At 41.4% G+C, this 57,671-nt stretch carries 41 protein-coding genes (1 of these 41 running past the window's edge); 25 read left to right on the forward strand and 16 right to left on the reverse strand.

Annotated features, from left to right (window positions below; all coding sequences use genetic code 11):
- Positions 1-89: 89 nt before the first annotated feature.
- Positions 90-1,280 (forward strand): MFS transporter, encoded by a 1,191-nt coding sequence (locus tag AOG26_RS00005; RefSeq protein WP_054560656.1) that lies wholly within the window; start codon positions 90-92, stop codon positions 1,278-1,280.
- 38 nt (positions 1,281-1,318) lie between these two features.
- On the opposite strand, the gene AOG26_RS00010 is transcribed toward AOG26_RS00005, so the two are convergent.
- Together AOG26_RS00010 and AOG26_RS00015 are read right to left on the reverse strand one after the other, a co-directional pair.
- Positions 1,319-1,510, reverse strand: a complete 192-nt coding sequence (locus tag AOG26_RS00010; RefSeq protein ID WP_054551820.1) for a helix-turn-helix transcriptional regulator — start codon at positions 1,508-1,510, stop codon at positions 1,319-1,321.
- Positions 1,507-1,935, reverse strand: a complete 429-nt coding sequence (locus tag AOG26_RS00015) for a hypothetical protein (RefSeq protein ID WP_054560657.1) — start codon at positions 1,933-1,935, stop codon at positions 1,507-1,509. The genes AOG26_RS00010 and AOG26_RS00015 overlap by 4 nt, the downstream gene beginning before the upstream one ends.
- Before the next feature lie 238 nt (positions 1,936-2,173).
- On the opposite strand from AOG26_RS00015, the gene AOG26_RS00020 reads away from it, so the two are divergent.
- The 4 genes from AOG26_RS00020 (at position 2,174) to AOG26_RS00035 (ending at position 9,615) form a co-directional block, all read left to right on the forward strand.
- Positions 2,174-5,428, forward strand: a complete 3,255-nt coding sequence (locus AOG26_RS00020) for an nSTAND1 domain-containing NTPase (RefSeq protein WP_054560658.1) — start codon at positions 2,174-2,176, stop codon at positions 5,426-5,428.
- 23 nt (positions 5,429-5,451) lie between these two features.
- Positions 5,452-5,829 (forward strand): DP-EP family protein, encoded by a 378-nt coding sequence (locus AOG26_RS00025; protein ID WP_054560659.1) that lies wholly within the window; start codon positions 5,452-5,454, stop codon positions 5,827-5,829.
- 149 nt (positions 5,830-5,978) lie between these two features.
- Complete coding sequence (locus AOG26_RS00030) at positions 5,979-6,959, forward strand: GGDEF domain-containing protein (RefSeq protein WP_235575448.1); 981 nt, start codon at positions 5,979-5,981, stop codon at positions 6,957-6,959.
- Positions 6,960-7,095: 136 nt separating this feature from the next.
- The gene (locus AOG26_RS00035) at positions 7,096-9,615 is read left to right on the forward strand and encodes a TonB-dependent receptor plug domain-containing protein (protein ID WP_054560660.1); all 2,520 of its coding nucleotides are present in this window, start codon (positions 7,096-7,098) and stop codon (positions 9,613-9,615) included.
- Between the two features lie 63 nt (positions 9,616-9,678).
- Here AOG26_RS00035 and AOG26_RS00040 read toward each other — a convergent pair whose 3' ends face one another.
- A complete protein-coding gene (locus AOG26_RS00040; RefSeq protein ID WP_082401530.1) occupies positions 9,679-10,560 on the reverse strand; it encodes a dioxygenase family protein in 882 nt (293 codons plus the stop codon).
- 231 nt (positions 10,561-10,791) lie between these two features.
- Here AOG26_RS00040 and AOG26_RS00045 point away from each other — a divergent pair, with 231 nt between their 5' ends.
- Genes AOG26_RS00045 through AOG26_RS00055 form a run of 3 tightly spaced genes read left to right on the forward strand, consistent with a single transcriptional unit; the run spans position 10,792 to position 13,614 of the window.
- Positions 10,792-12,309: an ATP-binding protein gene (locus AOG26_RS00045; protein WP_054560662.1), complete on the forward strand. Its 1,518-nt coding sequence runs from the start codon at positions 10,792-10,794 to the stop codon at positions 12,307-12,309.
- A gap of 1 nt (position 12,310) precedes the next feature.
- Positions 12,311-13,006, forward strand: coding sequence for a response regulator (locus AOG26_RS00050; protein ID WP_054560663.1), 696 nt, complete (start codon positions 12,311-12,313; stop codon positions 13,004-13,006).
- A gap of 59 nt (positions 13,007-13,065) precedes the next feature.
- Entirely contained in the window at positions 13,066-13,614 is a 549-nt protein-coding gene (locus AOG26_RS00055) for a hypothetical protein (RefSeq protein WP_054560664.1), read from the forward strand.
- Here the strand turns inward: AOG26_RS00055 and AOG26_RS00060 are convergent.
- The 3 genes from AOG26_RS00060 to AOG26_RS00070 form a co-directional block, all read right to left on the reverse strand.
- Positions 13,611-14,516, reverse strand: coding sequence for a tetratricopeptide repeat protein (locus tag AOG26_RS00060; protein ID WP_054560665.1), 906 nt, complete (start codon positions 14,514-14,516; stop codon positions 13,611-13,613). The two genes, AOG26_RS00055 and AOG26_RS00060, sit on opposite strands and share 4 nt — an antisense overlap.
- A 67-nt stretch (positions 14,517-14,583) precedes the next feature.
- On the reverse strand, positions 14,584-15,321 hold the full coding sequence (locus AOG26_RS00065; protein ID WP_082401532.1) for a hypothetical protein: 738 nt from the start codon (positions 15,319-15,321) through the stop codon (positions 14,584-14,586).
- Between the two features lie 154 nt (positions 15,322-15,475).
- Complete coding sequence (locus tag AOG26_RS00070; protein ID WP_054560666.1) at positions 15,476-16,828, reverse strand: magnesium transporter; 1,353 nt, start codon at positions 16,826-16,828, stop codon at positions 15,476-15,478.
- A 240-nt stretch (positions 16,829-17,068) separates the two neighbouring features.
- Here AOG26_RS00070 and AOG26_RS00075 point away from each other — a divergent pair, with 240 nt between their 5' ends.
- The 4 genes from AOG26_RS00075 (at position 17,069) to AOG26_RS00090 (ending at position 26,788) form a co-directional block, all read left to right on the forward strand.
- On the forward strand, positions 17,069-19,822 hold the full coding sequence (locus AOG26_RS00075; protein WP_054560667.1) for a cadherin-like domain-containing protein: 2,754 nt from the start codon (positions 17,069-17,071) through the stop codon (positions 19,820-19,822).
- Between the two features lie 302 nt (positions 19,823-20,124).
- Positions 20,125-22,803, forward strand: a complete 2,679-nt coding sequence (locus tag AOG26_RS00080; RefSeq protein WP_054560668.1) for a TonB-dependent receptor plug domain-containing protein — start codon at positions 20,125-20,127, stop codon at positions 22,801-22,803.
- Positions 22,796-23,863 carry a cytochrome-c peroxidase gene (locus tag AOG26_RS00085; protein WP_054560669.1) on the forward strand — a complete coding sequence of 356 codons (1,068 nt, stop codon included), beginning with the start codon at positions 22,796-22,798 and terminating at the stop codon, positions 23,861-23,863. The genes AOG26_RS00080 and AOG26_RS00085 overlap by 8 nt, the downstream gene beginning before the upstream one ends.
- A 168-nt stretch (positions 23,864-24,031) precedes the next feature.
- Positions 24,032-26,788 (forward strand): cadherin-like domain-containing protein, encoded by a 2,757-nt coding sequence (locus AOG26_RS00090; protein ID WP_054560670.1) that lies wholly within the window; start codon positions 24,032-24,034, stop codon positions 26,786-26,788.
- A 32-nt stretch (positions 26,789-26,820) separates the two neighbouring features.
- Here AOG26_RS00090 and AOG26_RS00095 read toward each other — a convergent pair whose 3' ends face one another.
- A complete protein-coding gene (locus AOG26_RS00095; RefSeq protein ID WP_054560671.1) occupies positions 26,821-27,819 on the reverse strand; it encodes a helix-turn-helix domain-containing protein in 999 nt (332 codons plus the stop codon).
- Entirely contained in the window at positions 27,803-28,720 is a 918-nt protein-coding gene (locus tag AOG26_RS00100; RefSeq protein WP_054560672.1) for a GGDEF domain-containing protein, read from the reverse strand. Before AOG26_RS00100 ends, AOG26_RS00095 begins: the two co-directional genes overlap by 17 nt.
- Before the next feature lie 284 nt (positions 28,721-29,004).
- Between AOG26_RS00100 and AOG26_RS00105 the strand changes: the two genes are divergently transcribed.
- Complete coding sequence (locus AOG26_RS00105) at positions 29,005-31,305, forward strand: TonB-dependent receptor plug domain-containing protein (protein WP_054560673.1); 2,301 nt, start codon at positions 29,005-29,007, stop codon at positions 31,303-31,305.
- A 58-nt stretch (positions 31,306-31,363) separates the two neighbouring features.
- Positions 31,364-33,292 (forward strand): phytase, encoded by a 1,929-nt coding sequence (locus tag AOG26_RS00110; RefSeq protein ID WP_054560674.1) that lies wholly within the window; start codon positions 31,364-31,366, stop codon positions 33,290-33,292.
- 58 nt (positions 33,293-33,350) lie between these two features.
- Here AOG26_RS00110 and AOG26_RS00115 read toward each other — a convergent pair whose 3' ends face one another.
- The 3 genes from AOG26_RS00115 to AOG26_RS00125 form a co-directional block, all read right to left on the reverse strand.
- Positions 33,351-34,937, reverse strand: a complete 1,587-nt coding sequence (locus tag AOG26_RS00115) for an L-lactate permease (RefSeq protein WP_054560675.1) — start codon at positions 34,935-34,937, stop codon at positions 33,351-33,353.
- Between the two features lie 81 nt (positions 34,938-35,018).
- On the reverse strand, positions 35,019-35,603 hold the full coding sequence (locus tag AOG26_RS00120; RefSeq protein WP_054560676.1) for a YqaA family protein: 585 nt from the start codon (positions 35,601-35,603) through the stop codon (positions 35,019-35,021).
- Between the two features lie 59 nt (positions 35,604-35,662).
- Positions 35,663-36,571, reverse strand: coding sequence for a GGDEF domain-containing protein (locus tag AOG26_RS00125; RefSeq protein WP_054560677.1), 909 nt, complete (start codon positions 36,569-36,571; stop codon positions 35,663-35,665).
- Positions 36,572-36,807: 236 nt separating this feature from the next.
- Here AOG26_RS00125 and AOG26_RS00130 point away from each other — a divergent pair, with 236 nt between their 5' ends.
- Positions 36,808-38,040: a TMEM143 family protein gene (locus AOG26_RS00130; RefSeq protein WP_054560678.1), complete on the forward strand. Its 1,233-nt coding sequence runs from the start codon at positions 36,808-36,810 to the stop codon at positions 38,038-38,040.
- A gap of 141 nt (positions 38,041-38,181) precedes the next feature.
- Positions 38,182-40,221 (forward strand): S9 family peptidase, encoded by a 2,040-nt coding sequence (locus tag AOG26_RS00135; RefSeq protein WP_054560679.1) that lies wholly within the window; start codon positions 38,182-38,184, stop codon positions 40,219-40,221.
- Between the two features lie 33 nt (positions 40,222-40,254).
- Here the strand turns inward: AOG26_RS00135 and AOG26_RS00140 are convergent, their stop codons facing one another.
- Complete coding sequence (locus AOG26_RS00140) at positions 40,255-41,385, reverse strand: ROK family transcriptional regulator (RefSeq protein WP_054560680.1); 1,131 nt, start codon at positions 41,383-41,385, stop codon at positions 40,255-40,257.
- 155 nt (positions 41,386-41,540) lie between these two features.
- Here AOG26_RS00140 and fucP point away from each other — a divergent pair, with 155 nt between their 5' ends.
- From fucP to AOG26_RS00180, 8 genes are all read left to right on the forward strand, one after another.
- Entirely contained in the window at positions 41,541-42,830 is a 1,290-nt protein-coding gene (gene fucP / locus AOG26_RS00145; RefSeq protein ID WP_054560681.1) for an L-fucose:H+ symporter permease, read from the forward strand.
- A gap of 80 nt (positions 42,831-42,910) precedes the next feature.
- Complete coding sequence (locus AOG26_RS00150; RefSeq protein ID WP_054561182.1) at positions 42,911-43,261, forward strand: hypothetical protein; 351 nt, start codon at positions 42,911-42,913, stop codon at positions 43,259-43,261.
- Positions 43,261-43,641 (forward strand): hypothetical protein, encoded by a 381-nt coding sequence (locus tag AOG26_RS00155; RefSeq protein WP_054560682.1) that lies wholly within the window; start codon positions 43,261-43,263, stop codon positions 43,639-43,641. Before AOG26_RS00150 ends, AOG26_RS00155 begins: the two co-directional genes overlap by 1 nt.
- 84 nt (positions 43,642-43,725) lie before the next feature.
- Complete coding sequence (locus AOG26_RS00160; protein WP_054560683.1) at positions 43,726-44,481, forward strand: substrate-binding periplasmic protein; 756 nt, start codon at positions 43,726-43,728, stop codon at positions 44,479-44,481.
- 51 nt (positions 44,482-44,532) lie between these two features.
- Entirely contained in the window at positions 44,533-46,701 is a 2,169-nt protein-coding gene (locus tag AOG26_RS00165; protein WP_160316758.1) for a tetratricopeptide repeat protein, read from the forward strand.
- 149 nt (positions 46,702-46,850) lie between these two features.
- Positions 46,851-48,734: a propionyl-CoA synthetase gene (locus tag AOG26_RS00170; RefSeq protein WP_054560685.1), complete on the forward strand. Its 1,884-nt coding sequence runs from the start codon at positions 46,851-46,853 to the stop codon at positions 48,732-48,734.
- A 112-nt stretch (positions 48,735-48,846) separates the two neighbouring features.
- Positions 48,847-50,514, forward strand: coding sequence for an asparagine synthase-related protein (locus AOG26_RS00175; protein ID WP_054560686.1), 1,668 nt, complete (start codon positions 48,847-48,849; stop codon positions 50,512-50,514).
- 128 nt (positions 50,515-50,642) lie between these two features.
- Complete coding sequence (locus AOG26_RS00180; protein ID WP_054560687.1) at positions 50,643-51,212, forward strand: DUF2799 domain-containing protein; 570 nt, start codon at positions 50,643-50,645, stop codon at positions 51,210-51,212.
- Here AOG26_RS00180 and AOG26_RS00185 read toward each other — a convergent pair.
- On the reverse strand, positions 51,198-52,880 hold the full coding sequence (locus AOG26_RS00185; protein WP_054560688.1) for a sensor domain-containing diguanylate cyclase: 1,683 nt from the start codon (positions 52,878-52,880) through the stop codon (positions 51,198-51,200). The genes AOG26_RS00180 and AOG26_RS00185 overlap by 15 nt on opposite strands.
- A 115-nt stretch (positions 52,881-52,995) precedes the next feature.
- Entirely contained in the window at positions 52,996-54,309 is a 1,314-nt protein-coding gene (locus tag AOG26_RS00190; protein WP_054560689.1) for a DASH family cryptochrome, read from the reverse strand.
- A gap of 235 nt (positions 54,310-54,544) precedes the next feature.
- On the opposite strand from AOG26_RS00190, the gene AOG26_RS00195 reads away from it, so the two are divergent.
- Entirely contained in the window at positions 54,545-56,185 is a 1,641-nt protein-coding gene (locus tag AOG26_RS00195; protein ID WP_095209726.1) for a hypothetical protein, read from the forward strand.
- On the opposite strand, the gene AOG26_RS00200 is transcribed toward AOG26_RS00195, so the two are convergent.
- Together AOG26_RS00200 and AOG26_RS00205 are read right to left on the reverse strand one after the other, a co-directional pair.
- The gene (locus AOG26_RS00200; protein ID WP_054560690.1) at positions 56,182-56,655 is read right to left on the reverse strand and encodes a VOC family protein; all 474 of its coding nucleotides are present in this window, start codon (positions 56,653-56,655) and stop codon (positions 56,182-56,184) included. The two genes, AOG26_RS00195 and AOG26_RS00200, sit on opposite strands and share 4 nt — an antisense overlap.
- Before the next feature lie 139 nt (positions 56,656-56,794).
- Positions 56,795-57,671: the end of an ImpA family metalloprotease gene (locus tag AOG26_RS00205; RefSeq protein ID WP_054560691.1), read on the reverse strand. 2,684 nt of this gene lie beyond the right edge of the window; 877 of the gene's 3,561 nt are visible here — the last part of the coding sequence; the start codon falls outside the window, past its right edge; its stop codon occupies positions 56,795-56,797.

The following is a 57,671-nucleotide window of genomic DNA, read 5'->3' on the forward strand; positions in this document are numbered from 1 at the left end:
CATCTCTACTCCAGARCAAAGTATTTGTTACTGGCATTTTCAATTATCAAAAATCTATTTTGTTTTTAAATTTATTTTAAAGGAATTACATGACTAACGTAGCCAACTCCCAAGGCAACGCAAGCACGTTTACCATTCTGATAGTATTGGCTTTAGGCACATTCATTTTAGGCCTATCAGAATTTTCTATGATGCCAATGTTGCCCCTGATCAGCGAAACATTTTCGTCTACGCCAGCGCAAAGTGGTTATGCCATCAGTGCTTACGCGATAGGCGTAGTCGTCGGTGCACCGCTATTTATGATCACAACCGCCAACATGCGTAAGCGCAATGCACTGTTGATGTTTGTCAGCATGATGTTTTTATTCAATGGCTTAAGTGCTTTTGCAAACTCACTTGAGCAACTTATTTTATTTCGATTTTTAAGTGGTTTACCACACGGTGCCTACTTCGCCGCCGCTATTTTATTGGCAGCCGACATTGCCCCTGCCGATAAACGCGCAAGCTTTATGTCAAAAGTATTTATGGGTTTAACCATTGCTACTATTGTTGGTGTGCCCATGGTCACATTAGTGGGGCAAAACTTTAGCTGGCGTTATTGTTTAGCGGGCACAGCTGTACTTGCGTTAGTTGCCTTGGTATTGATTGTGAAATACGTACCTAACGTAAAAAATACCGCGCCAACATCGATTCTCGATGAGTTAAGTGTATTAAAGAATAAGCTCGTATGGACCATTCTGGGTATCATCATTATAGGTTTTGGTGGTGTATTTTGTGTTTACACGTACATTGCCGACACTATTTTAGAAGTCACCCATACCCCTGCTTACACTATCTCTATTGCTATGATCATGTTTGGTATTGGCTGTACTTTAGGTAACTATGTATTAGGTAAAGCCGCCGACCACTCACCGCTGAAAACCACAGGGGCTGCGCTGATTGGTGCTGTGGTATTTGCAGCCAGTTATGTAAGCGCAAGCCATAATATTTGGCTGTTATACGCGGTGATTTTCTTTATTGGTTTTAGCGTGGGTTTAGGTACCGTGATCCAATCATTATTAATGGATGTATCACCACAAGGCCACGCCATGATTGGTGCGCTGGTGCAGTGTGCGTTTAATACAGCTAATGCGATTGGCCCTTGGCTTGGCGGCATGGCTATTGCCGAAGGCGCACTCCCTAGTCAAACAGGCTATGTTTCGGCGGCACTATTCTTAGGTGGTTTTTTAATGTGGTCGTTAAGTGCAATGCAAATGAAAAGACAAAGCTGTAAGCCTTAAGCTCTCAGCTCTCAGTCTGATCGCTGAAGGCTGAAGGCTTATTCATCCTGAAATATCTCTTCGATACTCAGGTTGAATAAACGCGCCGCTTTAAATGCTAATGGCAAACTTGGGTCAAATTTACCTTTTTCAATCGCATTAATAGTTTGCCTAGACACATCCAAAAGCTCTGCGAGTTTCGCTTGGGTGTAGTTGTGCTCAGCACGAAGCACTTTCAAGCGGTTTTTCATTCTTCGCCCTCGTCGTTTAACTGCTTATTCATCATTAAAAGACTCACTAAATAGGTTAAGCTCATAAAGATTACGAGGTGCGATATATCTTCTTTAAAGCTTATTAAACCGCTTGATTGCACCACCGAATAAGCTAAACCAAATACCAAGCTTGCACCCAAAGTAATGGCCATTGCATTAAGGTGCATACGCTGCTGAAGCTCATCCATTCCTTGTAGTTGTCGCTTGTTCGATAAAATCATCATGATGCCAACTACGACATTAATTAAGATTGCTACAACACTATAAACAGCCTGCTCTTGCCATAAAAAATGTGGTCCAAATGAGGCAATTGCTAAAGTAATCACCCATGCAGATGTCCATTTAGCGAGGTTTAGCGTGTTCTGCTTATTACGTTGTTTAAAGGTTAATCCTGTTTGATTCATTATTCTCACCTTGAAAGTAAAGTAAACTTGACTAAAGATTAACCTAGCAACACAAAAAGTCAAACAAACTTTACAAAAAGTTTTATATACACGACATCAATATGATTTTTTAATGTCAGAAAAGGCAAGGCGCTTGCTGTTGATCTCATAATATTGTATTAATCAAAGAATTCCGTAATCTAATATAAAATCGGTCCAATCGGACTGCGTTTCTAACAATAAAAATGAAGATAACACTATGAATACGGCACTGTTTTTCGTTGGCGAATGGCAAGTTACTCCGGCCACTAATTCAATCAGACGCGGTGAACAAACAAAGCATCTTGAACCCAAGGCGATGGATGTATTACTGCTGCTTTGCGAAAAACAAGGTGAGCTACTAACAAGTGAAGAAATTATCAGCCACTGCTGGCCAAATGTAGCGCTCGGTGACAATCCCCTGCATAAAGTGATCACCCAATTACGTAAAGCCTTTGAAGATAAAGCAAGCGATCCGCATTACATAGAAACCATTCGTAAACGTGGTTATCGGGTTATTGCCGAAATCAACTTTCCACTCAACGAAGAACAAAAAGCCAGCCAAACCAGTTGGCAAGGTGATTCGCCCTTTGTTGGCTTAAGTGCATTTGCACCAGAGCAAGCCGATGTGTTTTTTGGTCGTAACAAACAAATTGCCACTTTGTTACAGCGGGTATCGGCTCAAATAGAATTTGGTCGCGCATTTTGCTTAATTTTGGGAGCCAGTGGTTCAGGTAAATCGTCGTTAGTTAACGCAGGTGTATTGCCCGCTTTAATGTCGAGTAATGGCTACGATGGCATTAGAGTACACAGTTACTGCCAACTCGACTTTGCCGATGTCAGCAAAGAGCGCTTACTGCTTGATTTAGCCTCAACCTTGCTCGATTTAGAAATAAACGACGCACCTGTACTTAGCGATATAAGCGCCGATGCGTTGGCTGAATTGTTATTAACAGATCCAGAACTGGTTATTTCTCGCTGTAAAGCAGCACTTGCAGCGCTAAATGCAGAGCGCACTACGCCCTATCTATTTTTATTTATCGACAGGCTCGAAGTGCTATTGTCATCGCCGCTATTTAGCGATGACGAGCGCAACCAGCTGTTAGCACTTATTGAGCGCTTAGCAACAAGTGGCTGCATGATCATTTTTAGTGCCTGTCGTAATGACTTTTACCCGCAAGTAGTGAGTCAACCAAGTTTAATGGCAGGTAAAGCCAATGGCGCACATTTTGACTTATTAGCGCCAACTCGCTCTGAGCTAAAGCAAATGATCCGTTTGCCAGCACTTGCAGCAGGCTTAAGTTGGCAACATCACCCAGAGCATCACACACCGCTTGATGAACAACTTTGTAACGATACTGCCAATAACCCTGATGCATTGCCAATGCTGCAATACACCTTGCAGCAGCTTTACTTGCAGCGCAGCCCAGACAACGAATTATTGTTTTCTGAATACCAAGCGCTTGGCACTATCGAAGGAGCCATCGGCCAAAAAGCCGAACAGGTATTTTGCCAATTACCCAAAGACCAACAAACTGAACTTGCCACAGTTCTTTCTAAGCTGATCACTTTAAACCCAGATGGCGAAACACTCACCAGCCGTGCTGCACATTGGAGCGAATTAACCAGCCCTGCTGCGACCAAGCTTGTTCAGGCTATGGTCGATAGCCGCTTGTTTGTATCACACCTTAAAAATGAACAAGCCTGTTTTAGCCTTGCTCACGAAGCGCTGCTACGCCATTGGCAACGCGCCATAGATTGGGTGAAAGAGCACCAACAAAGCTTAGCAATTCAAAGCCGTGTGCAACTAGCTACCGAGCGCTGGCTGATTGAGCATAAACACAGTGACTTTTTATTAGCGCAAGGCAAACCGCTGCAAGAAGCACAAACCCTAGTTAAAAACCCTATGTTTAGCTTATCGAGTGACGAACAAGCGTTAATTAAAGCCTCTAACAACAAAGCCAAACGTAAAAAACGCGTGTTACAAATAACAGCGGCTGCACTTGTGTGCTTAACCTTTATTGCCACATTTATGAGCGTACGCAGCTATCACGCCGAACAAATAGCAAAACAAAAACGCCAAGAGGCCGAAAGTTTATTGGGCTTTATGGTCGGTGAATTTGCCGACAAACTCAGAAGCGTTGAACGTATGGATTTACTGGATGGTATTAGCAACAAAGCCCTTGAGTATTTTACCAACCAAAACGAAGAAACAGCGTCACTGTTTGACTTTAGCGATAAACAAGCCGAGTTTAATAACCGTTTTCAATACGCTCAAACCTTAGAGGCCATGGGCGAAGTCGCTTACTCGCGCGGCAAAACCGACGAGGCCTTCACTGCCTTTGAAAATGCACGAACGCGCCTAGAATCATTACTAAAAATTCAACCCAACAACCTAGATGTTTTAATGCTCGCAGGGGCTAATGCTTTTTGGCTTGGGCAATTACATTATGACAACAGCGACTACAATGCGACCGAACCTTGGTTTAAACGGTATCAAGAGTACAGCGAACAAATGTACGCGTTAGCGCCCAATGACTTTAATTCAATTATGGAGCTATCTTACTCACACAATTCACTTGGTTCACTGTATATAAAGCAGTTTAACTACGCTCTCGCAAAACAGAGCTTTACAGAATCTTTAAAACTTAAAAACCAAGCTCTTGAGCTTAAACCTAATAACAAAAATTTATTACGCGATAAAACAGACACCATTAGCTGGATTGCAACCACAGAAGAGAGGCTCGGTAATTTAAACGCTGCACTCGAAATGCTTGAACAAGCCTCTCAACAGCTAGTCAACATGCTTAAAACGTCATCGAATGATGCAAGTTTGCAAAGTCATTTAGCAAACACTTATATGCAGCAAAGCTTTTTATTGAGCTACTTCCCAAATAAGAGAGCGGCATTTTTAAAAGCAGAAAAAGCAACCAACGCAATTAATCAAGCAAGAATACAAGATCCAAAAAATCAAAACTTTCAACGCACCTTTTACAGAACGCTTGCATACCAATTAATGCTGTTAGATAAAAATAAAACTAGTGAAAGGGTAAAAGATGTTTTGAGTTACATTGATAACCAAGGGTTTTCAAATATAACTTTAATAAACATTCAAATAGATGTCATTCATTATTTAATAAATCGAAACCTTTTAAGTGAAGCCGAAGTCCTTTTATTAAAATTAGAAAACAACTCAGACTTAATTGAGAGACTATCTGATACTAAAAAAATAGAAAACAACTCTATCCTAATAAAGATTAACTTAATTAAAGCAAAGCTTGCTGAAGACAAAATAGCAAAACAACAATTTTGCCAAGCAACTATAAATACAATTGAGAAAAACAAAAATGGTAATAAAAGTATAAAAAGAACTTACCCACTTATTCAAGCCTACACCTGTTTAAACAAAGAAAGTGAGGTAGGCACAATTAAAAGTAAACTAATAGAGTTAGGTATTACTAACTTTGATCTATAAAAAACAACTAGAAGGTAATAACAATGAGCGAAAGTCAAACTTACAACTTTACAGTGAATGTTACACTTAACACTGAAAATGAAGCTGTATTCACATACTTCCAAGACGGTCAGCAAGTTTCTGGTGGCGGTACTGTCAATGAAAGAAACAGCCTCGGTATTTATACACTTGATGACGCAACTGTTGATGCTGGCTTTAAATTTACAGGTGCTAAATTTGCAAACCTTGAGGGTGATTGCAAGCAAGACTTTAGCTTTAAAGTCACTGATAATGGTCAAACAATTGAGATTGCCGATACAGATGATAATAGCGGTACTGCGTGTATGATTTTCATCGTAGAGTGCAATGGCACAAGCTATGAAAGTGCCGACCCGCAAGTAAAAAATGATAAAGAAGACTAAATACCTCTGTAAAAAGCTCCTTCTTAGGAGCTTTTTTACATTACAAAACAACAGATTAAAACCAGAAGATTACCAGAAGGTTAATTTGCACTTTTTTAAGTAACTTTATAGACACCAAAATCGTTTGCATCGGCAAAAAGGAAACGAACGTGTCTACTAATAAAAATGAACAACCGAGCACTGCTAAATCAGAAGCGAAGAGCGCACTTGCGCAGTCTATTAATTCAGAGCAACTTGCGCTGATTGCCCAAATGTTTCAGAACATTCCTGAAGGAGTGTTTATCATTAATGGTCAAGGCACGTTTGAATTTGCAAACCCGATGGCGGCTCAGCTTTTTGGAGACAACCAAGAAGCGTTAATCGGGCAAAACATTTTACATTACCTACACGACACCGACCGTGATAAATACATGTATACCCTACTCAGTTGGTTAGACCATAAAGACTCGCCGATAAGCCTTGGGCCAAACGAAGTTAAAATAAACCGCGCCGATAATAAAACCCTTGAGGCGGATTTATGTATATCGAGCCTGCCAAAAAATATTGCCGTTGCAGAAAATTTATTTATTTGTGTATTACATGATTTATCATCACACAAAGAGCAATATAACCGCTTAATAAAACAGGCTACTACTGACCATTTAACTGGCCTTGCAAATAGATTAACCCTTGAAGAGTCATTAAAAGAGCATTGGCAAGAAAGCGTACAAACTAATCAAGCTATTAGCACTATATTAATCGACATTGATTACTTTAAGTTATTCAATGACCGATTTGGTCATGTAAAAGGCGATAAATGCTTACAAAAAGTAGCCAGTATAATCGCAGAGTCACTTCCTTCTCGGGATTGTTTAGCAGCCCGTTATGGTGGTGAAGAATTCGCCATTATATTACCCCGCTGTCAAAAAGACACAGCCGCAGCTATTGCTAAACATATTCAAATAAAAGTAAATAACATGCCATTTACTGACATAGGTTTACCGAGTGATTTTAGAATAAGTGTAAGCCAAGGAATTGCTTGCGAGTTTAATAATCAATACCGTACTTCAGAGGCATTAATTTGCGCAGCAGATACTGCTTTATACCGAGCAAAAACAGAGGGCAGAAATAAAATCAGCATTAGCGCATAACAAAGTTAGTATAATGTAAACACCGTGAGCTAAATAGCTTGTTAAGATAATCATATAGTATACTTTTATGTTATTTGTTTGTTCCTTTTTTATTGATAAACTGCGAAGCGAAATCAACGTCAGAAGGGATCCAACAATGACATTTTTTAAAAAAGTACCTTTGCAACTCGCTATTGCAAGTACACTCGCTACATCAGTGACTGCAATCGCTGCTGAGCAAACAACTGACAACACCATTCAAGATGTTGAAGTTATTTCTGTTACAGGTACTCGCCGTAGCCTTCGTAGCATTTCTGAAAGTACCGTGCCTGTCGATTTATTAACAAGCCGCGATCTATCAAGCACAGGCCAGCTTGATATGAGCCAAGTATTAGCATCACAATTACCAAGCTTTAACTACCCAAGTGCCACCATTGCAGATGGTACTGACCACGCTAAACCGGCTGTTTTACGTGGCCTTGCTCCTGATCACACATTAGTTCTGATTAATGGTAAACGCCGCCATGCCGGTGCATTATTAAACTTAAATGGTACGGTTGGCCGTGGTTCAACGGCAGTGGATCTAAATAATATTCCGACTTCTGCAATTAAACGTGTTGAGATTCTGCGTGATGGCGCTGCAGCTCAATACGGTTCTGACGCGATTGCCGGTGTGATCAATATTGTATTAAAAGATGCCGATGAAGGCGGTAGCGTGAGCTACACATACGGTGAATACGACACACAAATGGCTGGCTCTCCTCAGCTACTAAACGCCACAACTGATAGCGAAGGCAACTTAAGCTTTGAAACTGGCAGCGACCGTGAAGTAAACGACGGCATTACGCGTACAGCAAGTGCTAATGCGGGCTTTGCACTAGGCGATAATGGCTTTATTAACGTGTCAATTGAGTCACGTAATAACGAGCCAACAAATCGCTCTGGCTTTGATGCGCGTGAGCAATATAGCCGTGATGAAAATGGCGATTTAGATTCGCGTGAATTTGATTTCGACCGCTATAACCACCGCTTTGGTAAAGCCGATATCGAAGACTTCGCGCTTTTTTATAACCTAGGTTATGAGTTTGATAACTCGCTGTCGCTTTACTCATTTGCAAGTTACTCAAACCGTAAAGGTAACTCAGGTGGTTTTTATCGTCGCGCCAAAGATTCTCGTAACTTAACTGAAGTGTATCCTGACGGTTTCTTACCGCAAATTGATACCGATGTTGATGATTACTCATTTGCAATTGGTCTAAATGGCGAAACCAATGATTGGGCTTGGGATGTAAGCACCAATTATGGTCGCAACGATTTTGGTATTGGCGTAAGCAACAGCTTAAATACCTCGATGGGTGTTAGCAGCCCAACAGAATTTGATGATGGCTCGCTTGTTTATGAACAATACTTGGTGAACATGGATGCTAGCAACACACTAGATTTAGGTTTACCTGATGATGTGTTTGTTACGATTGGTGCTGAGTATCGTCACGAAAACTACCAAATCAAAGCAGGTGAAACAGCCTCTTACCTCACTGTATTAGATGACGATGGCAACCCAGTTGCTGCCGGTGGCGCGCAAGTGTTACCTGGTTTCTCACCAGAAAGTGCAACAGATAAAAGCCGTCATAACATTGCGGTATTTGCAGAGTTTGATACTTACCTAACTACAGATTGGAACCTTGTTTTAGCAGGTCGTTTTGAAGATTACAGTGATTTTGGTAGTACCTTTACCTCTAAACTTGCTTCGCGTTACAGCATTAACGAGTCGCTGTCGCTACGTGGTGCAATTAGCACAGGTTTTAGAGCGCCTTCACTTGCCCAAACATCTTATAAATCAGTAAGCACTGTTTTTGAAAATGGTGTGCCAAATGAAGTGGGTTTATTCCCTGTTGATGAGCCAGCAGCGCAAGCACTGGGAGCTCGTGATTTAGACGCTGAAGAGTCAGTTAATATGACGGCGGGTTTCATCTTTACGCAAGGCGGCTTTAGCTTAACCCTTGATGCGTATCGCATTGAAATTGACGACCGTATCGTATTGTCTGAAAACTTAAGCGGCCCTGAAGTTGAAGCGATTTTAGCCGAAGCGGGCGAAGTAAATACGCAGCGCGTTCGTTACTTTACTAATGCCATTGATTCACGTACGCAAGGCGTTGATATTGTTGCGACCTACTCATTAGGTTTAGAAAGCTATGGTGATTTACGCTTAAGTGCAGCAGTTAACTTTAACGACACCGAAGTGACACATGTTAAAGAAAACCCAGCAGAGCTAGAAGCCCTTGGCGATAGCTACGAGTATTTCTCTCGTCGTGAAATCACACGCTTTGAAAAAGGCACGCCAGCCGATAAATGGAACCTATCTGCAACATGGGATTATGAAAACTTCCAAACGACATTACGAGCAACTCGTTATGGTGAAGTAGTTGACACTGCAAGCAGTGAAGATGGTGATGAAGTACTTGATGCTAAATGGATTGCTGACTTAGAAGTGGCTTACCGCCCTGATGAGCAGTGGAAGTTTGCATTAGGCGCCAACAACCTTTTTGATCAGTACCCTCAAGATACTGTAAGTAATATTGGTTACAGCGATTTCAACCAAATTTTCCCTTATAGTGGCTTTGCGCCATACAGCTTAGATGGCCGTTTTATTTACGGTAACATCACTTATAGCTTCTAAAAAAATAGGGCGTGAAAGCAGTAATTGCTAACACGCCCTAACCTACAATGATAAGTGAATAAATTAACTAATTTGAATAGTGTGATACGCCAATAAAGTGCCATCACTATTTTGTGCTGTGTTTAAAATAAACTGCTCATAATCACTACCAAACACGTTATCGTTGCTAGCAAGGGTTGTATCTTGTTCACCACGTGATTTGTAATCGCTATGAGTGGTACAAATTTCTTTTGCAAACGCATCAGTAAAACAGAACTGACTGATTACATAGTCGTTATTGTTGTTTGCTACTTTAAAGTGAATATGAATAGTACGGCCAGAGTACCAACCTGGGAAATGCGTTTTAAAGTTCACACGACCACTGCTATCTGTGATCAATGAACCACGATACCAGGTACTTGCCTCAGCTTCGGCATCACCATCAGTACAGAAATCTCCCGCAAAACGTGAGCTATCAGAACTACTGCTAGTATCGCCCGAATAAATACCGCTGATATCACAGTGCCAAACCGAGATTTCGTAATTTGCTAATGGGTTACAGTCGCTATCGATTAACTGTAAGCACAGCATCATAGGTAAACCCGTTAGGCCATCAGAGATGTCTTCGTCTGAATCAGCTTGGAAGTAACATGGGCCTTCGGTTGTTGCTTGAGTCAGTGCTAACACACATGCGGTTGATGTTTCAAAAATGCTGTCATCAGGAAAGTCATCTGTAATAAGAGCTGTTGTGCCTGATACATAATCACTGTCGTTCGTGGTTGTTGTATCGTCTGTATCAGTGCTGGTGTCTGTATCTGTTGATGTATCGGTGTCAGATGTTGTATCCGTTGATGATACTCTGTCTGAGTTACAGCCTAAAAATGCCAACATAGGCACAGCAGCAACTGAAACACCTAATGTTTTAAGCATTTTTCTACGAGTATAAAGTTCAGGTTTTAAAGTCATCTTGTGCCCCTTCGCTAACATGAGTAATTAACGTCGAGTATAAAGAACAAATGTAGAGACTTTGTGTAGAAAAAATGGTGCTTTTATAGAGTGACTAGGATGCACATGCCAAAAAATAGACATTTATAGTATATTCATTTCTGGCTATTACATTTTACTATTACATCTATGAAGTTAATTCACAAACTCTTAATTACCAATCTTATCATTACGCTACTACTGGTGCTGACCATGTTTGGTCTAAATGCAATTTCCAATAAGCGTATGCTCAATAATGTATTTGAAGATATAGATAACGAAGCATTTAACCGTATAGCCACTGAAATTAGCCTGCAGTATCAGCAAACGGGTTCGATTGGGATGTTTATCGATTCTAAAGCCCTGTGGTATGAATTAATTAACCGTAATTTTCATTCAAGCCGTTTATTGTTTTCGCCCAATAGCCCAAAACCAGGAGAGCCCGGCCCTTTTCCATTAAATGGCCCTCCTGAAAAACGTATGCAAAATGAAGCGATGCCACCCCCCGATGACTTTGGGGTGCCACCATCGTTCGACCAGCCACCTGAATTTGACCCATCAAATGAGTTTAACGAGCCTGCTAACTTTGCTGACATGCATGAGTCGCCACCTCGCAATAAACCCATGCCTGATGACTTCATGCCCTTTGAAAAACGCCTAAGTTTGCTTGATGAAAAAGGCGAAATATTGATTGCAGGCAATACCGAAACTGAGGTCGTGAACGAGCAAGAAATCACCCACAATGGCGACGTTGTTGCAGTACTTCAACTGCATGCTAACCGCAATCATGTCAGCGCACTGACTCAGCATTACCTTAATACACAAATTAACATCAGTTTGTGGACAGCAGGGATTGGTTTATTAATTGCGTTATTATTTAGTTACTTACTCGCACGTCATTTTACGAACCCTATTTCGCAGCTGAAAAAAGGCGCAAAAGCCCTTGCAGAACGCGAGTTTGAGACCAAAATAACCGTCAACAGTAGTGATGAATTTGCGACCTTAGCGGATGATTTTAATCGTATTGCCACAGAGCTCAGACGCTTTGAGTCGCAGCAAAGCCAATGGCTCATGGATATTTCTCATGAGCTACGCACGCCTTTAACTATTTTAGAGGGTGAACTAGAGGCCATTAATGATGGCATTATTGAACCAAACCAAAAGGCAATAAGCTCACTGCAAGAAGAAGTGGCGCTGTTAAGCCGACTTGTGAACGACTTACATAAAGTTAGCTCACTCGACAGACACAGTTTTAACTATCATATGGAAACTATTGATTTTAATGCCTTGGTGGCCCTACAAGCGCATAAGTATGCGTTTAAATTTCAATCCAAAAATATCACGCTTAATGCCACCTTACCAGAGCAAACAGTGATGGTTTTAGCCGACCAAAATCGTATTACACAAGTTCTACAAAACATTTTAGAAAATAATTTACGCTACACCGATGAACAGCAAAAAGTCTGGTTAGATTTAACCGTGTCTAACCATCATGTATTTTTGTCGATAGAAGATTCAGGCCCCGGTGTTCCTGATGAGGCTCTTGAAAAACTATTTGATCGTTTATATCGCACCGATAGCTCTCGTAACAGAAAAACCGGCGGTTTTGGCTTAGGCTTGGCGATTTGCCAAACAATTGTTGAAGCCCATCAAGGAAAAATAAATGCAACTAAAAGCCGTTTAGGCGGTCTGTGTTTAACGTTAAAACTCCCGCTTGCAGAGGCGCAATAATATGTCAGAAACCTTAGCTAAACAGCATATTCTCGTTATTGAAGACGAAGTTAAAATTGCCGAATTAATAGAAAAGTATTTATATCTTGAAGGGTTTAAAACAAGCCTAATTCACGATGGCAACTGCGCACTGGATGCTGTTAATGAGCTAAACCCTGATTTGATTATTCTCGATATCATGTTGCCAGGCACAAATGGTATTGAGTTGTGCAGCAAGATAAGACAATACAGTGATGTGCCTATTATTATGCTTACCGCACGGGTCGAAGAAATTGATCACTTAATTGGTTTTGATGTTGGTGCCGATGACTATGTTACTAAGCCATTCAAACCAAAAGAGTTAATGGCGCGTGTGAAAGCTATTTTAAAACGACGCCGAATGCCAAGTAACAAACCAAGTACATTCAAAGCAGGCAATATTATTGTTGATCCGAGCGAATACAAAGTACTGGTAAAAAATGAAGAACTGAAACTTACAATTAATGAATTTAGTTTATTAAAAATATTAATTGCTTCACCTAATAAAGTTTTTTCACGCCAAGATTTACTGACCATGACCCAAGGGAAGTACTTTGAGAGCTACGAGCGCAGCATTGATTCACACATTAAAAACTTGCGTAAAAAGCTGACTCAAGCCGACCCTGATAGCCATTACATTGAGTCAATTTATGGCGTGGGATATAAATTTAAAATTTAAACAACCTTTTTCACACTTGCGACGACTAACTAAATAACATAACCCATTAGGACATCATTATGAATTTAGTACGTATTAGCATAAGTGCAATCTTAATCACGGCCACTACTGCTTGTATTGGCCTCTCTAATGCCAGCACAACAAACAACCAGGGTGATTATCGCGTTATCACTTTTAAAGACTGTAAAAAGGTAAGCGAAAGTCCCCTCAATAACGAGCAAATTGCAGCATACCTAGAGCTTGAGCGTGAACAAGTAAAACTTGAAGCACTCGAGCAACCAATTAATGACATAGAGCTACAAGTTACTGAGTACTCTGAGCAAATAGAAGCAATCACCGAAGAAGCAGTTGTTGAAGACGAGAACCACTTGCGAATTAATAAAAGTTTATTAAAAGAGCAAGATAAGTTGGCTAAAGAACTCAATAAACTTATGGCTGCTCATGATGCCGATTTTAAAGCACTGGAACAGCAAGCAAAATTAATTGAACATGCCGCTAAGCAGTTTGATAAAACTATGAAGCCTTTGATGGAACAAGGTGAGTCAACCCATCTACAAATTTTAGCGCCGGGTGAAGCCGAAAAACCAGGGTGTTTTTACACTATCTAAAGCACGTTACCTAGGTGTGCATAAAGTTTCGCATGTGATTGGCGAATGTCTTCTTTATGCACTTGCTTAAACCATTTTAATGCTTGATCTTGCTTTCCTGCTTGCCAATTGATTTCAGCAAGACGTAACTTATATATAGCAATCATATTTCGATCTGAGTCTGAGTCCATGTACTTAAGAGACTGAATATATACAGCGTCAGCTTGCTCATAACTTGCCAGAAGTTGGTGGGTACGCGCTAAGTTACCTAAAGCGACAGATATTTTGCGGTTATGGTTGGTTTTTAAAATCCAATCAGCAGCGGATTTTCGGCTTGCAAGTGCACCGTCTACATCACCTAATGAGTGATAAACATTTGCTTTATTCGAAGCCAGTTCAAAGTGAAAAATGGGATCTTTGCTTTTACCAAAGCGTCGCTCTGCCCTATCAAGAATTTGCAATGCCGTTTCTTTGTTGCCAAACACGTATTGCAAATTAGCCAATTCGACCATGCGCATAGGGTTACCAAAAGAGTCGAAGATTGCTTGCAGTTTTTCAAATGCTTTTGTGGCATATTTACGACCAGTTTCAAAGTCGCCTAAATAATGCATTGATTTAGCGTAATAAAAGTAAACTTGCACTTGGAAGACAACAGGCAATTCTTCACCGGTAATGAAAGGCTCAGTGCTATCTTTCAAGATTTGAAATTCCATTTTGTCGTAGAAATAATCAAACTGATAAGATTTAATTTCATACCAACGCGCAGATCCAAGCTCACTGCTTGCTAGCTGTTGATTAATGTAATCTAAGCAACTAATTTGTGATTGTTGCTCACAAAACATCTCATGATCACTAAAGTTTTCAGAGGCATTGGCATTAAGGCTCGATAATCCTAACAATAACAAGGCTAACTTTTTCTTCATGCACTATTTTCTCAGCGATAACTCACTCAGAAAACTAACAAAATTTAATGCTTTGTAACAGTATTTTTTAATTAAATTGATAAGTGTAACCCAGCACTAAATTTTGATCTGAGCCGTAATCACTGTCTTCTGTTGCAGCAAATAGCTTAAAACTTTGTTGTTTATCAAATTGATAACTTGCACCAATAGCGGCGAAATAACCTGAATAATCGTTAGAACCTACCGAATACGCTGCTGCAGTCATTAATGTCCATTTTTCGGATAATGGCTTTAAAGCAAACGCCCCCAAATAACCACCATCACTACTGTTTGGAATAAGCACCCAACCCTCAGGGCCAGGTATTTCTGATGTTAAACACGCCCCTTGCCCTGCTAAACAAGCAATTTCACCATCAACATGGCTATAACCACCCATAGCGAAAATTTGCCAACCATAGGGCGCAATATCAAAGTAACTCAGTGGCATAAAAGTGCCAACACTATAGGTTGTGCGCTCAGCTCCTTGATCATAACTTTGCTTACCAAAGTTAAAATTAACAATGCCAATATCAAATAGCCACGAGCCACCAACACGCCATTCATCGCCATTGGCACTCACACTAGCATTAAGCTTTTTTACTGCTCCCAAACTTAGCGAACCAGTGATCCTTAATTCATCTGAATAACTTGCACCAAACTGAGTGACGACCTTGGTGGGATCTTCGCTCAGCTTAGTTTGTTCACCAGTTGTAGTTTGCGCCGCTGAAACATTAAACACTGACATTACCGATAAAGCAGCGAGTACTCCTTTTTTACCTAATACCATATTAACGTCCTTTTAGCTTGACTGAGTCACAATTCATAATAACTGTGTATTAGGTAAATAAAAGTGTTTATTTTATGTTCTTTTGAAAGTTATCACTAGAGGGGATTGATTTGTAAAAGCTGGCTAAACACTACTTTAGCCAGCATCCGATCCCTTAAAGAAGGAGTAAACTACCTAAACCTAGGAAGGTAACAAAACCGACGATGTCGGTGACTGTGGTCAGGATCACAGAACCTGAAAGGGCTGGATCGATTTTAAGCTTATCTAAAATCGATGGGATCACCACCCCTGATAACGAAGCAGCAACCAAGTTAAGTAAAATAGCGATAGTAATTGTTAGACTTAACATGCCATCATTGAACCAAAAATAAGTGAGTACACCAATCACAAAGGCCCAAACACAGCCATTTAACGCCCCCACTCTTAGCTCTTTTTTCAGCAGTGCTCTACGGTTGGAGTCGGTAACCTGACCGAGTGCTAAACCGCGCACAATAACCGTTAACGTTTGACTACCTGCAATACCACCCATTGAAGCGACAACCGGCATTAATACCGCCAGCGCAACCACTTGCTCGATAGTTGCACCAAACAAACCGATAAACCAAGAGGCCAAAAACGCCGTTGCTAGATTAATACCAAGCCAAATACCGCGGTTTTTTGCCGATTTAGTGACGCTTGAGAACAGATCCTCGTCTTCACGAAGACCACCGGCTTTTGCAGCGGCTTCGTCGGTGACTTCTTGGCGCAATTCATAAGCTGATGACACTGACAATCGGCCTAATAGTTTGTTGTCGGCATTCACAACAGGCATCGCCATTTGCTCACTGTGAATAACCACTTCAGCAGCTTCGTATAAGTCGTCATCAGCATGTAAAGCCGATACATCAAGGTTCGCGTAATCCAGTAGGCTGTCATTATCATTGGCTTTAAATAAAGCATTGATAGCCACTTCACCAATGAGAGTGCCCTTACGGCTGACTAGATAAATCACCTCGGTATATTGCGGTAAGCCTTTTTGAAAAATTTTACGCGCGCCTGCCACTGTGAGTTTTTCTGACACTTTTAAAGCATCAAAATCGAGCCAGTGACCTAACTGCTCTGGATTATATTGCTGTGCAAGGTCGTACTGTTTTGTTTGAACTTCATCAAGTTGTCTGCGTGCATAATCAACAAAGCGCTCAGGAATAATTTCTTCAAGTTCAAGTAACTCTTCTACGCTTACTTCGTCAAGTAGCTTAAAGCCTTCGGCTTCTTCTAGGCTTTGCAATAGCCAACGACAGCTGTCGCCACCTAGGTTAATGAAGATTTCATGTTGTGTATCTTCATCGAGTAATTGCCAAATCTCTAAACGCTGTTCTTTAGGTAAGGCTTCAAACAATAACGATAAATGCTCAGTAGAAAGCTTTTCTTTAGCATCAGCAAGTAACTTATTTTTACGTGTTGTGGTATCACACTGAAGCAAGTCATCAATTAACTGGGGAAGTTGGTCAACAGGATACTCAATCATTTGAGACCTCGGTTAATTACATCAATAACAATAGTCTAACGCAGCTCGGGGAAAATAACTGCTCTGAAAAGGTATATTTTTCCTAACATGATATGAAGCCAACTTTTAAAGTGAATTAACATTTGAAATTTCTGTATATACTATGCTTGAACAAACAAAATACAATTAAGATCTATTCTCATTCGTATTTTGATGTTACTATCTCGCCAATTTCCAAAAATAATTAATGCGAGTTTCCATATGGGTAACAAAATAAAGTATTTATCATTAGCAGTGGCGCTAGCACTCACTGGGTGCGGTGGTTCAGATGGCGACAAGGCTCCTCAGTTTACAAGCAGTAGCGCCTTTACCTTAAGCGAAGATAGCAGTCTTACCGGTCAACTAACTACCAGCGATGACGATTCAGTAAGCTATTCACTTGGCTCTGCAGCAAGTAACGGACTATTTTCATTAAATGCTGATGGCAGCTTTAGTTATACCCCAAAAGAAAATTTTGCAGGCCAAGACACGGTAACTGTTACTGCTACTGACGGTAACTTAAGCACAGATGCAGTGCTTACTTTTACGGTTAATAACGTTAACGATGCGCCAACACTTGCGAGTCAATCAATTTCTGTAACTACCTCGACTACAACAGAAGGTACATTAACTTTTAATGATGTCGACGGCGATACTGTAACTGTGTCTTTAGTATCACCTCCAGTCAACGGTACCCTAACTCTAGATGAGCAAACGGGGGCATTTACATTTACCGCAGAAACGCTGTCAGAAATTAACGACAGTTTTGTTATTGAATTTACCGATGGCAATATCAGCTCGCCTATCAGCGCAACTATTGAATTAAAACCTTCGTATGTTACGAACGAGGATAAACTCAATTACTACTACAGCTCAGATAAATCGTATCTAAAACAAGCTGAGGCAATCGGCGAAAACATTAATGATGATGTTTATATGAGTGACGTTAATGCTGCTCTGGCAATTGGTTATCTATTAGCTGGTTTCGACCAAAAAGCGATCGAACACTTTGATAAAATCACAACATTAAGTGACAAAGCAAACGCATACCGATTAACCGCACAAAAATTTGATGCTCTAGGTGTTGCAGAACAAGCAAGCTCTTACCGAGACCTCGCAGTAACCACTTATAATCAATATATTGCAAGCATAGGTGTTGAGAACCTAACATCTAGCGACGCTGCATTTTATTCGTATATTGCTAATGAATATAAAGATTCTGGTGAATTTACTCGCGCCGCAGAGCTTTATAAAACATTAGAGTTGTACGCAGATAGTGTTAGGCAAGAGAACTACACAACAGTTTATGGTCGTTTATTAACAGCATTTAGCAACGCTTCTAGTTCTGCTGTAGAAAGGTATTTAGCAGAGCCAAACGAAACAAATAAAGCGCTCGCTTCTGAGATAATTAAAACGTACGGTGAAGCTATTACCAAAACAGGCTACCAGTACGTTAGCAGTGGTGAATATAAAGGTGAAAAAACCGACAGATTGAAGTCTTATTATATTCAAGGTGTTATTGAACTGTCGATGCAAGTTAATGATATTGAGACTGCTAAATATTACGCTAACTATGCATTATCACTATTTGGTCATACTGGTTTTGATAGCAACTATTCATTTAGTGCAGCAACAAACTCTGCGGTAACACTTGCTACTTATCAATCACCTTTAGAAAAATTAACAGCCTATATTGGCAGTTTGTACGATATCGATTTTGCACAGAATCCTGCATTTAATTTAATTTCGACCGAAAAAGACCAAACTGATGCACGAGAGAAGTCTTATGCTTATCAAATTGCAAACAAAGTTATTGCTGGATTTAGCGTTGCAGATGCAATTGCAGATGCTAAAGATTACTTTATAGAACAAGATGATAATAACGTAACTAGCTTATATTGGGCTATGGCTGATGGTACAACCTCATCGGGTGCTGCCTCTATTGTTTATAGTTATGGCTACCCTGAGCTTGGTTTAGCGCTCTTAGACGAAGCAAGTAAAGTTATGTTTACCGAAGCCTATTTTGATCAACAGTCCTTCAGGAGCTCTCATCGTAGAACAGGTTGGCAGGGCTGTGCTCGCCATATTTCGCTTGATTTATTAATGGGCAGCGAAGAGCAAGCAAAAAGCCATGCCCTGCAATGTACTCAGTGGATGGAAGCAAATTCAGGAAAGCTATCTACAGAGCTCGATATTAAAGGTTATAGCGAATTAATTCGCACCTACAACATGGCAGGGATTAATGACAAAATACCTGAATTAGTAGCTAAAATGAAGGCTGAAATTGACAAGCTGGAAAATCCTGAAAGCAAAATCCCCCATTTAGTTTCTTACTTAGGTTACCTAAACGAAAATAACCTAACTGAGCTTGCAGTAGAATGGGTGCAAGAAGCCATTACCCTTGTTTCAAGCAATGCACAATCACTTGAATTTGAAGACTTTACTGACCTATTTGAAACACTTTATTTGACCCTAGTTAGTACAAAAGAAGTTGGTGATAAATATTTTGTACGCGATTCATTCTTTGTATCTCTAGCTAAGTACCAATCAAATAACGAACAGTATGCTGACATTTATCAATCGGTTCACAGCCAGCTTATTAGCATGCTAGATGAGTCAACCGAGTATTTATTAACTCAAGAAGATAAAGTTATTCAGGATAACGTAGAAACCTATGTATCTATGTATACTCGTTTAGGGCAATACAACAAAGCCGAGCAATTGATTAACTTAGATATAAATGCAGAGGCAGACAAATTAGCACTGTATGCTTTACAAGCATCTCTTGTAGCAACTAAAGATGATTTTCCGGGTAGCACAGTTGCAAGTGTTGATACTGATAACGATGGTAAACCAAACTTCTTCTTATCATCGGCAACACCTGACGCTATTAGCGACTCAGGGCTCACTGCTGATACCGATGCTGACAATGATGGTATTGAAGATAGTTTAGATACTACGCCATTAGGTGAGTAAATTATTGGCAAGTACATGTTTACATGTACTTGCCTACTCTTTGCAAAAAGACAATGAATTTCATCTAATAAAATCCCAAACATAGAAACAGCGACCCTCTAGCTGATAAACGCCCCATTAATTATTTAATTTTTCTGCATAAATAATAACCACAAATGCAATTGAGATCTATTTTCATTCGTATTTTAATGATAAAATCAGCCCACATAACACGCTAACTTTCTGCTAGTCGTGATTAAACATCATGCAGCTGCAGTTATTACCTAAGCTTTTTACCAGATCAACAATCAGGAGTTGTCACAATGCAAATACGCTATTTATCAGCGTGTTTGATGCTTTTACTTAATGCCCCGTTACATGCTAACGAAGTAAAAGAGCAAACAATTAAGCCTCAATGTGAACCAAGTAAAGATCAGCACTGTAATACCGACGATATTGAACGCATTACTGTAAAAGGTCAGTACATAGGGATTGAGGTTCCTGAAGTAATTGGTCGAGCCTATCTTGATCGCAACTTTATTGAAGCAACTCCAAAAGGAAATGGCGATATTAACGAGCTAATTGGCTTACTGCCTGGCGTGTTATTAAGTGAAAGTCATTTCTCAATTGATAGTTTGGCAGAAGTCAGTGCCCCAGAAATAAGCATATCGGGTGCTAAGCCTTGGCAAACAGGTTTTATGATTGATGGCATGAACTACAACAATCGGTTAGATCCTGCTAGTTCTTCAAGGATCAGTGCATCAGAAAATGATGTCTATGGTGGTGTACAAAGCATGAATGTTAACAGCCAATTGGTTGAATCAATTACAGTGTATGATCACAACATTCCAGCTGATTATGGTGACTTTTCTGGTGGTGTTATTGATGCCGAAACCATTTCACCCTTTTCTAAAGATACAAAGATAAGCTTAGGTGTACGTACTAACCAAAGTGATTGGGGGGAATATCACATTATCAGAGGTGAAGATAACGATAATGATAATCCGCTCGCAGAGCAAGAAGCACTTGAGCCGCCAGTATTTGAAAAAACAGATATCGATTTGATGCTGCAAAAGCGTATCAATGATAAACACGCCCTATTGTTCAATTTAAGTTACTTAAAAAGTGATATCTCTTCTATTTCATTACAAGAAATGAAAACCGAGCACAGAGAAAATATCAATGGCTTACTAAAATATAGTTATCGTGATGGTTGGGTTGATGCGCTTGATCTAACGTTTTTATACGCCCCATACAAATCACAAAGCTTCCTCGATGACGTACTAGACAGTGACTATGAAATTGATGGCGGTAATACGGGCTTTATTGCCAATCTAAGTGAAGAAACCAGTTTAGGCTTTTGGCGTAGTGAGTTTAATGCTAGCCAAAGCGATAATAATCGCAGCGCCCCTGCGCATTTTTATCAATGGCTACAAGCTAAAGGTAAAGAATGGGGTCAGTATGCTGACCAAGAATCTAGCAATGAAAATTACACACCTATCTTATTCTCCAAAATAGGAGGTTATGGTAATTTAGAAAACACCCAAACAACCTTCAACTGGCGTAATTCATTAACCCTAAACCGCAAAAACTGGGGTAAAACAGAGCACGCCATCCGTATTGGTGCTGAATTGAATCATCAAAACGTAGAACGTAATCGCGCACAAAACTATTACAAATATGATTCACCTGTGCAGTACTCTTCAAGCCAAAACTCATTAAACTGTAGCGGTTATACTATTGATTGTATTGAAGAAAGCTTTTATGTGGATTTAGATACCCTTGCCGAGCAACTAGGCGGCAGTATCGATTTTAATAACCCAGAGCACTTACTTGCCTACTCTAATAATGTAGCAAGTACGGCTCAGTATTTTAATTCACGTTTGGTCACACCCAGTGAACAAATAGACGTAAGCTTAAATAAAGCAGCACTGTATGCAACCGATGTGATCACCTGGAAGCAGTTTGAGTTTCAATTAGGGCTCAGATACGACTACGATGATTTTTTCAGAAATCACAATATCGCTCCTCGCTTATCAATGGGTTATGACGTATTTAACGATGGCAATACACTGCTTACCGCGGGTTTAAATCGCTACTATGATGCAGGATTATTAGCATACAAAATCAAAGAGCAACAAAAATTTGCCTACCGTGAGTACCGCCCTATTCAAAACGGTTATTTACAGGCTTGGCTTCCTTCTTCTTACACAGGTAACTTTCGCTATATTTTTGACGATGTGAAAAGCCCTTACGATGATGAAATTGCGCTAGGTCTTCGCCATGCCACAGAAAACTTTGGCAACCTATCACTGAAATATGTGAAAAGATTTAAACGTGATCAGCTTGCCCGTAATGAAGAAACCAACTTACATAATGATGGTTATAAATACATTACTATGGAAAATACTGGCACAGGTGAAAGCGAACGTTACTCACTGTCTTGGGATGCAAAATTTGGCGATCACTCTTTGTGGGCTAATATCAGCTACAGTGAAAACTCAGAAAGTAATACTGATTACACAGCTACACCTGACAACACCCCTATTGAATCATTGGTTTATTATAAAGATCAAATCATTAGCTTATCTGAACTCAATACTATTAAAGCTAACTTTGGCCGTCCTGTTGCTGCAAACTTTGGTTGGAATACTTTTTGGACAGACAACTTATCGACTGGCTTAACAGCAACGTATTCTGGTAGCTACACCACAGCTGTGCTCGGCTCTGGTTCTGAAGTTATCGGTGTCGAAAGTGAATGTAGTGGCTGTGAAAGCATAAATACTGCTATTCCAATTTACAAAGACTATGAATATAAAGCTCGCGTGATGGTCTCGTTAAATACCAGTTGGGAGTATCAAATTACGCAAAAACAGTCATTACAATTACGTGTTGATATAAGCAACTTATTTAATGCTCGTACCTACTCTATTATTGAAGGAAAATCAGGTGTTGAACCTGGCAGAATGTTTTGGCTAGGAGTGACCTATAACTATGAATAAAGGGTTAATTTCAGTCGCTTGTGTTTTCTTTGCTTCTGTAGTTCATGCAGACACAACTCTGCGAGAACTTTATTCTGTGGAGCAAAGTCAATGGCCAGCCATAATGACAGCTAAAGAGACCCCTGCTGCGCCACTAAAACCGTTAAAAGCCAAACCTTTTAACCAAAGTGATGAGATCATTGCATTAGGTGAAAAGCTATTTAACGATACACGTTTGTCACGAGATAACACGGTAAGCTGCGCAAGCTGTCATGAATCTCGTTTAGCGTTTACGGATAGGCGTAAACTAGCTGTCGGCATTGATGGCCAAGTCGGTACTCGTAATACCCAGGCAATTATTGGCATTGATCATTGGCAAACATTTTTTTGGGATGGCAGAGCTAAAACAGCGACAGAGCAAGCTTTAATGCCTATCGAAAATCCCAAAGAAATGGACTCATCTATTCAGCAGTCGCTTGACAAAGTAAACGCTGCAGAAGATTACCGACCCCCTATTTTCGCAGCGTTTGGTAATCAAACAATGAGCAAAGAGCAAATGGCAATAGCCATTGTTGCCTTTGAACGCACGTTTGATATCCCAGAGTCATTATTCACGCGGTTTATCGATAAAGCGCAAACCAATCCTAATGAAGCGGTTGCACTTTTAAACGATCAACAACTTGAAGGCTTACATCTATTTAGAACCAAAGCAAAATGTATGACTTGTCATGAAGGAGCTTTACTCAGCGACAATGAATTTCATGTTACGGGGCTGCATTTTTATGGTCGAAAACTTCAAGATTTAGGACGTTTTGATGCCACGCAAGACCCAGCTGATATTGGCAAGTTTAGAACACCTTCTCTACTTGCTTTAAAGCAAAGTACCCCTTGGATGCATACAGGCTTATTTCAAGGACTAGCTGGTGTTGTTAACTTTTATAATGCAGGCGGTGCAAGACCAAAGCCTAAGGGAAAGTATAAAGACGACCCAAACTTCCCTACAACCACAGACTTACTCCATAAGTTAGAGCTAGAAAAGCATGAGCGCGAAGCGCTTGTCGCCTTCTTAGAAATACTTTAAAAAATGGATGAGAATGACAACGCTCTCATCCATATAACTATCACTTCTTAGTTAGCTGTAATTCCAAAAAACACAACAACCAAATGCAAACGAGATCTATTATTATTTTTATTTGAGTGGTAAAATCCGTTCCGTTTTTAATATTATATGATTAACACGGGATATAAGATGAATAATAAGATCAAATACGCACCGCTAGTTATTGCGCTCGCTTTAGCAGGCTGTGGCGGTTCGCAGAGTAACAAAGCGCCAGAGTTTACAAGCAGCACAGCATTTACATTAGAGGAAGATACATCTTTCTCAGGTCAACTTGAGGCGACGGACGATGACTCATTGAGCTTCACACTCGCATCTGCTGCAAGCCATGGTTTATTTGCTCTTAATGCCAATGGCAGTTTCACTTATACCCCAAACGCTGACTTTGCTGGTCAAGACACAGTGACGGTCACAGCCAGTGATGGTAACTTAAATACGGATGCTGTTTTAACCTTCACAATCAATAATGTAAATGACGCTCCTGTATTAGTTAGTCAAACAGTGACGGTGACAACGTCAACGACAACACAAGGTTCATTAGTATTTAATGATGCTGATGGAGACGTAATTACTGTTGAGTTAGTAACAGCACCCGCTAATGGCACATTGCAGCTAGATAGCGACACAGGTCAGTTTACTTATGAGGCAGAAACACTCTCAGAAATAAACGACAGTTTTGAAATCGCTTTCACCGATAACAAAATAAGCGAAGCGATTACAGCTACTATTGAACTAACACCTTCATATGTGACAAATGAAGATAAACGCAATTTTTACTACAGCTCACATAAATCACACCTAAAGCAAGCAGAGGCAATCGGTAGTGAAATTAATGACGACAATTACTTAAATGAAGTAAATGCACAATTAGCTGTGGGTTATTTAATTGCTGGTTTTACTGACAAGGCTAATTCACATTTTGAAAAAATCACAACATCTCATGAAAAAGCATCGGCATATCTTGATGCAGCAGCTAAATTAGATGAATTACAACAAAGTGATGCAGCTATTGAGTACAGAGAATTAGCTTTTACGACATACAATCAATATATTGCTGAAAAAGGGTTAGAAAACATTAGCAGTAGCGATCCGAGCTTTTATCTATCTATTTCAAATCAATACAATAGCGCTGGTCAAACTGAACACGCACAAGCCATATTAGATACTATTTCTCTTTACGCCAGTAAGGTATGGACTGAAGAGTACAATAAAACTTACGCTAGATTTGTTTCAGCTGTAAAAAAAACAGCAATCGCTTCTGTAGAACAATATAGTACGAGCCATACCGAAGCAGTTAGAAATGCAGGCCTTGCTGTAATAAAAACCATGGCAGATCTTGCCGAAAATATTGGGGCTTACACCCAACCGTCAGGAGATTACAAAGGCCAAAGCACAGAGCGTATGCGGGCATTGTACATGAGTTGGGCTGCCGACTATTATTTAAGACTCAATGATACTGAATCTGCTAAATATTATACAAATTTGTCATTGTCATACTATGGTGTAGTTGGCTTTGATAATAGCTATAGTTTTTCAGCAAGCCCTTACGCTGAAGCAACCCTCGCAACCTATACTTATCCACTTGAAGCACTTACAGCAACGATTAAAGCCCTCTATGATGTGGAGCTGGTAAATAACCCTGCCTATCAATTACTGACTAAGCAGGCCGATAAAGACGACGCAATTGAATACTCTTATGCGTATGAAATCGCAAATAAATTGCAAGCAGGACAAACTTTATCTGACGCGGTCAGTAACGCTAAAAACTACTTTATGGAAGGTGAAACTACCAATGCTAAAAGCTATTATCAAACCTTAATAAATGCATCGGCACAGCCTGGTGCTGCAGCCATTTTACAAACTCGTGGCGAAAATGAACTAGCACTAGAAGTCACTGATTATGCCCAAAGCATCCTAGCATCGCCTGAATATGTTTTATCTGTATCTGAATATTACATTATGGGTAAATTTGGATGTGGTGGCTTAGTACAATTAGCCCTTAACTTAAACAGCCCTGAAAAAGCGAAACTTTACGCAACAAGTTGCGCCGCAATGCTTGATGAGTACTTTTTAGAAAATGAAAACAACTTTTCAACAAATAGCAGTATCAGTGCTTTAACGTCTCTTATTGCGACGTATGGTTTTATTGAAAACAACGAAGGTATAAGTAGTCTCGCCTCAAAACTGGATACACAAATTAGCTTATTAAGTAATAAACATGAACAAGCAGAAAAACGCTTGAAAGTACTTGGTTATTTGGTGAGAGCCGGCTTATTAGACACAGCTGTTTCGTGGTTAGAAACCAGCTTAGCCATTATTGATAGCGAAAAAGAAAATATAGATATTGAAGACTACACTGCTTTATTAGAGTCAGTTTTTGAGTCTGCTTTAAGTAATGAGTTGCTTAACACTGGGACTTTTGAGCAATATACACTTATAACAGCACTGTCTCGCTTTCAAGCAAACAACCAGCAATATGCTGAAGTATATGCAAATACGATGTCAGCACTTACAACATCTATCGACAAAGCAAAAGCTTATGTATTAACTCAATCAGATAAAGTAATACAAGATAACCTAGAAGCCCTTGTGGCTGTGTACGCACAATTAGGTGACGATGAATCTGTAAACGAACTAATCAACCTTCCTGTTAATGCTGAAGCGGATAAATTACCTTTACTCACGTTACATGCGACTCTAAAAGCTCAAAGGGATGACTTTTCTGGTCAAGCAATTGCCAGTATTGATACAGATCATGACGGCAAACCCAACTTCTTTTTGCCTAATGTAACTGAACAAGCAATTTTAGAGTCTGGTCTAACGGCTGATGATGATGCTGATAATGATGGCATTTTAGATGAAAATGACATCACACCTATTGGTGAATAACACCCATAGCCCATGCAATAGCATGGGCTTTCTTACCCCTTCAATTGACTTGGCGTAAGCCCGGTCCAGCGTTTAAACGCTCGTCTAAAATTAGCAATATCATAAAATGATAAGCGCATGGCAACTTGCTCATTGCATTGCTCGCGCATGGCAAGTAGGTAAATAGCTTTGCGCTTACTTTGCTCATCATACAAGGTAGAAAAACGTACGCCATGAGCTTTTAATTTACGCTTGAAGGTTGCAGGGCTCATGGCAAATTGGCTAGCTACTTGGTCTAAATTTAACGCCGGAGTTTGATAAATTAATCGGCTTACGGCTTCCACAAAGGTGCTATTTGCAGAATTTAATGCCGCTAGCTGCGAGTTAATTTGTGAGAACCTAAAACTACTAAACGCGGGGTTAGTGAGCCTAAGCGCTTGTTTATTCAATACCCAACGGGTTATAGGCTTTTCAAAAGCGACTTTAAGGCCTAAATGCTGCTCGTATTCTTGGCTATGTCTGGCGCGTTTATAGGCAAACTCAAACTGACAAGGGACTCGCTCACCTGCCACTTTTTTTAGGACTTGGTAAAACGCGGCGCTGTAAATTTCCATTACGTACTGGCTTATTTCATCATCCAAGCCCACAGCATTTTGCAGCACAATGTAATACTGCTCGTTATGCACATAACTATAACTAAATAACAAAGGTGCTAATTGCATGCGTAAATTGTGTAACTGTTTTAAAGCTTGGCCGATGTACTCAGAATTTAACACGCCTTGGGCGGCAACAGAGGTATCGTTTGCTAGTTGACTGCCTAATAAAAAACCGCTGTCGGCGGACTTCATCAACTGCTTAAACTGCGTCAATAAGCGCACTTGCTGTGAAATACTAAACTGATGCTGCACACTCATTAAGTCTTGCTCAAACACCCCTGTGCCTCTGAGTAACTTATGCAGTGCAATGCCGCGACTTAAGGCCAGCTCCACCAGCGTGGTGATCAGTCCCTGTGCGGTGAGGTATTTGTCATCTTGATTAAGATACGGCTTCACAATGGCTGACTCTTTGTTGTTTTTGTTGTTGTAACTTAGCGTGTAAACGCGAGCTTAAACTTTGTGGTGTATCGCCTTGTATACTGCCCACTAAGGCCGCTGTTACATATTGAAACTTAGCGTGTTTTTCGCCTTCGACCTTAAATGCACAATGGCTCAGCGCCGAGGTAATTTGCGCCACCAGTTCTTTTGCTTGTACTGCGCTGGTATTTGGCATTAGCACCATAAAGCAGTCTCCTGCATAGCGGCATACGACATCGTTAAGGCGGCAATTCATCAATAAAAGCTCGCTCACTTCACGGAGTAAGCGGTCGCCTTCGATAAAACCAAATTCAGCGTTAAAATCAGCAAAACCGCGAATATCAATAGCGGCTAGTTGCAATGGCTGTGGCTCACTTAACTGCTCTTTTAGTACATCTTGTAAGTAATCAGCCTTATACAGCCCTGTTATTGAGCACACTAATTCATGCTCACGATGCTGTGCTTCACGGCGCTTTAACTGCCTGTTAAGGACGTATTGCTCTTGATGCCACTGATAAAGTCCAAGACTTGTGAAGATCATACCTATCGGCGCAGGCAATGATTCAATCCAAGTAAGCCACGTGTTGGTTGGTTGATGTAACCACTCATCAAATAAATCAAGGGAAGCTGAAAACATAAAAAGCCCAAGCCCAAGCACTAAAAAGCTGGTGACTTTGCCGGGCGGCCTCGAAATAAGCAGCGCAGCTATCCAAGTAAGGGTCATAAGCACAATGCCACCCTCGCCTAAAATATCTAACCATGCGATATCGGCTAGAGGCTTTAACTCTCCTGCTTGCGCGCTTAGCAAAAACGCAATCACAAACAAAGCAATAACGGCATTGGTTAAAAATCGATGATGAGTAAAAGGGTTATATCGCATTCTCAGTACCTAACAATAATTCACGCTGCCATGCTAACTCGTTAGCGTTTAAAGCAGCAGGGTCATATTAGCTCAATGATGTGACAGCAAAACGACAGTCAAACCTTGTTAAACCCTTTAAGTACTATAATTGCCTTAAAAAGATGGGGTTATTGCAGCTCAAAAGTACTTTTAAAACCCCCTAATCACTTGTTTTTACTGGTTGTTAGCGATTTTCTGTCACATTTGCGTCATTTAAGCTGCGTACTTTGCTCATCAAACCAAGGACAACCAGGAGCAAACCCATGAAACAATTTAAAACGAAGGCGTTAGTAAGCGCCCTCGCCTTATGCCAATTTGCCGCTTACGCACAAGACGAACAAAGCAGCGATGAGAAAAAAGTAAAAGTCTCTGAAGAGCTTGTTGTATATGGCGAGATTGGTTATCGCAACCGCTCACAAGAGCTAGCACCGACGCTTGAATACTCACAAGAATACTTTCAACGTTTTGAACCGCTGACTGCCGGTGATGCATTAAAACGTGTACCGAGTGTGACGTTTTTATCAGATGTTTTAGAGTCTGATGGCGCGCGTATGCGTGGCTTAAGCCCAGCTTACACAAAGGTGCTTATCAACGGTGAAGAAGTACCTGGTGCAGGTGCTGACCGCTCATTCTTTGTTGACCGTATTCCTGCTGAGCTAATTGAGCGTGTAGAAATTATTCGTGCTTCAAGTGCAAACCGCTCTGCCGATGCCATTGCCGGCACGCTAAACATTGTATTGCGTGACGGTTACAGCCTAGATGGTGGTTACCTTCGTGCGGGTGGCCTGCGTTATGACGATGGCGAATTAAAAGAAAGCTTTGCAGGTGTTTACGGCACTGAGTTTGCTGGCGGCCGTTTACTACTAGGTGCGAACTTACAAGGTCGTTATAACCCAAAACAAAAATCAAGCCTACGCTATGGCGATAGCCCAGAGAATAACGCTAATTACAAAACCGAAGAATTCGATAACCGCGAAGATCAATCAGATATTCGCGACGGTGACGACACCTCGCTAAATGCCAGCTACGAAATTGCTTTTGATGATGGCAGTAAGTTTGATATCAGCGCGATTTGGGTTGATACCGACCGTACTGAAGATGAGCGTTCATTTGAATATGACGACCCAACAGCAATTAATAACTCAATTGTTGAAGGCGGTAACCTTGAGACCGACAACGCCAATGTGTCTTTCATCGACCAAACCAACTACAACATCAACTCGGGTTATGAGTTACCCCTTTTTGGTGGCACCAGTAAATTCAAACTTGGTTTTGCAAGCTTTGAAGAGTCTGTTTACGAACAAGAAGTAGAAATCGATACCTCTGAACTACCTATGGTATTTGAGGAAGAAGAAGAAACCGTAGACCTTGATGACAAAGAATGGTCATTACAATGGCAACATAGCTTGTTTGCAGGCGAGAACAAAACGATTCAATTCGGTGCCTTTGTACAAGGTAAAGAGCGCGATACTGCGGTTTATCAAGCCGAAGGTGAAAGCGAACAAAGCTTTACTAGCTGGGATCAGTTCAGCAAAACACCACTGTCACTTGCAGGCTTTAACAACGAGTTTGAAGCAGCCTCTGGTGGCGTCAATAAGCTCGAAGAAGACCGCCTAGATGTATTTGCATTAGTTAAGCACGAAGACCAAGACTTCTCGTGGGAGTTAGGTGTGCGCTACGAAACAACCGACTCAACCATTACTGACAAAGCAGAAGGTGTCAGCGCTAAAAACGATTATGACTTCTTCTTACCATCGGCACATTTACGCTATAACGTCTCTGAAAACGGCCGTGTTAGTGCATCGGTTGCACGTAGCTTACGTCGTCCTGACTTTGATTACATCACCCCTGCTCTACTTGAAAAAGAGCTAGGCGATAACGACTTTTTAGGTAACCCAGACCTACAACCAGAATCATCGTGGGGTATGGACTTAGGTTATGAGTATCGTTTAGGTAAAAGCGGCGTCGTGGGTATCAATGTGTTCTACCGTGATGTCACTGACCTTATCGAAATAGCTAATACAGGCCAACAAGGTTCAGAAGGTGATGGTACTTACATTTTGCAACCGCGTAACACCGGTGATGGCAACGTAAAAGGTATCGAGCTTGATTTATCAACGCCGCTAAGCGCTATTAGCATGCCAAACACAGGGGTATTCTTTAACTACTCATGGCTTGATTCAGAAGTAGATGACACTTTCGGTAGCCGTAAATTCAACGACCAATCTGACTACGTGTTTAACGTTGGCTTTATTCAAGATCTACCTGATTTAGGGGCTTCGTTCGGTGCAACTTACCGTAAACAAGGTGATGCTTATGGCCGTATCGTGGGTGAAGAAGTAACCACACACTACGGCGCAGACCTTGAAGTATTCGTAGAAAAACGCTGGCAAGACGTCACGCTTCGTTTGGTGGGCTCAAACCTATTAGATGCAAGCAAAGACGAAACCTTTAACAAGTTCGACACGGTTGATGACCAAATCAACCGCGACTTTGACGAGTATGAACTGGAGTCTGAAGAAGCAGGCCCTGTTATTCAGTTAATGCTGCGCTACGCGTTTTAATACACATAAGAGTTATTAAGGCAGCGCATTGCTGCCTTGTAGTATATTTGGGGATCCCATGAATTTTAAAAAACCACTTAATCTTGTTGCCAGTGCAGTGATACTAAGCACCCTAGCAGCGTGTAGCCAAACAACGGTAACCGAGGCACCAAGTAAAAACCAATTAACAGCATTTGGCACAACAGAAAATATGCAAGGCTCACAAGCGGCGGCCCTTGCTGATGACGCTTGGCTATTAAGCTCACAAAGCCAAGGCCTACAACTTATTGATGCCACAGGTAAACAACATGCATTACAAAAAGGTAACTTCGAAGCGCTGTCTGTTAAGGCAATCAGCAAAAACAGCTACCTTGTTGCTAGTATCGACAACGAAGCTGACCAAGCAGTGATTTTTAGCTTACAAAAAGCAGCTAAATGGCAGTTAACTGAAATTAGCCGTATTAGCCCACCAAAAGCAAAGCCTGAAGCGGTGTGCTTATTTGCTAACCCGACAACTCAGGCAGTTTCGGCATTTGTGGCAGACGCTCGTGGTCTTATCCGCGAAACACTGGTGTTTGACATGGAAAATAAGCGCGCGTTAAACCTTGAATTACGTGAGTTTGCCGGTGTAAGTGAAACATCAGGCTGTGCGGTTGATGATAACAGTAAAACTCTTTATTTAAGTGAAGGCGAGCTAGGCATTTGGCAAATTAACGCAGATGCTGAATCGCGCGCCGATAAAAAGCCCGTGGCTTTGATGTCGCCATTTGGCAGCTTAGCGCCTGAAGTTGGCGGTTTAACCACAACAGATGATGGTAGCTTATGGTTCACCACCTCTGAAGATAACCAATTACATCGCTACGAAAAGAGTACTAAACGTTTTAGCAGCTGGCAATTTGCTGGTGAACTGGCGATTGAATCTGCCGCAGTGCGCTTTAACAATAAGCAAGCTGATATCGTGTTATACGATGACGAATCAGGTCATTATGTAAAAGGTCAAATAGATGGGCAGGCTAAACAACATAATAGCGCTAAAACAGCCGCTGTTACTTACATCAATGCGCAAGCGCAAACCGATGCAGTACGTGCTTTTGGTGATGCCGCCGATGACCCTGCTATTTGGGTAAATTCTAAAAATGCAGCAAAAAGCCTGATCTTAGGTACCGATAAACGCCGTGGTTTAATGGTGTATGACCTTGCAGGCAAAGAGCTACAAGCGCTAGAAACAGGCCGTTTAAATAATGTTGATGTGCGCCAACATGCAAGTATCAACAACGCAAGCAATACGTGGATCACCGCAAGTAATCGTACTCATAACAGTATCAGTGTTTACAGCGTCGATACTCACAATCAGGTGCAACATCTTGCTGAGCTGCCAACGACTTTAAACGAAATTTACGGTATGTGTATGTACTCATCAAACACTGGCAACTATGTGTTTATGAATGACAAATCAGGCCTATTTCAGCAATACAAACTAACTGGTAATAATGAGAGCGTATCAGCACAACTAGTACGCGAATTTAGTGTTCCAAGCCAACCTGAAGGGTGCAGTGCAGATGATAAAACCGCACAGCTATTTTTAGGTGAAGAAGACGAAGGTATTTGGTTTATTGGCGCTGAGCCAACAGCAGGAAATAAACCTGTAATGCTGCAAACTGTGAACGATATGTTGGTTGATGATGTAGAAGGCATGGAAATCTACCACGCAAAAGATGCCCGCTATTTAGTGGTTTCTAGCCAAGGTGATTACAGCTATGTGCTTTATAAAATTATTGATGGCAATACCCCTAGCCTAGAGTTTGCGGGTAAATTTGCAATCAGCAATAACCTAGAGTTAGCAATAGATGGCGTATCAGAAACTGATGGCCTAACGGTAACACCGGCTGCGTTACCGGGCTACCCTGAAGGGGTGCTAATTGTGCAAGATGGTTACAATCGTATGCCACAGGCACCGCAAAACTTTAAGATTATTGACTGGCGCGAAGTAAAAAAAGCTATTCAATAAATTACTCCGTAAGGGTGCTCGGTTTATCTGGGCACCTTTTTTATCTGAACATGTTTAATCAGTAAAATAAATAACTAAAACATCCTACAATTGCACCGTAAATTAGCATAGGCAAAAAGGTTTTCTTAAGCACTGGCCCTTCTTGATTATTCACTCCAACAATACTGGCTACAGCAATAATATTGCTAATGCAGATCATATTCCCCATCGCAGCCCCCGTTGATTGCAACGCAAGCACTAAGGTTTCTGATAGGCCCACTTGCTGTGCAATACCATATTGAATACCGCCAAAGGTAAGATTAGACACGGTTGCCGAACCTGAAAAGAAAGTCCCGAGAGCTCCCAAGTAGGAGGCAAATAACACCCAGTGCTCACCGCTTAAATCAGCAAAGGTACTCGCCATATAAAATATGGGCGCATTATGGCCGCCTTGCATTAAAACATTCACCATCACCAGCGCCCCGATTAAAGCGATACATGGCATAACAATACGGCCTATGGTGTCGGAGCACATTTGCTTTACTTGTGTCTTACTCATTTTAAGTAACGGCACACAGATCAACACCACTAATACAAACGGGATCAACGCTGGTACAAACAAGGTTTTATACGACCACCCCACTGAAGTGCCGAATATCTCATGTAAAGATAAGATCAGTGCTTTGCTTAATTCAAATTGTGCAAAGCCCAAATGAATACTCACCCAGAGCGTTTCGTCGTTAAGCAATGCTTTAATGCCCAACTGATGAATACGGGTTATCACCAGCACAACAATCAAAAGTAATAACGGTAATAAAGCTAAAAATAGCGCTTTGGGTGTAAGCTCAGCTTTGCCTTTCGAGCTTTGTGCATTTACAGCTGACTTATCTAACCCCACTCCCCTACTTGCTAAATAGATAGTGACTAATAGACCCACTGCACCACCTATCAACGATGGAAATTCATAGTTCCACTGGGCAAACAACCAATAAGGTAAGACACATGAAAACACACTCAAATAAATGAATACGCTATTTTGACGCACCTTTTTTAGTGGTAAAACAAGACACAGCGCAATCATAGGAATAACCAAAGCAGCAATAACATGACAAAGCGCCGTCCACCTTGAGATAGCCAACACTTGCCCATCATCTAAGTTTAGCGCCGAAAAGCCAAACCATGTTGGTGTGCCAACTGCACCAAAAGATACGGGGATCGAGTTTAAAATAAGAGTGAAAATAATCACTTTAAAAGGCGAGAAACCAAGCCCGACCAAAATAGGCGCCGCGATGGCCGCAGGCGTGCCAAAGCCCGATGCGCCTTCGAGCATAAATGCAAATGCCCAACCAATGATCATCAACTGTGCAACTTGATTACTGCTAATTGATTCAAGCCAATGTTTTATCGTAGTTTCGGCCCCAGATATTGCCAACATGCGGTTAAGTAAAATAGCCCCTGCAATAATCGAAATGGGCGTCATAACAGACAACACACCAGCAAACGAATTAGCAAGCAACAGCCTTAAATCAGCTTGGAAGTAAAACAGTTGCAGTAAAGCAGCGAGTAGCGCTGTTATGGGTAAGGCAATATAAGAAGCGATGGGGCTGCGTTTTACCATCATCCAGATCAGCACCAAAATAGGCAGTGCAGCCACTAGGGTATTCATGGGTCATCCTGTTGTTTTTATTAAGCGCTTTCCTTAATTCAAAGTATAGACAGGATAACCATAATCAGTATTTTTTATTTGTTAAATGAGTGTACTGAGCCACCAAAGTAACAGTACTAACACAGAAATAGCGACTAAAGCTTTGGTTTTGTGCTTTTGAATAACTCGCTCTGCCTGATTACCCGCGTAATAAACAACGGCAGCAAGGGCAAAGTAGCGGATTGAGCGAGCAATAACCGTTGCCAGTAAAAATAGAAAAATTGAATACTTAGTTGCTCCAGCGGCCAGCATGGCAATTTGAAATGGGATGGGCACAATACCGAGCGTCAATACAAACCAAAAGCCTTGTGCCTGCATTTTTTGCTTAACTTGCTCGAACTGCTCAGGGTTTGAGAAGGTATTAATCACCCAGCCCCCCACTACATCAAATAGATAGTAGCCGAGGGCATAACCAAAAATAGCACCAATAATACACCCAATGGTCGCCATTAATGCGATTAACCAAAGCTTTTCTCGGCGGGCTTGCATTAACGGAACAAGCACAGCTTCAAGAGGAATAGGCACTATGGTTGACTCTAAAAAGGATGCCACCGTGATTGATTTGAGCATATGTTTAGAGTCGATAAACTGCCGTGTTTTTTGCTTTAACTTTTTAGCAATTGCCATTATTCATCCCTTGGAGTTTTGTTGCGATATAGGTTACAACAAAAAGCCTTAACCGTCCCTTACGGTTTATGAATATAACGGCTACGGCCTTGATTCTTTGCCAAATAGAGCGCTTGGTCGGCACGTTTCATGGTGTTGCTAAATGTCTCTGTGGCACGTTTTATAGCCGAACCAACACTCACGCTGAGCGTTTTACTAGGCGTCACCATCACATTATTAGCAAGGCTGAGCAGTTGCTCACAGGTAGCACGTAACTCATCAGCGTCGTCGGTGGCTACATAAAGTGCAAACTCCTCACCACCGATTCGTGCAAATAGAATGTCTTCATCTAATGCTTGATGACACTGATAAACAAAATCTATCAATACCTGATCACCAACATCATGGCCATATTCATCATTAATCGCTTTAAAGTGGTCGATATCAGCTATCACTAGGCTATGTGGCTTATCTTGGTTTTGCTGCACATAATGATAAAAATAACGACGGTTATACGCCTTTGTTAATACATCGGTTTTTAGTTCTTCTTCAAGCTGTTCACGGGTTTTAGCTAAGTCTGTAAGGGCAAGGTAAAGACCAAACCCAGTTACTAGCATCCCTAAAGTGCGAGTAATATCTTCAATATAAATGCCAACCCAGATTGGTTGAAATACCAGCTCGTCTAAAAAATCAAAAGTAAGCCCAACGCTCCAAAGGAAGATACCCACACTTAAAAATAAGTAGCTGCGCTTTGCAACCACCGAGGTTTGCACAAACGCGAAAATACAAATCAAAATAAGTAAGTTAATGGCATCACTTAGCACGCCATTTAAGTAGATATCGTTTTCGAGCCGATTAAAGTAATACAGATAAGTGATCACTATCAGCAACAAAAAGACAATAAAAGAACTAATAAATAACCGCTTTATTATGAGTGGTACTGAGTTTAACTCAGCCTTTACTTCAGGAGGGGATGCTTGCTTATTCATAACTAATCACGACAACGTACTGCAATGAACTAAACATTAGCAAAGCAAATTTAAAAGTGCATGATAAAGCCGCTTAAAAGGGCAAAAACCAGCGTTTTTACTGGAGTAAAAAGTCTAAAAATAAGCCGTTTTAGTCAGTGAAAAAGTCTAAGTTCATGCTATTTGCCACTAACGGTCGCAATTCTGCTGTTATTTTTTTATCATCGCTGACAATTTAAATGACACAGCAAGAATCAATGAGCGACGCACGATTTATTCCTTTTCGAAAACACGACATCATCAACCTTTGCCAAGCCTATTTAGGTGAATCGCAATCAGGTTCGTTTATGGAGTTTGCTACACTTTTGCAAAGCGTGACTCATTACCAATATCACGAGCTGCTGGAGTCATTAAAAAACAACTATGCGCCATTTGACCCAAATAGCGACACCCGCACTCTAATACCGATTACCGACGAGCAACGTGCCAGCTACCAATCTGCCTTTGCAAAAGACTTTGCCACCGTACTCAATGCTGCCAATTTTGAAACCATTACCAATCAAGACTTGCAAGATGCACTGAATGAAGAGTCTTTATTTAAAGTGCGTTTAGCCGTTGAGTTTGATGACTTTGCAGAAGTAGTTTTTTACCGCCGCGGCGAATCGCAAAAAACTGAGACGCTGCGCAGTTTTTGGGGGCTTAAGAAAAAACAGATTCAATTTACTAACTATGATCGCGTTGCCATATTCATCCGCTTTAAAGACGAGCAGTACTTTTTAGAAAAAGGCAAAATGCCAGTGGGCTTTGAACCAAATTCAACCATTGTCAAATTATTCCAGAATGTGCCAAAAGCCGATTTAGAAATGCTGTTTCCGAATAGCGAAGTAAAAATGCGCCCAATAGATAAACTGATTATTGGTTCATCAGCATTGATTGGCGGTGCTGTGGTGTTGGTAACAAAATTAGGCGCGTCAATTTTACTACTGATTGCTCTGATTGCCTTTTGGGGTGGTTGGCGCAGTGAAGAAGTACATATGAGTCAGCAACACTTTATTACCTTTGCAATCGGCATGGGGGTATTTGGCAGCTTTATTTTTAAAGAATGGAGCAAGTTTAAAAACCGTAAAATTCGCTTTATGAAAGCACTGGCCGACAACTTGTATTTTAAAAACCTCGATAACAATGCAGGTGTTTTTCATACTCTCGTTGATGCAGCTGAAGAAGAAGATGTTAAAGAGGCGCTGCTTGCCTACACCTTTTTACTAAAAAGCGAATCAGCGATGACTGCAGAGCAATTAGATAGTCAAATTGAGCAATGGTTTAACGAACAACATAATTGCCAGCTCGACTTTGAAATTGATGATGCTTTAGACAAACTCGTAAAGCTTGATCTAGTTAATCAGCAAAATGAACTTTATTCGGCGGTTGATTTAGATAAGGCAAAACAGCGCTTAGATGCGCGTTGGGATGACTATTTTAAGTTTGCCTAAGCCTTTAAAATCAGGTACTAGCAAGTACAAATCGAGTCTGAGTCTGTTTAACTCTCGTTACGGCATTTTGGTCTCAATGTGCTTGCGCAGCGAATGGTCTGCTTTTAGGATAAAATTTTACGGCTAAAAAAAGACCATTCCATGCAATTAAAAAAAACAATCCTTATTGGAGCAAGTTTGCTGTGCGCAGCAACAACAGCTCAAGTATATGCTAACGACAAATTTGTCTCTGAAGATATTTTTCAACTTGAATACGCAGGCGACCCACAAATAAGCCCAGACGGTAAAAAAATCGTTTATGTTCGCAGCGGCTACGACATCATGAAAGATGGTAATAAGCGTAGCTTTTGGCTGTACGATATAAAGTCTGGTCAACACACGCCACTGTTTTCTGATGAACATAACTATAGCCAACCTACTTGGTCTCCAGATAGCAAGAAAATTGCCTTTACCAGCAACTCAAGTGGCTCAAATCAGCTTCACGTTTATTGGTTAGCGCAAGACAAACAAGCATTATTAACGCAACTACCAAAATCAGTACGTAACTTAACTTGGTCGAATGACTCTGAACAAATTGCTTTCACCATGAGCATTCCTGAAGGTAAATCTGCGTTCGCTAAATCAGTAAAATTGCCTAAAAAGCCAAAAGGCGCTGAGTGGTCAAAACCAGTGAGAGTGTTTGAAAAAGCACGCTATCAAGCTGATGGCGCAGGCTTTTTAGAGCCTTCATATCGTCACGTTTTTGTTATTCCTGTTTCGGGTGGCACACCACGCCAATTAACATCGGGTGATTATCAGCACTATGGCCCTCTTGCTTGGGACCCAAGTAACACAAAACTAGCTTTTTCTGCTGATCGCAATGATGAGTGGGAATATCGCACAACTGAGTCAGACCTATATGAAATCAATGTAAAATCAGGCGAGCTTACGCAACTAACTGATTTACCTGGCCGTGAAAGTAACCCACGTTACGCACAAGACGGTGATGAACTTGCCTTTGTTGCGCGCGACAATGCCCCTGTGCCTTACATTAACTCAACACTATCTATGCTCGATTTAGATGATAAATCAATCAAGCATATTACTGAAAAATTAGACCGCTCAGTGGCTGATTATAAATGGTCAGGCGATGGCGACTTCGTTATTCAGTACGATGATTTTGGTAAGCGTAAGCTCGCTAAAGTCAACAGCCGCGGTAAGGTCACTGACTTAACTGATACGGTATCGGGCACTTCAATTGGTCGTCCGTATATTAGTGGTAGTTTCAGCATGGCCAATAATGGCGCTATTGCGTACACCACAGGCAGCGAATACCGCCCAGCTGATTTAGGCTACATCTACAGAGGTAAAAGTAAAACACTAACTTCATTAAACGAAGATGTATTAGGCCATAAAAAGCTTGGTAAAGTGCACGAGCTGAATGTTAAATCGCAGTTCGACGGCCAAGCCATTCAAGGTTGGTACATTACGCCACCTGATTTTGATGAAAACAAACAATACCCATTAATGGTTGAAATTCACGGCGGCCCACATCTTGCCTATGGCCCAAGCTTTACTGCTGAATTACAACGTTATGCCGCTGAAGGTTACGTTGTTGTGTATGTGAATTACCGTGGTTCAACAAGTTACGGTAAAGACTTTGCACTACTGCTAGATGGTAAATACAGCTCTGAAGAAGACTTTGCCGATCACAACTCTGCAGTTGATGCCATGATTGCTAAAGGCTTTATCGACAAAGATAACTTATTTATTGCTGGTGGTTCAGCAGGTGGTATTGCAACGGCTTATGCGGTTGGTTTAACAAACCGCTTTAACGCTGCGGCAATTACCAAGCCTGTGATCAACTGGTTAAGTAAAACGCTTTCAGCCGACAGCTATATTGGTCAAATTCGTAACCAGTTCCCTGGCATGCCATGGGACAATGTTGAGCACTACTGGAAACGTTCACCGCTTTCATTAGTGGGTAACGTAACCACACCATCATTGATCATGACAGGTGAAGAAGACCGCCGCACGCCGATTTCAGAATCAGAACAGTTCTATCAAGCATTAAAACTGCAAAAGGTAGATACCGTGCTTATTCGTGTACCGGGCTCACCACATGGTATTGCGGGTCGTCCTTCACGTATGATTTCGAAAATTGAATACACCCTTGCGTGGTTCAAACAATATCAGAAGTAATGAATTAAGCAGGAGTGAGGTGCTCACTCCTGCTTAAAAATAATGATGACTAAGCGCAAGTTGAGCAGAACCTATCGACTGCGCTTTTTCCCCGCACACGCCTAAACCAACTTCACAACTACGTAGTCCACGACTATCTAACCGTGCAAATGCTGCAATTGATAACTGCTTGAGCTGTTCAAGCGCTTTACTCGGTAACGGCGAATCAATAATCACAGCTTGCATATCTAATAAACTCAAACAGTTATGCATGGCAATACTGATAGCCTCAGCAGATTTTTCAAGCCAAGGCTGAACTAGCCGTTTATGATCTGAAAACTGACTGTCGGTAAGCTCATACACAGATATACCAAGTTGCTGCTTATCAAACTCGCTTTGTAATGAGAGTAGTGAACATTGACTAAGTAACTGTTCGCGTTCAGCGTTTAGCATTGAGCCTATAGCACCGGCATTACCACTTTTACCTTCGAGAAGTTGGTGGTTAATCACCACGGCCCCACCTAAAAAAGCCCCCAAATAAACATACAAAAAATCGCTGTAGTTATTAGGGTTACCAAGGCTTAGCTCTGCACAGCAGGCAGCGTTATTATCGTTACTAATATAAACCGGTAAATTAAACTGACTTTCTAAGTAACCTTTTAAGTCGAAATTTTGCCATTGACTAAGGGTATTTGTTGCAGTGTCTGAAGCGGCTTGCCATTGCCAAATATCAAACGGCATAGCGACCCCTAGCCCACACACATGTGAGCGCAGTTCAGGTTCTAATTGACTGATTAGTTGTGGGATATGTATTTCTAAGAATGATTTAAGCTCATCAACCGATGCTTCATTCACCTCAACAGATACCGATGCTCTTTGCGTGCTTTGTAAGTCAACGAGTATCAGGTCGAAGCGTCGTCGCCCGATTTTCAAACCAAAGCTAAACGCGCCATCTGGATTGAGCCTAAACGGCACGCTTGGTTGCCCTACTCGTCCTTTTATAGGTGCATCACGAAGCAATAGCTTATCTTCTTCGAGCTTGTTGATGTTCACTGTTGCAGCCTGAGCAGACAAGGCTAACGCTTTCGCTATTTGTGCTTTAGGCATGCTTTGCTGTTGCCTAATTAAGCTTAGAATTGCGCGCTCGTTCTTGCTTCTTGGTGCTCGCGATAAACTACTCTTCATAACATCCTTCTTGATACCAGCTTAATACGCGGCCTATTAGACCTTTTTGGCGTACTATCTACCAGTCAAAATAATAAATCAACTATGTTGATTTATTATTTATAGTCGTGAATACTGTCGGCCACAACAATATGAACACATTAATCTGGTGAACTATGCAAACACAGCCTGCTATTGTATCGCGCCAAATGCTTTGGCCTTTTATTCTGCTTACAATTTGCTTTGCTGCTTGGGGTACTGCGGCCAATATGACAGACCCATTAGTGAAAGTTTTTAGCAAAACATTTTCGATGAGTGCGTTGCAATCAGCACTGGTGCAGTTTAGTTATTACGGTGCTTATTTTTGCTTAGCTTTACCGGCAGCCATGATCAATAGACGGTTTAATTATAAAACGGGGCTGTTAGTGGGTTTAGCCATGGCCGCCTGTGGTGCTTTATTGTTTTACCCTGCTAGCCAAACCATGCTCTATAGCCACTTTTTATTGGCCTTGTTTATTCTTGCTGGTGGCTTGTCTATTTTAGAGACTTCTGCAAATCCCTATGTCATGCAGTTAGGATGCGAGCACACAGCAACCCGTAGACTTAACCTCGCGCAAGCTTTCAACCCCGTTGGTACTAATATTGGTGTGTTTTTAGCGGCGACGTTGATCTTACCGAACTTAAATCAAGCTGATAGCGCAAGCCGTGCTCTGATGAGTGAAGCGCAATTAAAAACCGTTGTGAGTGCAGAGCTTGACGCTGTGATGGTGCCGTATGTGGGTATGGCCTGTTGTTTAATCTTACTATGGCTATGTATCTTTTTTAGCCGCTCTCCTGCCACAGTAACAAAAGCCGCAGCGCAACCGCGTAAACTTAAAAAGACCTTTCAACATTTGTATCAAAATAAGCACTACCGATTTGGTGTGCTTGCACAGTTTTTTAATGTTGGCGCACAAACTTGTGTATGGACCTACACCATTGGCTACACCATGGAAGCTCTTAACACTACAGAAGTTACCGGCGGTCAGGTATTACAATATTCTATGCTGGTGTTTTTAGTTTCTCGCTTCATCATGACTTGGCTAATGCGCTTTATTAGCGGCGCTAAATTACTGCGCTTTATGGCTTTAGTTGCAGCCGTGCTTTGTTTTATTGTTACCACCCAAGTTAATTTAGTGGGCGTAGTCGCACTTGTAGCTATTTCAAGCTGTCTATCTTTGATGTTTCCAACCATTTACGGCACAGCACTTGAAGGCCTCGGCGAAGATGCAAAAGTTGGTGCGGCAGGTTTAGTAATGGCAATTTTAGGGGGCGCATTTTTACCTCTGATCCAAGCTGCAACTATAGATGCTTTTAACACTGCGGTTTCGTTTGTTGTACCACTTGTTTGCTTTTTAATTGTTGCTTTGTATGGCCACCATACCAAAGTAGCAGCAATACCCGCCAAAGCGCAGTTGCAGGACTAAACGCATCAATGAGATAATGCACCTCGTTTACCTACTTAAGCGAGGTGTATCGTCAATTAATGGCACATATTACATTTTTTATGGTCAAGTTTTTGGCCTTTTCTGTTGGCTGTTTTTCCTGCTTTTTACTTCATGACCAAGCCAATGTTGCCCTTGTGTTATCTGCTGCATTTACCGGTTTAGTTGGCACATTTATTCCTTTTCCTGCTCGTTTTGGTAACCATCCTTATGCAGCCATTTACGCTGGTAGTTTTGCTGGTATGTGCTCATCGAGTTTAATCAACAGCTACTGGGAGCTGAGTTTTATCTCTTTAATTGGTGCCAGCCTTTACGTATTAACTATGAACCTATTTGCAGGTTTTGGTGGTCGTCTTGGTAGCGTTGCTTTTGCCAGTGTGGCGCTTTACATGCTTGCAAAAGGGGTCTTTTAATGGATTTGTTTATTACAATTACCGCTTTACTTGGTGCCTACTCTACTTACTTTTTAGCGCATCATAACCGCTTTGATGGCATTCGCGCCTCAGCCGCCACCAGCATTATTGCATTTGCAATTTTAAGCCTATTCCCTGTTGATGTAGAACTTTACAGCGTGGCGTTTTTTGGGGGGACTTTCATTGGCATGAGCGCACCAAAACGCTTTGGCATTTTTACATTAGCCATTGCTTCAATATTGTTTGCTTTGTTGTTTGAATACCTTGTGCCGCGCTTGCATGGCTATGGCGGTGCATTGGGCTTGAGTGCTTTTCTATCTGTGTGTGTTTGCCATATCGGTATCTTGCTAGGGGCACCCCGCAGTAAAAAAAGCAACTAAATCTGACTTGGCAATTAAAAACCTATACCTTTTCATTAAGATTCTTTAGTATGTTAATTACTTGTTTAAGGATAAAGGATCTTTATGCTGTTTCGCTCATTACTGATTGCTACTCTGCTTTGTTTCATCAGTTGTGCAACGGCTGCGAAAACACTGACCTTTATCGCTGAAGATCTACCTCCTTACCATTTTAAAAATCAGCAAGGCGAAGCCGATGGTGCACTTGTTGAAGTAGTAAAAGCCGCCTTAGCACACGCAAACATCCCTAGCGAATTCGCAATTATGCCTATGGCGCGGGCTTTTCATGAGCTCGAAAACAATCCAAACATGTTAATGATTTCGCTACTAAAAAACCCAGCTCGCGAAAACCGCTTTCAGTGGTTAGCACAAACCTATTTTTCGGACGCTTACCTCGTTGACCTTGCGAGCAAAAGCCACAAAATATTTAGTTTAAAGCAAGCTCAGCAGTACCGTGTCGCGACTATTCGAGGCTATTCAAGTGAGCATTACTTGAAGCATGCCGGATTTAATGAAGATAAAAATTTGGTGCTAGTCAGTCATTACCATCAACTTTGGCAATTGCTTGAAAAAGAGCGCATAGACTTTGTGCTGACCAACACCCTGACTTTGCAAAACGAACTGGCATTATCTGGGGTTGATCCAAGTGACATTCATAAAAGCCTACACTTAGATGACTTTCCTTCAGGTCTTTATTTAGCTGCGAATCTTAATTTAGATAAACAACTCGCAGCGCAATTAAGTAACGCCATTGAAGCTTTGAAGCAAAGTGGTCAATACCAAGCAATTTTACAAAAATGGCAGTTGCCTTTACCTAAATAAAAAATGAAAAATACTCCATTATTTTACAAAAGCTTAGCCTTAGCTTGTGCCTTGAGCTGTCTATCGCTAAGCGCCTATGCTATTACCCCTGAACAAGCGTTAGAAAAGCTAAACGAAGCCCAGTCACTACGCAATAGTAACCCAAACCAAGCCACTGAAATTTTTGATCAGTTAACTAACGACTCAACTCTCGTCAATGAGCCTAACATCATGCAAGAAGCGCTTGAATCGCTGGCATTTATGAATGTCAGCAGTGGTGATTATGATCAAGCACTGAGCTATGCAGAGCAGCTACTGGAGTACGGACAAAAGCAAAGTAATCAGGCAATCACAGTACGAGCGATGCTTATTCAGGGCTACGCACAAGGTAGAAAAAGTAACTTTCTAACAGCAGAGCAGCACTACCGAGATGCATTAGCTATTGCAAAACAGATAAAAGATTCTGTGCTGATTGCCCAGTCTTATGAGCGATTAGCAGCCATTTTACGCTGGCAAGATAAATACATAGCCGCCCTTAATGAGGCACAAAAATCTGTTAATATCTTACATGAGTTTGATGATGAAAAATCGTATGCATCGGCATTACTAAACTTAGGAATAATCGAAGCCATTATTGGCGATCACAATGCGGCGCTTGCAAGTTTAACTCAATCATTTTCTTTGCATCAAAAGCTTGATGACAAAAAAGGCATAGCCGATTCGCTTTACGAAATTGGCGAAGTTTACCGCCGTATGGGCGACAGTGCTCAATCGTTAAAGCACTTTAAAATGTCTCACGTGTTGGATTTAGAAATTGGCTCAAAAGTCGACATCGGTAACAGTGCCATGAAGGTCGGCTACGCTGCACTAAAACAAGGCGAACTTGCTACAGCCACAGATTACGCAGAAAAGTCGATTAGCTATTATCAGCAATCATCTTCAAACACAGGGCTATGTCGCTCGTACGATTTAATGGCGTTAATTGCTTTAAAACAAAATAACATAAGTGAAGCGCAAGCCTATATCAACCGCGCTTTGGCAATCGCTACTGACTATAATTTTCGCTCACACTTGGTATCTTTAGGGATCACCCAAACACGTATTTATCAAGCCCTTGATGATCACGCTGAAGCAATTAAAACCGCAGAGCAGGCTTTAAAACAGGCTGATGAGCTGCAAGATGTTGAAGATCAAATTAGCTTAAATAAGTTACTCACTGACTCTTACCTTGCTTTACAACTGTATAAACAAGCATTTGAATCGCAAAACCGCTATCAAACCCTTGAGGATAATACAGGTAAAAATCAGCACGACTTAACCGTGGCCGCGATGCAAAGCCAAGTAGCTTTTATGCGAAATCAGCAAGAAATCAACCAATTGAGTGCTGAAAAGCAAATTCAAGCGGCTCAACTAAGCGAAAGTGAATGGCAATTCAAAGCGTGGTTACTGGGCTTAAGCTGCGTGATTTTGCTGATATCTGGCTTTGGTTACCGCTCATTTAAAAAGCGTAAGCTTGCCAGTGAACGAGCACAGCTACTCCAAGAAGTCGTTGATAAAAAGAACCGCTTACTAGCCGATGTGTCTCATGAAATTCGCACGCCACTCACAGCACTACAATTGCAAGTTGAAGCATTGCAATACAATATCGCCAAAGACGTAGATGCCTCTTACGATGCCATTAATCGAAAACTTACCGATATCAATGTACTGATCCGTGATATCCATCAACTAGCACAAGCTGACTCCGATAGCCTATATCTGAACTTAAAACCCTATTTACTTGCTGACGTATTATCCGTTTGGCAGCAAGACTTTACTGCTTTTGTAGAAAACAAAGGTTTTGAATTTACTAGTAACATTCACCTTGCTGCAGATATCAAAGTGACATGGGATATAGATAAAATTAAGCAAGTACTGACGAACCTTTTATCAAACAGTACTTTTTATACTGATAAACCCGGCAAAATTAAATTTATAGCAACGGCCTCAGAGCAGAGTATTACTTTTAGTATTGAAGATACCCCACCCGGCGTTACCAATAATCAGTTAGTTGAAATATTCGAACGTTTATACCGCGTTGATAAGTCGCGCAGCCGTCAAACAGGCGGCTCAGGCCTTGGACTTGCGATTTGTAAAAGCCTGATAGAAACACACAAAGGCACTATAAAAGCTGAGCACAGTGAGCTAGGTGGCGTTAAGATCTTCATTTGCTTACCGCTTATTAGTGAACAACAGGTTTAATTAGCACCACGATTCCCTAAAATCGCCCCTAAACAGGGCGATTTCACGACATTTAGCCCAATTAATGCCGACCAAGGTCGCATATTATTTAATCAAAAAAACACCTACATTTTTTAGGGTCTCTCACTAAAAAGTATAGGAGCCTCACAATGGCGGGCGAATATCAACAACAATACAAACAGTTCCAGCGCGATCCGGGTCAGTTTTGGCTTGAGCAAAGTAAACGAATTCCTTGGTTTAAAGAGCCAAGTGCCCCTTATCAATATGACGATAATGATTTTTACCATTGGTTTGCCGATGGTCAGTTAAACACTTGTTACTTAGCCCTGGACCAACACGTCGAAGCTGGCTATGGCGACCAAACTGCACTGATTTACGACTCCCCTGTTACCAATACCAAACAACAATACACTTATGGCGAGTTACAAACTCAAGTTGCTAAATTTGCAGGGCTCATGCAATCCCTTGGCGTAAGCAAAGGTGACCGTGTAGTCATTTATATGCCAATGATCCCACAAGCAGTTATTGGTATGCTGGCGTGTGCGCGCCTTGGTGCCATTCACTCCGTTGTATTTGGTGGTTTTGCACCTCACGAACTCGCTGTGCGTATTGATGATGCAAAACCTAAGCTTGTGCTTACTGCGTCTTGCGGGGTCGAAATTAATCATGTGATCGAATATAAACCACTGCTTGATGAAGCACTCGAAAACGCCAAGCATGCTGTTGAACACTGTATTGTATTTCAGCGTGAACAAGCCATTGCCGAGATGCAAGATGGCCGAGACATCGATTGGCAATCAGCCTCTGATACAGCAAGTGCAGTCGATGCAGTGCCTGTTGCAGGCGACGACCCGCTTTATATTCTTTACACATCAGGTACCACAGGCACACCCAAGGGGGTGGTTCGAGAAAACGGTGGTCACGCAGTTGCAATGCATTACAGCATGGAAACCGTGTATGGCATGAAGCCCGGCGAGGTATTTTGGGCAGCTTCCGATATTGGCTGGGTGGTTGGTCACTCATACATTGTATATGCACCGCTCATTTATCGCTGTGCCACCGTACTTTATGAAGGAAAACCAATAAGAACTCCTGATGCCAGTGCATTTTGGCGTGTTGTAGAAGATTATAAAGTCACCGCCTTATTCAGTGCTCCAACTGCATTTCGCGCAATTAAAAAAGAAGACCCGACCGCCGAGGGCTTTAAACAATACGATACCTCAAGTTTAAAACGTTTATTCTTGGCCGGCGAACGCCTAGATCCGCCAACGTATGAGTGGTTGAAAGACAACACTGGCTTGCCTGTACTCGACCACTGGTGGCAAACAGAAACAGGTTGGGCAATTGCGTGTAATCCAATTGGTATTGAACAACTTGCCACTAAACCGGGAAGTTCAACTGTGCCAACACCGGGCTTTGATGTACAAATTCTTGATATGAATGGTGAGCAGTGCGCCGCAAACGAAAGCGGCGCAGTGGTTATTAAACTGCCTTTACCTCCTGGCTGCTTACCAACAATTTGGCAAAACAATGAACGCTTTCAGGCGGGCTACTTAAGTGAGTACCCTGATTATTATCTCTCTGGTGATGGCGGCTATATTGATGAGGATGGGTATCTATTTATTATGGGTCGTACCGATGATGTAATTAACGTTGCAGGTCATCGCTTATCAACCGGTGAAATGGAAGAGATTGTAGCAGCCCACCCTGCTGTTGCTGAATGCGCAGTATTTGGTGTTAACGATGCACTCAAAGGGCAATTACCCATGGCGATGATAGTGCTCAAAGACGATTATCTTGGCGATAGCAAAGAAGTTGAGCAACAGTTAGTTCACTCGGTAAGAAATCAAATTGGCGCCATTGCCTGCCTGAAAAACATTTTGCATGTTGAGCGCCTTCCAAAAACCCGCTCAGGGAAAATACTCAGAAAGAATTTACGCCAATTGGTCGATGGTGAAGAGCTGCAAATTCCATCAACCATTGATGATGCGAGTATATTCGATGAAATCAACCAACAACTTAACAATCGCTGATCTGCGATTGTAATTTTGTAATGTTACCAAAGGCCTTGTTTAAGGCCTTTATTCGTTTTGGCCTATGGCTTGCAACTTTACATGTAAGTTAGCAAACGAAAAGGTGGTTAACATGGCTGTTATCGCAGGTTATATCCAATTCAATGAATTAGGCAAAACAGAATTTCATTATATTAATCAACTAGCTGATGTATTTAATCGCTACAAAAAAGCAGATGTTCAGCGCTTTGATTGTGATAATGGAGCTATTTTTCACTATGACTTTGATGCTTACCAACAAGCGAGTTGGTTGCAAACTGAGTCGCAAATTGCAACGCTGATTGGTCACCCTTTACTAAGCAGCTCGCGCAGTGATGATTTAAAAACCATGGCCAATACAGCTTCCCTCAACACTTGCTTACAGCAATGTGAAGGGGTATTTAGCTTTTGCCAGTTTAATAGCCAATTAGGCAGCTTAGTACTCGCCACCGATCCCCTTGGTTTAAAGCCGTTTTATACCTTAAAAACAGCGCAAGGCTTACTGTTTTCAACCAACTTGGGGTTATTTAAACAGCTCAGTATTGAGCTTGAAAGTGATGCCGAAGCACTCACAGAGCTTGCTGTGCTTGGTTACCCGCTATTAGATCACACGCCATATAAAAACATAAAATGCTCATACCCAGGCGAAATATTACGTTTTGATGCCAGTCATGGCGTGGTAAAACAGCGTTACTTTGATTGGGTCGCCCTTGCCAAACAGAACTTTGAGGTGACCGACGCAATTGAAGGGGTTACTCAGGCCTTTCGCAGTGTTGTAACAAAAGCGATGCACACCGATAAAAAAGTGCTGAGCACCTTGTCTGGCGGCCTTGATTCACGGCTAATTAACTGCGAGCTATTACGCCAAGGTGTTGAGCTTAAGTCGTTTAATTTTTCGCAATCAGATAGCCAAGATCTCTACTGCGCAAAACAATATGCTTCGCAAAATGCCCTTAAACTTGAGGTTGTGCAAGTACGCGACACGCAAAAGCTCTCTGTTGAGCAGCGCCTTGGTAAATACTGGCGCAAAGCGCATCACAATGAATATAAAACAGTTTCAAGACCACAAATTAGTTGGTCTGGTAATGGTGGCAGTGTTGGTTTAGGTGCCGTATTTTATGGCGACGCTATTTATGAGGCGGCAAAAGAAAACAATCTTGATAAGCTCATTCAAGCTTATTTAGATCAGCAATACGCTTATTTGCCAAAGTCAGTGGTACATAATGCGTCTATGCTGCAACAAAAACTAATTGATAACCTAAAACTTAGTTTTAAACCCTTGGCTGAATTACCACTCGAAAAAGCATTCCAATTGTTTTTACTACTCAATGATCAACATCATCATTTGAGCATTCCGAACGAGCAAGTATGCGAGTTTAAAATGGAGTTCTTCCATCCGTTTTATTCGTGGAAAGTGCTGCAATATCCTTTAGCTGTCCCTGTTGAATATGTTCGTAAGCACCGCTTTTATCAGCGCTGGCTGAAAACCAGTTACCCACGAGCTATGCTTGCACCATGGCAAGCCTATCCGGGTCATATGCCTTGCCCTATCAAGGTAAATTACCAATCACAGTGGCAGTTTAACAATAACAATCTAATGCGTTTTGGCGAGCTGTTTAAGCTGTGGTACGAGATCATGCGCTTTGACCGCCATCAATTGATCAAACGCAGTCACTTTACCGCGTTATGCTTATTACAGTTAGCTCACCTAAAAAATGCGCAGCCAAACATTCGCATTGCTCAGCGGTTCTGTCAGTGGTAATGGATACCTAGGCGCAATAAAACTTAATCATTTGAGGGCATTGTTATGAAATACAAAAACTACTTTCTAAAAAATAATATTACAGGCTAGAATCAAGTTAGTTATTAATAATTTAAGCTGAGACTTTAATGAGAAAATGGACACTTCCTCTACTGCCATTAATCGTATTAGCAGGCTGTACCTCAGTCAGTAAAGATGAATGTTTACAAGCCAATTGGCATGGTATTGGTTATAAACATGGTGCAGATGGCACTGAGTATCGTGATGGCATAGATGCCTTATCACAATGTAGCGAGTATGGCGTAAGTGCCGATATTGCTGAATATAAAGTGGGATACGATCAAGGTCTGGCGGTGTATTGTGAGCCCGAAAATGGCTTTACCCTTGGCATGCAGGGAGCATCTTACAATGGCGTCTGTAATAGCACAGCATTTCGTAAAGCATGGCAAGAAGGCAACGACAGGTATCAAGTACAGCAAAGGCTGATATACATTGATGACCGAATTGACGATATTGACCGCCGCCTAAAAGATATTCGCGCTGAGCTTAACAGCAATCAACTTGATAATGGCCAACAAAAAGAGCTTTATCGAGAACGAAGAGATTTAGAAAACGAGCGCAAAGATTTACGTAAAGAGCGTGCTTTACTACCGCTTTTGAATAAGCTGCCGAGTGTCGAAATTTCAACCGAGTGGTGATGCTTTATGTTTAAGCTTCATCTTATACATTTGCTCGTCAGCAGTGGCGAGTAACTCTTTGGCATTTTTACCATCTTCTGGGTAAAGCGCGATTCCAAAACTAGCACTCACAGGCACTTTTGTTGCGTAGCGCTTTGCTACGCCTTCAACCGCTTTTTGGCAGCGCCCTGCAATGTCTTGGCAAACAGAAAGTTTTGCTAACGTTGGTAACACAATCACAAACTCATCGCCGCCAATACGAGCTAATATGTCTTTATCGCGCAGCTGAAGTGAAAGCTGCTCACTGATTTCAAGCAGTAGATTATCGCCCTGCTCGTGACCAAAGGTATCGTTCACCAGTTTAAAGTTATCAAGGTCGACATAAATCAACGAAAACTGGTTACCTTCATTCGCCGCATGATGAGAAAATGAATGTAACTGAATATCTAAACCTCGCCGATTTAACAGCTTAGTAAGAGGGTCTTGATTGACTAATTCGTCAAGCAGTTGGCGCTTTTCTACTGCCTGCGAAATATCATCAAATGCACCAATGTAATGACTCACTTGGCCATGTTCGTCATACATGGCATCTATGGTTAACAACTCAGGAAAAACTTCACCGGTTTTGCGCTTGTTCCATATTTCACCTTGCCAGCGCCCATTGTGTATTAAACACTCCCACATCAACTCAAAGAACTCTGTGGGTTGCTGCTTAGCTGAAAGTATAGATGGGTTTTTATCAAGCACTTCTGCCTTACAAAAGCCTGTAATTTGCTCAAAAGCAGGGTTAACATCCACAATTTTAGGCTCAGGGGTGGTTATTAATATACCGCGGCTTGTTGTTGAGAAAACGGCTGTAAGCAGCTGTATTTTTTCGTTGCTTTTAACTTCTTCAGTGACATCTTCTGAATAACCATTCCACTCAACACTGCCATTAGCACGGGCAATAGGTGAGGATTTTCCTTCAACCCAAATCACCCCTTTAGTTGGATGATTAACTCTATATACCTCATGCCACTCGCATAATTCGCCTCGCGATTTCTCAATGCTTTTAACGACTCGCTCTAAATCATCTGGGTGAATCGTTTGCATGATTAAATCTGCAGAGTTTTTTATATCATCTGCCGTGCAGCCATAAATGTTGAAGACTTTGGAGCTGGCAAAAGGAAAATATGCGGTGCCATCTTTTTCCACCACATACTGATAAACAAACCCCGGTAAGTTATCAGTAAACTTTTGCAATTTAGCATGTAAAAACTCAATTTCTCGCTCTTTTAACCACTGTTCAGTAATATCGATATGAACGCCTAGCATCCATTCAGGATTGCCATTTTCATCCCAGCTTTGCACTTGGCCCTTATCGAGCACTTTAACCCAATGCCCTTGTTTGTGCTTCATTCGCGCTTCGCAAATATAACGCTTAGAGTCACCTTTAAAGTGAGCGTTTAATAGCTGTTCCGATTTTGATAGGTCGTCAGGGTGAGCAAAGCTGAGCCAAGTTTCAATTGAAACTGGCAATAATTCTTGCAGTGTGTAACCGATAATATCGGCCCACTTATCATTGAAAATGGTTTCGCCTGTTTGTACATTCCAAAGCCAAATACCCGCATCTCCACTGTCGAGAATTAGCTGAGCAATGTCTAAACCTAGATGCGACTTAATCGCATCATACCCTTCACTAAATGCCATAATTAGCCTTGTTAACTAGCCCACCAACAATAAAAGCAAGCCTTAATCATTATTTTAGTTAACAAAATAAAAAAACACTAAAAATCTGTGAAGAATATTGATCTAACGCAGGCTATTAAATCCTTGGCCAATCCACCTCATCAACACTATCGATTGTGCTTACGATGGTTTGATCTCCTTGCCATTTTCGAATGTAACGCGCTAGGGGATCATAAAGCGCTGTTTGCTTATTAATATGAAAATGTCGACCGCCTCTAGGGTCAACGCCGACACCCGCAATATATTGCCAATTACCCCAGTTCGCAGCCACGTCGTAATCGATGAGTTGCTGTTCGAAATACGCTGCGCCATAGCGCCAATCCAGTTCAAGCTCATTAACTAAACAACTTGCCGCAATTTGCCGAGAGCGGTTAGATATATAGCCTGTCGCATTAAGCTCATGCATTATTGCATTTACCAAAGCAAACGGCGTGCGACCTTGGCACCACGCATTAAAGCGCTGGCTGTTAAAAGTCGTCAGTGGCGCACTATGCTTTTGCCCTTTAAACTGGAAGAGTGTTGCGCCAGCATGCATCGCATGCCACTTAAAATATTCGCGCCACAGTAATTCAAACTTTATCCAATAGCTCGACTCATTCGCACCGTTTTCTAACTCATACACTTCAACTTCTCGGTAAAGCTGTTTTGCGCTAATTGTGCCCCCAGCGAGCCAAACACTGAACTTAGTACTGTTTCTAAAGCCGTCTAACTCATTGCGTGTTTCTTTATAACTGCTTGGCGCTTTAGATGAAAAGTACGCATCACAATGCTGCTGAGCTGCAAGTAAACCACCTTTAAAAATGTTAGGTTGAGTTGCAACATCATCAATAGGGTTATCAGGGCATAGTTGTACAGGATGAGGTAAGTGGCTAACCGCTTGCAGTGGCGCCGCTATAAAGGTTGGCTCAGCTTCTACCTTTTTGCGAAAGGCAGTAAAGTTTTTAGGTAGGTCATCAAACTGAAAAGGCAAGTCCGTTGCTTTAAACAAGGTATCTTGTTGATAAGTTTTCACTGTCACTTCTGGGCATAACACTTTGATTTTATAGAGCTGTTTTTGCTCATAAACGCCAACTTGCTCTGTACAAACCAAAGTTTCAATATCGTACTTTTGTAATCGCTGACTGATTACTTGCTCAGGCTCACCACTTAGCACATGAAGTGTTTGCCCAAGCTTCTCAACAGCTTGTGCAAATGCTGCTAGGCTTTCACGTAAAAAACGGTGTCTATGCGTGCCATACGGTTTTGATTGATAGTTAGTTTGCCTAAACCAGCGCGGCTCAATCACAAACACTAAATCAAGCTCGCCATCAAAATCAGCTAACTCAGATAGAATTTCATTGTCGACTAGGCGTAAGTCATTTTGCAGCCAATATAAAACACGCTTTTTCATTATTTGCTCTATTAGAAACCTTAAGAAATCATACGTAAGCCAGCTATTTATCGATTAACTTCGCCACAGTTAGTTAGCATAACGTTTATTAATCATAAACTTACAACCTTCAATGAAGTTTAAGTTTTAGTTAAGTTTTTCTTAAGTTAGCGATTTTATGCTGATAACTGTAAAGAATTTAAAGGTTGATAAAGCCAAACACGCTGCATCTCCTTGGTATTTAGTAGGCATAATAATGATGAATAAAATAACATCGGTTTTATTAATAACATGCACTGCTACAGGGACTGTTTATGCAAACGAGCCTTTAAGCTTAGATGTGGTTTGTGAAGTAAAAAGCAAACCTACTGCAGAGTTAAGCGAGGACAAAGACATCACTGTTGATAAACTCAACATTGATACGCATACGATTTTCGATCCTAATGACCCTGAAACAACCGCCCTACATCGCTTTATCAACTGGCTGCACATTGATACCAAAAACAAAGTGGTTAGTGAGCAAATTACCTTCAAAGAGGGTGATCAAGTCAGTGAGCGTCAGCTACAAGAAGCGGAGCGCATTTTGCGCAGCAAAAAATACTTAAGAGATGCCAAGGTTAGCTATACAAAAGATTGCCTTGAAGATGAACCCCGCGTGGTGCAAATCGATACCTGGGATACCTGGAGTTTATTGCCAACCATTAATTTTGGCCGTAGTAGTGGCAATAATAAATACAGCTTAGGTTTTAAAGAAGAAAACTTTTTAGGCTACGGTATTCGCGCATCTTTAAAGTATAAATCAGATCATGAACGCTCAGGCTACCACTCAGTGCTGCAAATGCCAGTGCCTTGGCAGCCTCATGCAACCCTCACTTTACAAGCTGATGATTACGATGACGGGCAAGTGTTTTTAGTGGATTATCATCAGCCTTTTTATCAACGCAGCAGTGACGCACTAATGCGCTACTTTGCTAAATCACAAAAGCAAAAAAGTTATATCTATCAAAATGGCATGACTCGTTCAGAGTTTTTTACTGATGAATTAATCGCCCAGTTTGCTTACGGCGGAATTTTATCGCAAGACAGTCAGCAAACCTTTCACTGGCTTGCTGGGATTGATTACGAAGATGTCAGTTACCGCCCTTTTGAAACAGAGCCTTTGCTTGCAGGCCTTAACGATTACACCATTGCAGCGCCTTGGGTCGGATTACATTGGCTAGAAGACAATTATGCCGTATTGCACGATATTGACCTAATAAACCACAACGAAGACGTTAACCTAGGTTGGGAGCTAAATTCAAAGTTTGCCATCGATACCGTAAATTTTGGCCAAGGCTTTTTATTTGATACAAATCTTACCAAAGCGTGGTTTAACAATAACGCCTTGTATCGATTTGCCGCTGGAATGAAAGGCAATATGGGAACTGAGCTTGATGACCGTTTAGCGCTTTATTCAAAAGCACAATTTAACTATCGCTGGTCAAACTCATTTGCTTTTTATGCGCATCTAAATGGTCATTGGCAAAACCATGAATTTGCTGATAAACCACTGGCCGTTGGCGGTGAAGAAGGCATGCGTGGCTTCCCAGAAAGTTACCAACATGGTACATCAAGCGTACAAGCAACGGCTGAACTAAGAATGTACCCTAATATCAATCTGTATCAGTTTGTAGATGTAGGCTTTGTTGGCTTTGTTGATGTAGGCCAAGCATTTGGCAGCACTGAAACTGCAAATATTTCAGATTCAATGCTAACCAGTGCAGGCGTTGGTATTCGCCTATATTCATCGCGCTCAAGTAACGACAATGTGATACATATCGACTTTAGTACGCCTCTGGGCAGTTACCAAGACGTGGATTCATGGCAAATAGGAATGTCGGTTGAAACAACTTTTTAAGCATCTTGCTCTTTACTCATAAGCTCGCTCATGCGCTGCATAAGCTCTTGCTCACTGAGGTCTTCTTTGTGTGTGCCTATAGTCCAGATATGACCAAAAGGGTCTTCTAGAGTCCCTGACCTATCGCCATAAAATTGGTCATGTACTGGGCGTAGCTCTTTTGCCCCAAGCGACAAAGCTTTAGCAAAAACACCATCGACATCTTCAACATACAGCATAATGCTCACCGGTGTACCGCCAAGTTGTTGCGGCGACTTAAATTGCACATCAGGGCAATTATCAGAAAGCATAATATGAGAGTCGGCTATTTTTATTTCAGCATGCGCCACTCCACCATCAGGCAAGGGCATTTGCATTACAAGCTCTGCATCAAAAGCGTGTTTGTAGAACTCTATCGCCTTAGTGGCACCTTCAATAACCAAATACGGGGTTACCGCATGGAAACCTTTAGGGATTGCAGAAACAGCCATGTTACACCTCAACGTTAAATGTGTGAGTTATAAAGGTAGCAGTTGTAGCTAATTTCACTAATCTAATAATAAAAACGCCAGCGAAATCTTTCGCTGGCGTTTTAAATACAAATACCAATCAACTTAACAAAGCGGTGTATTATTCAGGCCAGCTTTGAGCTCCATCAATTGCAACCTCTGTTTGATTTAACGTCGTGCAATAACCTGTGGCAGATGAGGCATAGTAAACATCACCTAATACCGTGTAGTTTTTTGCTTTAACCTGCTGTTTTGCTTTGTCTGACGTTGCCATGCCCCACATGCTGAAGTAGTTGCTCAAATCGAGCTCGGCTGCTTCTGAAAGCGCTATTAATAGCCAATCATTGTTGCCTATGCTTTGTGCCTCCGACAAGCTGTAGCTTGAAAAGCCAAGTGCATCTTTTTGTGCCTGCCAATTAGTCTCGCTGTTATCAGCTAGATTAAACGCACGCTCCAAGATGTGTAAGCGAGGGTATAAATGCCAGCCGTTTTCAAGCTTATTGTGTGCCTGTGCGGCCATCATAATTTGTAAATAAATAGCGTGACTTTGCGACCACTCTGACATCGCTAAACCTTGCATATAAGCAAATGCATCTGCGCTTTGTTTACTGGCTTGTAAATGATCAAACAAGTTCTCGAATGGCAAGTTTTGGCACGATGCCGAAAAGCCGGTTTCATCTTCAAACTTCGACTTACTGTAGTAGGAGTAAAAGTTGGTATTTGAATGGCCACCAAACCCTTCGATACGGAAGCGCCCTCTTTCAAGTCCATGCCCTAATTCATGGATATCGCCATGCCCAGTTGGATTAAAATTCCAACCTGCGTCATACGGATTACCAGAACAACCCCAACCACAGGTCGGTTGGTCTGCATTCATATGTTTTACAATATCAATTGTTTGCACCTCAATATTGCGTGCACTCGCAAAGTCATGAATTTCGCTAACCACATCGATGCCCGGCCCTTTGAAACCAGCAAGTACATGCGGATAGTTATGA

The organism is Pseudoalteromonas sp. UCD-33C (genome assembly GCF_001306895.1).
Lineage (GTDB): Bacteria > Pseudomonadota > Gammaproteobacteria > Enterobacterales > Alteromonadaceae > Pseudoalteromonas.

Excerpts from the sequence above, each read along its gene's own strand:
- AOG26_RS00150 (WP_054561182.1), top strand. The coding sequence starts at position 42,911 with ATGGTCAAGTTTTTGGCCTTTTCTGTTGGCTGTTTTTCCTGCTTTTTA.
- AOG26_RS00155 (WP_054560682.1), top strand. The coding sequence starts at position 43,261 with ATGGATTTGTTTATTACAATTACCGCTTTACTTGGTGCCTACTCTACT.
- AOG26_RS00115 (WP_054560675.1), bottom strand. The coding sequence starts at position 34,937 with ATGAATACCCTAGTGGCTGCACTGCCTATTTTGGTGCTGATCTGGATG.
- fucP (WP_054560681.1), top strand. The coding sequence starts at position 41,541 with ATGCAAACACAGCCTGCTATTGTATCGCGCCAAATGCTTTGGCCTTTT.
- AOG26_RS00055 (WP_054560664.1), top strand. The coding sequence starts at position 13,066 with ATGAATTTAGTACGTATTAGCATAAGTGCAATCTTAATCACGGCCACT.
- AOG26_RS00110 (WP_054560674.1), top strand. The coding sequence starts at position 31,364 with ATGAATTTTAAAAAACCACTTAATCTTGTTGCCAGTGCAGTGATACTA.
- AOG26_RS00170 (WP_054560685.1), top strand. The coding sequence starts at position 46,851 with ATGGCGGGCGAATATCAACAACAATACAAACAGTTCCAGCGCGATCCG.
- AOG26_RS00065 (WP_082401532.1), bottom strand. The coding sequence starts at position 15,321 with ATGGTATTAGGTAAAAAAGGAGTACTCGCTGCTTTATCGGTAATGTCA.
- AOG26_RS00180 (WP_054560687.1), top strand. The coding sequence starts at position 50,643 with ATGAGAAAATGGACACTTCCTCTACTGCCATTAATCGTATTAGCAGGC.
- AOG26_RS00195 (WP_095209726.1), top strand. The coding sequence starts at position 54,545 with ATGATGAATAAAATAACATCGGTTTTATTAATAACATGCACTGCTACA.
- AOG26_RS00140 (WP_054560680.1), bottom strand. The coding sequence starts at position 41,385 with ATGAAGAGTAGTTTATCGCGAGCACCAAGAAGCAAGAACGAGCGCGCA.
- AOG26_RS00005 (WP_054560656.1), top strand. The coding sequence starts at position 90 with ATGACTAACGTAGCCAACTCCCAAGGCAACGCAAGCACGTTTACCATT.
- AOG26_RS00050 (WP_054560663.1), top strand. The coding sequence starts at position 12,311 with ATGTCAGAAACCTTAGCTAAACAGCATATTCTCGTTATTGAAGACGAA.
- AOG26_RS00160 (WP_054560683.1), top strand. The coding sequence starts at position 43,726 with ATGCTGTTTCGCTCATTACTGATTGCTACTCTGCTTTGTTTCATCAGT.
- AOG26_RS00120 (WP_054560676.1), bottom strand. The coding sequence starts at position 35,603 with ATGGCAATTGCTAAAAAGTTAAAGCAAAAAACACGGCAGTTTATCGAC.
- AOG26_RS00185 (WP_054560688.1), bottom strand. The coding sequence starts at position 52,880 with ATGGCATTTAGTGAAGGGTATGATGCGATTAAGTCGCATCTAGGTTTA.
- AOG26_RS00100 (WP_054560672.1), bottom strand. The coding sequence starts at position 28,720 with ATGCGATATAACCCTTTTACTCATCATCGATTTTTAACCAATGCCGTT.
- AOG26_RS00135 (WP_054560679.1), top strand. The coding sequence starts at position 38,182 with ATGCAATTAAAAAAAACAATCCTTATTGGAGCAAGTTTGCTGTGCGCA.
- AOG26_RS00070 (WP_054560666.1), bottom strand. The coding sequence starts at position 16,828 with ATGATTGAGTATCCTGTTGACCAACTTCCCCAGTTAATTGATGACTTG.
- AOG26_RS00040 (WP_082401530.1), bottom strand. The coding sequence starts at position 10,560 with ATGACTTTAAAACCTGAACTTTATACTCGTAGAAAAATGCTTAAAACA.
- AOG26_RS00020 (WP_054560658.1), top strand. The coding sequence starts at position 2,174 with ATGAATACGGCACTGTTTTTCGTTGGCGAATGGCAAGTTACTCCGGCC.
- AOG26_RS00035 (WP_054560660.1), top strand. The coding sequence starts at position 7,096 with ATGACATTTTTTAAAAAAGTACCTTTGCAACTCGCTATTGCAAGTACA.
- AOG26_RS00175 (WP_054560686.1), top strand. The coding sequence starts at position 48,847 with ATGGCTGTTATCGCAGGTTATATCCAATTCAATGAATTAGGCAAAACA.
- AOG26_RS00075 (WP_054560667.1), top strand. The coding sequence starts at position 17,069 with ATGGGTAACAAAATAAAGTATTTATCATTAGCAGTGGCGCTAGCACTC.
- AOG26_RS00085 (WP_054560669.1), top strand. The coding sequence starts at position 22,796 with ATGAATAAAGGGTTAATTTCAGTCGCTTGTGTTTTCTTTGCTTCTGTA.
- AOG26_RS00130 (WP_054560678.1), top strand. The coding sequence starts at position 36,808 with ATGAGCGACGCACGATTTATTCCTTTTCGAAAACACGACATCATCAAC.
- AOG26_RS00090 (WP_054560670.1), top strand. The coding sequence starts at position 24,032 with ATGAATAATAAGATCAAATACGCACCGCTAGTTATTGCGCTCGCTTTA.
- AOG26_RS00045 (WP_054560662.1), top strand. The coding sequence starts at position 10,792 with ATGTTTGGTCTAAATGCAATTTCCAATAAGCGTATGCTCAATAATGTA.
- AOG26_RS00060 (WP_054560665.1), bottom strand. The coding sequence starts at position 14,516 with ATGAAGAAAAAGTTAGCCTTGTTATTGTTAGGATTATCGAGCCTTAAT.
- AOG26_RS00190 (WP_054560689.1), bottom strand. The coding sequence starts at position 54,309 with ATGAAAAAGCGTGTTTTATATTGGCTGCAAAATGACTTACGCCTAGTC.
- AOG26_RS00015 (WP_054560657.1), bottom strand. The coding sequence starts at position 1,935 with ATGAATCAAACAGGATTAACCTTTAAACAACGTAATAAGCAGAACACG.
- AOG26_RS00125 (WP_054560677.1), bottom strand. The coding sequence starts at position 36,571 with ATGAATAAGCAAGCATCCCCTCCTGAAGTAAAGGCTGAGTTAAACTCA.
- AOG26_RS00080 (WP_054560668.1), top strand. The coding sequence starts at position 20,125 with ATGCAAATACGCTATTTATCAGCGTGTTTGATGCTTTTACTTAATGCC.
- AOG26_RS00200 (WP_054560690.1), bottom strand. The coding sequence starts at position 56,655 with ATGGCTGTTTCTGCAATCCCTAAAGGTTTCCATGCGGTAACCCCGTAT.
- AOG26_RS00010 (WP_054551820.1), bottom strand. The coding sequence starts at position 1,510 with ATGAAAAACCGCTTGAAAGTGCTTCGTGCTGAGCACAACTACACCCAA.
- AOG26_RS00025 (WP_054560659.1), top strand. The coding sequence starts at position 5,452 with ATGAGCGAAAGTCAAACTTACAACTTTACAGTGAATGTTACACTTAAC.
- AOG26_RS00105 (WP_054560673.1), top strand. The coding sequence starts at position 29,005 with ATGAAACAATTTAAAACGAAGGCGTTAGTAAGCGCCCTCGCCTTATGC.